Source organism: Streptomyces acidiscabies, from assembly GCF_020010905.1.
Lineage (GTDB): Bacteria > Actinomycetota > Actinomycetes > Streptomycetales > Streptomycetaceae > Streptomyces > Streptomyces acidiscabies.
In genome coordinates this window covers 1062469-1117733 of sequence record NZ_JAGJBY010000001.1, presented here as the reverse complement: position 1 = coordinate 1117733, position 55265 = coordinate 1062469, and the positions used below count along the sequence as shown (strand labels likewise).

Sequence of the window (55265 nt, the reverse complement as noted above, 5' to 3'; positions counted from 1 at the left end):
CCGACCTCGACAAGATCGTCTTCCCGGTCTCGATCTACGACGCCGAGAACCGCTCGCAGAACTTCGGCCAGGTCCGCAACGCGTACATCCGCATCCTCAACCAGGCCGGCGGCGCGGAGATCGCCCGCTACGACCTCTCCGAGGACGCGGCGACCGAGACCGCGATGGTCTTCGGCGAGCTGTACCGCAACGGCGCGGAGTGGAAGTTCCGCGCGGTCGGCCAGGGCTACGCGTCGGGCCTCGCGGGCATCGCGCAGGACTTCGGGGTGAACGTCTGAGGTTCGACCGGCCGTAGGTAGGCAGGTAGGTGATCGAACGGGCCCTGACCGCTGCGCGCGGTCGGGGCCCGTTCGTGTGGTCTGGGCCTGGTCGCGTGGTCGGGGCACGGTCGCCGGTTGGTGCCTGGTGCTCGGCCCCGTTCCGGGACGCTGTGGTCGCGTGGCACCTAGACCGGTTCGGCTTCCTCCGTGAACAGTTCGCGTAGCCAGGCGGCCGATGCCTCCACGTTTTCCTGTGGCCCGCCGTTCTCTGTGGCGAACACGCGCACCCAGGAGGCGGCGCGGCCGACCGCGCCCACCCTGCACGCGAGGGCAACGGCCCGGTGGAGTTCGGGAGTTGTGAGGTTCGTGTCTGTCCAGGAGGCGAGGTAGGCGGCGCGGAGGCGGGGGGCCGCCGTGGGGCCGTAGTGGCGGGTCGCGACGCGGGTGGGGACCAGGAGGCTGGTGAAGGGGTGGGCGAGGGTGGCGTCGCCCCAGTCGAAGAAGGTGAAGCGGTGGTACGGGGGGTGGGTGAGGACCTGGGAGTCCTGGAGGTCGGAGTGGTCGAGGGAGGTGGGGATGCCGGTGGCCGAGAGTTCCTCGCACCAATCCTTCAACTTGGGGCGTTGGGAGAGGAGTTCACGGCGTCCGGCGTGGTCGAGGGCGGTGTTCTCGTCGACCAGCCTCTCGAAGAGCGCCGGGATGTCCTCGGGGCGGGCCGAAGGTACGCCCAGCTGCTCGATCTCCGGGACATATACGGTCAACTCCCGTTGCAGTATGGCGTACTGGCGCACCATCTCCTCCCACGCGGCCAGCCCCACGTCCGCCCCCTCCCGCATCACCACTCCCCCGTCGGGCCACAGCGCCCACCCCCGCTCACCCCGCACCGCGACCGGCTCCAGCACCCTCCCCGGCACCCACCGCGCGAGCCCTTCCCCCAACCCCGCCTCGAAACGGCTCCCTTCGGGGTTCGCCTTGAACCACAGATCCCCGAACCGCACGAGCACGGACCAGGGGCGCAGCCGTATGTCACCCACGGCGACGTCGTACCCCAGCACCCCCCGTACCCACTCCACGACCTCGGCCCGCCACACCTCGTCGTCCCAGGGGGTTACGCCGATGCCGTAGTCCCCGCGGTCTACCTTTCCAGCCATGTCCATGCGGATATGAGAACACTCCCGGCGTTCGACCGGCTGAACACCTTCACAGAATCCGCGCACCACGGATTCGATCACGGTGCTACGGTGCCGATCACGACAACAAAAAGTGGCCCCGTCAGGACTCAGAGTGTTAGAGCACCCTGCTGACGAGGCCATGACGACAAAGGTTTAGGAGCCTGTCGCCATGCGCCACTCTATCGCGCATGCCATTTCGGCATACCTGCGCACCCTGCTCGCCCTCACACTCCCCGGCCGGGGCAAGCGCCGCAAGCCGTATACGACCCCCGTACCGGCGCCCCAGCCCGTAGTACCCGTAAGCCCCTGGTCCCGTCCCTGGACCTCCCTCTCCAAAGAAGACGCCGCGGAGATCTTCCGCCTCCAGGCGGAACACCACGCCCAGGCACAGGCCGCGTGGGAACTCCGCGTCCAGTGGGAACGCCGCCGGAACGCCGCGTGAACCGGGAGGCACTGCTCGCGGAGGAGCCGCCCGCTCCGCTGGAGGCCGCGTGCTGTCGGTGCGGGCGCTGGACCCTCGTACCGATCCCCTGCGCTGAGCGCGGTGAGGTCATCCTCTATTCGTGTCCGGATTGCGTGCTGCTGATCTGAGCGAGCCGGACGCCGGGCGGGGTGGCACGCCAACTCCAGCCCGGCGTCCTGCCGTTGAGCGATACGAGGAGTAACTCGTGGGAGGAGAACGGCTCGTGGAGTGGGCCATGCGAGTAGCGGAAGCCGAACTGCGTACGGCGCTTCCCCGGCGTTGGGCGCACACGCGGGGAGTGGCTGAACGTGCGGTTGAACTGGGCCGGGTCGTCGGCAAGGACGCCGCTCTGCTCGTTGCCGCCGCCACTCTGCACGATGTGGGTTACGCGCCTCGGCTGGCCGTCACGGGGTTCCATCCGCTGGACGGTGCGAGGTTTCTTCGCGACGAGCACGGCGCCGACGACCGTCTGGTGCAGCTGGTCGCGAACCACTCGTTCGCGTTTCTGGAGGCTGAGGAGCGCGGGCTCGGAGCTGAACTCGCCAAGGAGTTCCCTTTGTTGGAGGAACCCCTGTTGGTGGACGCGCTCGTCTACTGCGACATGACGACCACCCCTGACGGTGAACGGACCACTGCCACCGAGCGCATTGCCGAGATCCGGAGCCGCTACGGGAACGACAGCGTGGTCGGGCGGTTCATCCGCCGGGCGGCGCCGGAGATCCTTGCGGCTGTGGGACGTATCGAGGCAGCGTTGGCTGCTCAGCCGAGGTAGGGGTACGTGCCCGCGAGATAGTCGCCGATCTGCTGGCGCATGCTGGGGTGGATGTCGTACTCGTCGAGGTCGGCGGGCAGCACGAAACGTACGCCGTCGGCCTCGTCGTTGATCGTGGGTTCACCCCCGACAGGGCGACCGATGTACGTGTTCTCGTACTGCTGGCGGATCTCCCCGTCGGTGTACGCGACGATGTGGCGGGGGTTGGTGTACACGCCGAGGAAACCGGTGATCTCGGCGACGATCCCCGTCTCCTCCATGCATTCGCGCACCGCGCACTCCGCCGCCGTCTCGCCGATGTCCTGAGCACCGCCGGGAAGCGCCCACTGGCCGGTGTCCCGGCGGCGTTGAAGGAGGATCGCACCGGTGTCGTCGGTGACGAGGAGGTTGCTGGCGGGGATCAGGGTGTTGGCCTTGGGCGCCTTGGGGTCGTTGTAGTACTCGGTCCTACCCATGTGCGGCGGTCCCCTCCCGATCTGGAGTCCAGGACCGTGCACCGGCCCAGACGGCGTCGAAACTCTGAGCGTAGTTGTCGAACCAGCCGGTGGCATCGGCTCGCCGCAGGTGGAACAGCGGGTTGGCGCTCGCGGGTTGGCCCCAGACATGCGGGTTGACCAGCAGGTCGTCGTCGTACCGGAACAGAGAGTTGTACAACGTGGTGTCGTGGAGCCGTACTTCACAACCGGTCTCGGACAGAAGCGGACGGTAGTAGGTGAGGGAGGCGCGGATCTTGGCGGCGAGGGTGTCTCCCAAGCCCTCCTCGCGGTCTCGGACAGCGACAGCTTGACCACCTGGGTCACCGAAGCAGAGACGTACACGCACCCCGGCGGCGGCGCGCTCGGTGAGCATCCGGGCGACGTACGGGTTGGTCTGGGCGAAAAAGGTCCCGGAGAAGACCAGTACGTCGATCTGTCGCTGAGAGCCTTGGAGCAGCGCAAGCCAGGTTTCCCGGGGAACGCTCGCACGATTCTGATACGTGCCGATCATCTCGCTGCCGGGTCGGCCGCCACGCGGCACCAGGGCGGGCCAGAGGAAAGTCTCCTCGACCCTCAGATGCTTCGCCACACTGAACCGGTGCCGAGGATGGGGCACCCGTCCCCCCAGCCACCGGCCGACGGTCTTGGGGTCCACCTCGCAGGCTTCGGCGAGCGAATCCGGGGACATGCCCCGCTGGGCGAGCACGGAGTGAAGTCGCTCGTTCACAGAGGTCATACAAGCCGAGGTCCGACGAGGAGCGCAAGCGCGTCACGAGCCACCGGACGACCGCCGGACCGGTGCCTACGCTGGCGGTATGCGCCTCACCGTCCTCTGGGACATCGACCACACGCTCATCGACAACGCAGGGGTGAGCAAGGAGATCTACGCCGCCACGTTCACCGCGCTCGCGGGCTTTCCCCCGGCCGGCCCCGCCCGTACGGAGGGACGTACGGACCGCCTGATCATGCGGGAACTGCTCCTGCGGCACGGCGTTCCCGAGCCGGAGTGGGAACTGGTCCAAGCCGCGCTGACGCAAGCCGGGCGAGAGCGGTTCGAGGAACTCCGGGCGCGTGGCACAGCGCTGCCCGGCGTGCACGACGCGCTCAAAGCGGTTGCGGCACAAGGCGATTGGGTCTCCTCGGTGCTCACGGGCAACATCGCGGCGAACGCCCGGGTCAAGCTCGCCGCCTTCGGCCTGGATTCGCTGGTGGACCTCTCCGCCGGGGCGTTCGGGGCCGACGGTGTCCAGCGCTCCGAACTGGTGGCGGTGGCACGGGAACGCGTGCGGCTCGCCTACGGGACGGACCGGGACGGACCTGTCGTACTGATCGGAGACACCCCGCAGGACGTCGAGGCCGCTCTCGCCACGGGTTCCCACGTCGTCGCGGTCGCCACCGGGATCCACGACCAGGGTGAACTGGCCGATGTCGGCGCCGAGTTCGTGCTGCCGGACCTCACCGACACCGTCGGTCTTGTGCGTCTTCTGGAGCGCCTCGCGGCGCGCTGAAACGTCCCAGGACGTCCTCGGACCGTCCGTCCGCGCGGTGCCGCCGTCCGCCCCTTCGCAGCCACGATCGGACCCTCCTCGACAGCCGACTGCCCCAGGAGGCCCACGTGATCCGCGAAGTCACCGGCATCCACCACATCCGGATGCTGTACCTGCAACTGCTGTACCGCTGCAACTTCTCGTGCCTGCACTGCTTCCACGGCGAACGGCTCACGCACGCCGACTCGTTCACCGCCGAGGAATCGGTGCGGCTCATCCGGCTCATGCGGGAGGAGTACGACACCGAGGCGGTGACCCTGCTCGGCGGCGAGCCCTTCGTGTACAAGGAGCTGCCCCAAGTCGTCCGCTACGCCCGGCAGGAGCTGGGCATGCGGGTGGAGATCTGCACCAACGGCTACCGCATCGAGCGCCGTCTCACCGAACTCGCCCCGTACATCGGGCTGTTGAGGATCTCCCTGGAAGGGGTCGGCGCCACCAACGACGCCATCCGCAGACAGGGGAGCTACCACGCGGCGCTGAGCACGCTGAACCTCGCCCGGGAACTCGGCGTGGCGACGGCGGCGACGATGACCGTGACCTCGCGGAACATCACCGAGGTACTGCCGTTGGCGCGGGTGATGCAGCGGCTCGGGGCGCGCCAACTCAAGCTGCACTGCCTCCGGTCGGTCGGCAATGCCGCCTGCCACCCCGAGCTTCTGGTCGACGACCCGGCCGCGTACACGCGCCTTCGCGAGGAGCTGCGGACGGCCCGGCTGGCCATCGAGGTCGTCCTCGACGAGGACCTCTCCGAAGGCGGGGCGCCCGAGGTGTGCGCACCCTCCGGCGGCCCTCGCGGGATCGAAAGGATCGAGGCCGACCCGCGCGGCGCGCTCACCATGTCCTGCAAGGCCGTGGGCAATGACGCACACGCGTTCTGGTACGAGAAGGACGCGGGCCGTATCGTCCACCGGCCCACCGCCGACGACGAACTCACCCTGTCCGTACCGGACGTTGTGTACGGCCGTGTCTGAACACCCGTCGTTCGAGGCCCTCGAAGGTCTGCGCGGCAGCGGAAAATCCACCGTCGCACCGTTGTTGGCGGTCGCCAGGGGGGCCGTTCTGGTCCCCACCGTGCCGGTCCTCTACCAGCCCCTGCGCCTCCAGGTGGACCTTCGGGGCAACGTCGAGGCCCGTATGTGCTTCTACCTCTCGGCGCTCTTCACCGCCGCCGAGGAGATCCGGCGTCACCTGGCCGTCGGTACCCCCGTCGTCGTCGAGAGTTACTTCGCCCGCTGCCTGGCGAACCATGACGCGCTGGGAGCCCGCCTGGGTGTCACGCTTCCGTCCGGCCTGCCGCAGCCCACCACGTACTTCCTGTCGTGCACCGAGGGCGAACGGCAGCGGCGGCTCGTCCGGCGGGCCAAGCCCACGACCCGCTGGGACGCGCTCAGCGAGGGGGTCCCGGACCGGATCACGGCCGCTTATGCCCAGTTCCCCATGCGCCGGATCGACACCACCGACCGCGACCCGGAACAGGTCGTCCGGACGATTCTCGCCGCCAGTCGAGGAGGACAACTCCGTGCCGACACAGGGTCCTTGGTGGACGCAGAGCCTTTGGGATCACACCCTCACCTTCTTCCCCCAGTTCCTCGCCGCGTTGGAGGAGCTCAGGCGTCCTGACGGCACGGTCGTGGTGGTCGGTGCGAGCGACGGCCGGCTCGTGCTGCCGCTCGCCGCCGCCGGGTACCGCGTCATCGCCGTCGAGCGCGACCCGTTCGCTCTCCGCGGGGGCGAGGTCAGCCTTCCGGGTGACAGCAAGGCGCACGCCGCCGGACTCATCGACCGGGTTGAGAAAGAGGAGTTGTCCGACCAGGTCCAGGTCATCGAGGGGGACTTCCTCAACGCCGGTCTTCCCGAGGCGGGCTGTGACGCCGTCTGGACGAGCTGTTCCTGGCACTACAGTGCCAACCATCATCGACCGCTCGCCGACTTCGTCGGCCGTATGCAGTCCCTCGTACGCGAAGGCGGGCTGTTCGGCGCGGAGTTCATGATGCCTGTCGAGCAACGGCACACGCTCGTCGAGCACTACACCTCGCCCGAGAGGCTCGCCCGCCACTTCGGTGACGACTGGGACGTCCGACTCACGCTCCGCACAGGCGAGTTCATCGAGCGCCCGCACCGGGGGCAACCCTACGAGCACACGCACCGTATGGGGCTGCTCATCGCGGCCCGTACCCGATAAGGAAGATGAACATGAAGCACGAGTACGAGGCCACGTTTCTGGACGTCGATGTCGTGGAACTCCAGGCGAGGCTCGGCGAGTTGGGGGCGGTGCAGGTCATGCCTCGTACCCTTCTGACCCGGCGGATCTTCGAGAGTGGCGCGCTCGGTCGTGGGGCCTGGGTTCGGCTTCGGGACGAAGGGGGGCGGGCGACGCTCACCGTCAAGCAGGTCAGTGATCCGGACTCGATCGACGGGACGACCGAGGTCGAGACCGAGGTGGGGGATCTCAAGGCAACGGCCGAGATTCTTCGGCTGGTCGGGCTCGTCGAGGTGCGGTACCAGGAGAACTACCGGGAGGAGTGGCGGCTCGGGGACGTCGTCTTCGACTTCGACACGTGGCCGGATCTGGCGACGTTCGTCGAGATCGAGGGGCCGGACGAGGCGGCCGTGCGGCGGGCTGCCGCGCTGCTTCAACTGGACTACGCGCAGGCGCGGTTCGGGAGTGTCGACGAGGTCTACAAGAGCGAGGCGGGGCGGGACATCCTGGCCGAGCCGACGTTGCTTTTCAGCGAGGGCGGGTGACGGAGTTCGCCGTCGAAGGACGCGGCTGATCAGGGCGTTCCCCGGTTGAACCTTGACTGTTCGGACAACGGTCCTTGGTGATCGTTGAGTTGAGTTTTTGACCTTCTTGGGGGGCGAGGCAACCGGTGTCGGAGAAACCCTGTCTCACAGGGTGCTCACAGAGCGGGTCCGATCCCAGGGGCGCGTGGGGATGCGTCGCAGTGGTACGTGGGGTGGGGTTCGGGATGCGGGTTGTTCGGTCCGGGCGTCCATGACCAGGCGCTCGCAGGCTAGGAACAGACGAGGAACCGATGACCAGTCAGCAAGACCGCAAGCAACTGAAGAAGCGCGCGGCGTTGGCCGCGGGGGCCGCGCTCACCGTGGTGGCCGCCGTCGCCGCGACCGCGCCGGGGGCGGGTGCGGCGACCGCCGCGAAGCCCGGCCAGCCTCAACTCAAGCTCGTCGCCGCGTCGAAGGCCGTCGTGCTCGACAAGTACGAGGGGGATCCGGGGGTCTACCTCGACCTCGGGACGTACCTCACCGTCGACAACGCGCCCCTCGAGTTCAAGGTGACCCGCAAGTCGTACAAGGACCAGATCGTCGCGCAACAGGTGCTGCGGGACGGCAAGAAGGTGACGACGAAGACCCTCCCGACGGGCCTCGTCAAGGACTTCAAGGGTCTGCCGGACTTCATCGAGGTGTCCGTGAAGGACGCCGCGGGCAAGGAAGTCACCACCAGCAAGGGGACGTTCTGCCCGAACAACGCGTCGGGCCGCCTGCGCCCGGACGCCCCGGCGACCTCGCACTATCCGCAGAGCTGCCCCACCAACCCCTTTACCCTGGGCTCCATTTGGGGTGTCGAGAAGGGCTGGGCGGCCAACACCGCGGCCGTGGACTACGACCGGCCGGTCAACCTCCCGGCGGGCGAGTACACCGCGAAGGCGACGGTCGCGAAGAAGTACCGCGACCTGTTCGGCATCCCCAACGACACGGCGACCGTGAAGATGACGGTCCGTGAGATCAAGGACGGCGGCGGCGAGGGCCTGCGCTCCCAGCACACCGGCCACACGGCGACGGGTACGACGGAGGGCGCGAACCACCACTACGGCCCGCGCGGCGCCGACGCCCCGACCCCGCCCGCGCTGTCCCACGCGCTCGAAGCCCGGGGCCAGGCCCACCACTTGGGCGACGGCAAGGGTCACACGGACGGCTCGCGCATCGCCCCCGGGCTGAAGGCGAACGCGGCCAAGCCGACCGGCAAGGCGGGCGCTCCCGCAGGCGTCCCGAAGCCCGACCTGCGTTCACTCCCGGCGTGGGACATCTCCATCACGGACGGCGAGGACGGCGACGTACCCGGCAAGGACTACCTCGCGTTCAGCGCGAACGTGTGGAACGCCGGTCCGGCCCCGCTCGTCGTGGACGGCTTCCGCAAGCCGGGTGCCGAACTCATGGACTCCTACCAGTACTTCTACGACGCGAACGGCAAGCAGGTCGGCTACACCCCGGCCGGCACGATGGAGTGGGACCCGCGCATCGGCCACGAGCACTGGCACTTCACGGACTTCGCGAGCTACCGCCTGCTGAGCGAGGACCGCACGAAGGAGGTCCGCAGCGGCAAGGAGGCGTTCTGCCTCGCCAACACGGACGCCGTCGACTACACGGTGAAGAACGCCAACTGGCACCCGTACAACACGGACTTGTCCACCGCCTGTGGACAGCAGAACTCGATCTCCGTGCGCGAGGTGCTGGACGTCGGCTCCGGTGACACGTACACCCAGTACCGTCCGGGCCAGTCCTTCGACGTCACGGGCCTGCCGAACGGCACGTACTACATCGAGGTCAAGGCCAACCCGGCCAACCGCCTCCAGGAGACGAACCTCAAGAACAACGTCTCCCTGCGCAAGGTCGTCCTCGGTGGCAAGGAGGGCGCGCGCACGGTCAGCGTCCCGCCGGTGGATCTGATCAACGCGCCGTAACAACAGACCAGTTGGGGCACCCTGAACCCCCCAGGGTGCCCCAACTGTTTTTTACAGCCCCAACTGTCTTACCAATTGCCTTTAGAACTCAGCCGAGTTGTTCGAGGAGTCGGGGTCGAACGAGAACCCCGTGCCGTACGACGGCCGCGCCGACACGCTCCCCTTCGCACCGGGTACGACACTGTCGACCCGCACCGTGAACGGGAAGGCGGCGCTCTCCCCCGGCTTGATCATGATCCCCAACTCGCAGGCGTACCCGGCCCCGTGCGGCGTGCACCGGTCCGGCACGCTCACCGCGCTGGTCCCGGCGGGCAGCGTCACGTCGAGGACGGCCACCGGGTCGCCGGAGCGGATGTTGGCGGCCCAGGCGGGCCCGTTGTCCGTGAGCCGTGCGGTGAGGCCGACGGTCTCCCCGGCCGCCCCGCCCTCGTAGGTCCCGGAGACCGCGAAGTCCGCCGTGTTGTCCGCGCGGAGCTGCCAGCCCGTGCCGTTGTCGGAGGGCTGCAAGTCGGTCTGCCCGGAGGCCGTGTCGACGGAGAAGTCGAACCGCTCGTCGAGGGCGTGCGGCGTGACGGTGACCTTCAGCGGCTGCGGGAGCCCGACCGTCTCGCCCGGCTGGACGACCGTGTCGAACGCGCAGGTGTAGTGGACGAGGAAGCCGTCGATGTCCTCGGACGTGCACTGCGGGTACGCCGTCGCGAGGTCGAGCCCGTACGACGTCCACATCTGGACGGTGAACCCGTTCGCGGCCTGGTCACCGTGGTTGGTGATGCTGAACGGCGCGTCGACGGTCGTCCCGGGCTGAACTCCCGTGAGATCGGCGGGAGTCGGGACACTCAGGTCCGGTCCCGTACCGACGGTGACGTCCGTCGTGAAGGAGTCGGCGGGTGCGACGAGCGTCCCGTCGGGACCGCCGGTCGCCTCGGCGCCGTACGAGATACGGCCGGTCGCACCGGCCGCCGCTCCGGCCAACGCCCGGATCTTCAGCGTCACTTGGGGCACGAACCCGGCGCGGAGGACCGGCACGTCCCCGGCGTCGCACACCGCGCTCGTCCCGCTCGGCACGCAGTTCGACGGCCACAACACCTCGGCCACACCGGCGAGTCCGGAGACGTCGACCGTCAACTTCCCGTCACTCACCGTGAAGTTGCCGTTGTCGTGGTACAGCCCCACCGGGATCGTCTGGGTCAGCGCCTCCCCCGAGGCGGGCGCGACCGTCACCGGCCGGTCCGTCGGTGCGTTGACCCACAACTGGTCGGTCTGCTCGTCGGCTTGAGCCGGTGCGACCGCCGACGCGGCGAGCACGAGCGACGCGGCGACGGCGCCGTACATACCGAATCGTCTGAAACGTGCCGAGTTCATCCAGTCCCCCTGTTGATCAGTATTGCGTGGCAGTCGATCATCGTAAGAGGCGGATGAGCTGAACGGGACGTGCGGTAGCGGACGTACTGGAAAAGAATTGGTCATCCGATGGGCAACGGAACCTGATGGCTGGGTCGTCTGTTGTGTGTGGGGTGTCCGCGCCAGGTGGAGGCGGAGCCTCGATACGAGCATGGGGGAGCGGAGGAACGGCGTGGGAAAGCGCAAGGCGGATGTCCGCCTGACCCGGCGTGGGCGGGTGCTGGCCTGGAGCGCCGGTGTCCTGTGCGTCGGCGTGCTGGGGGTCGCGGGGGCCGGGACCTGGATCTACCAGCAGCTGAACGGCAACATCACCTCCGCGGACGTCGACGACAAGCTCGGCGGCGACCGGCCCGAGAACCTCAGTCCGGGCTCGAAGAACATCATGATCGTCGGTTCCGACAGCCGTGAGGGCGCCAACTCCGGCTACGGCAACAGCAAGGACCTGACGACGATGCAGTCGGACACGCTGCTCGTCCTGCACATCCCGGCCGACCGCAAGTGGGCGTCGGTCCTGTCGTTCCCGCGCGACTCGTGGGTCCGGATTCCCGTCTGCGACAAGGGAGATGGGACCAAGTCGAAGGAACACCACTTCAAGATCAACGAGGCGTTCGCGCTGGGCGGCACGAGCGGTGAGGTCGCGGGCGCGGCGGCCTGCTCGATAAAGACCGTCGAGGAGAACACCGGTCTGCGCATCGACCACTTCATGTCCATCGACTTCTCCGGCTTCAAGGGGATGGTCGACGCGCTGGACGGCATCGAGGTGTGCCCGAAGACCGCGATCGACTCCCCCAAGGCCAAGTTGAAACTTCCGGCGGGCTGCCAGACCATCGACGGCGAGACGTCCCTCGGCTACGTCCGGGCGCGCTACGGCGTCGGCGACAACTCCGACATCGGACGCATCGGCCGCCAGCAGGAGTTCATGGACGCGCTCGCGAAGAAGGCCAAGTCGAAGCTGACGAGCCCGGATGCGATGTACGGCTTCCTCAACTCGGCGACGAAATCGCTGACCGCGGACAAAGAGATGGCCGGCATCAAGCCGCTGTACGCGCTCGCGTCCGAGCTGAAGGGCATCCCCAGCGACCGGCTCGCCTTCCTCACGGTCCCCAACTACCCGCGCGAGGCGGACGTTCCGACCGACAAGGCCAACGTCGTCTGGCAGTACCCGCAGGCCGCCGACCTGTTCACCTCGCTGGCCAAGGACCAGGAGACGACGAAGGACGCGCTGACCGCGAAGACGAAGAACCTCGTGTACACGTCGTCGGTGAAGGTCCGCGTCCTCAACGGCACCGGGGTGCCCGGGCGGGCCGCCGCCGTCGCGCAGAAACTCAAGGAAAACGGTTTCACGGTCGTTTCCACCGGCAACGCGCCCTCGAACGTCGGCAAGTCGGCCGTCCAGTACGCCCAGGGCGCGGACGACACCGGCGCGCGCGCCCTCGCCACGCGGCTCGGCGGGAAGGTGACGGCGACGGCGTCCGGGAAGGCGTCCGCGGGCGTGGTGAACCTCGTCGTCGGGCCCGACCTCAGGGTCGACGACATGTACTGACCCGGCTCCATCGAGAAAGAGCCGCCCCACGTGCGTACTTGACGGTGACGGACTCACCTCCACGCAGGGGACAGGTACCACACATGAGCGCATCCGCATCGATCGGCGTCACCGGCCTCGGGGTCATGGGCCGCAACCTGGCGCGCAACTTCGCGCGGCACGGGTACACGGTCGCCGTCCACAACCGGAGCGCCGGGCGGACCCGTGCGCTCATCGAGGAGTTCGGCCACGAAGGGGACTTCGTCCCCGCCGAGAGCGCTGAGGAGTTCGTCGCGGCGCTGGAGCGGCCTCGGCGGCTGATGCTGATGGTGCAGGCGGGGGAGGCGACGGATGCGGTGATCTCGGAGTTCGCGCCGTTGCTGGAGCCGGGCGACATGATCATCGACGGGGGTAACGCGCACTTCGCGGACACCCGGCGCCGGGAAGCCGCGCTGCGCGAACAGGGCATCCATTTCGTGGGTGTTGGCGTCTCCGGCGGTGAGGAGGGCGCGTTGCACGGGCCGTCGATCATGCCGGGCGGGTCGCCGGAGTCGTACGCCGTGCTGGGCCCGATGTTCGAGGCGATCAGCGCGAAGGTCGACGGCGAGCCCTGTGCGACGCACATCGGCGCCGACGGTGCCGGGCACTTCGTGAAGATGGTGCACAACGGCATCGAGTACGCCGACATGCAGCTCATCGCGGAGGCGTACGACCTGCTGCGGCAGGTCGGCGGGTACGAGCCCGCCGAGATCGCGGGCATCTTCCAGGAGTGGAACCAGGGTCGCCTGGGGTCGTACCTGATCGAGATCACGGCCGAAGTCCTGGGCCACACCGACGCGTTGACCGGCGGACCGTTCGTCGACGTCGTCGTGGACCGCGCCGGACAGAAGGGCACCGGCCGCTGGACCGTGCAGACCGCGCTGGACCTCGCCTCCCCGGTGACGGCGATCGCGCAGGCGACCTTCGCGCGGGCCGCGTCGGGACAGACCGCGCTGCGCGCGGCGTACCGGGGCCTGCCGGGCGGCACCACCCCGCCACTGTCGCGCACCGAGGCCGCACGGTTCGCCTCGCAGGTGGAGAACGCCCTGTACGCCTCCAAGGTGATCGCGTACGACCAGGGATGGACGATGATCCAGGACGCGGCGAAGGAGTACGGCTGGGACATCGACCTCGCCGCCGTCGCCCGCATCTGGCGGGGCGGCTGCATCATCCGCGCCTCCTTCCTCGACCGCATCCGCGCCGCGTACGCCCAAGACGCCGCGCTGGTCTCGCTGTTGACCGAGAAGGAGTTCACGCAGGAGATCACGGACGCGCAGGTCCCGTGGCGGGAGATCGTCGCGACGGCCGCTCGCCGGGGCATCCCCGTACCGGCCTTCTCCGCAGCTCTCTCGTACTACGACACCCTGCGCGCCGAGCGCCTGCCCGCCGCGCTGCTCCAGGGGCAGCGGGACTACTTCGGGGCCCACACGTACGGCCGGGTGGACAAGCCGGGCGCGTTCCACACGCACTGGGCGGACGCCGAGCGGCCCGAGACCGACGAGTAGTACCCGGGTAATACCTGAGGACTACGCCCCGTAACTGGTGCGTGACGAGGGACTATTGGGCCACGGAACGCGAGCGGACCGTGGCCCTCCGTTCTTTTTCACCTCACGGGGAGGTTACGGAACACTCAACCTCTGGTAGCGGGGCGGTTATCCGGCGACGATGGGAGCATGACACCGGCCGAGCGCGCCCATGAACGCCTGGCGAGCTGGCCCGACCTCACGACGGTGACTGCCGCGTGCGGTACGGGTCCCGCCCTGCGTTCCGCGCACAGCGAGATCGTTCACTTCCACTCCGCGCACGAGGTGGACCTCCACCTGACCGGCCAGGCCATTCACCGGATCTCCCGTGATCTGCGCGCCTCCACGGCCATCCGCCTGCTCCCCGGCTCCCGTTGGGTCACGGTCCACCTGGACTGCGACTCGGACGTCGACCTCCTGATCAGTCTCGTCAGCATGGCTCTCCAGGCCCACCAGGCGGCCATACCTGAGGAGGAGGGCCCCCGCTGCAATCTGCACCGGGTGATGCTCGTACCGAGGGACGAACCGTTCGTCTGACGAGGCCGATATGACTTTGCCTTCTCTTTACAACTGACCCTCCCCCTGTCTCGTCTCTCCGCTCGATTCCACCCCGCCCGGGTGGACCGAAGAAGGAGAGCGAACGGATGCGTCGTACTCGTGGTGTGCTGGGGGCCCTGGTCCTCTCGGGTGTAGTCGTACTGACCGGCGCGGGGGCGGCGGCTGCCGCGACTCCGTCACCGGTGCCGACCGCCGCCGAGGCGCCGAGCACCGCGCCGAGTGCCGGGGACTCGACGAAGGCGCCGAGTGAGCCGAGCGCGGTGCCGAGCGTCCTGGAGCCGACCACGGCGCCTGCCAGGGACTCCGGTCAGGTGTCGGTCGTGCCGAGGGGGGCCGCCGACACGGGTGTCGGTGAGTCCTCGGGGTCCGGATCGTCGTCGTCCACGGCCCTCGTAGGCGCCGGCACCGGGGCCGTCCTGCTCGCCGGTGGCGCCTTCGTCGTCGTACGGCGTCGGCGGGCGACCGGGGAGTGACCGTGCTGTCCAGGCGGGGGTTCGCCGTGGTGGGGCTGGGGGCGCTGCTCGTGGGGTGCGGGTCGAGCGGGGAGGGGGTGAGGGTGTCGGACGGTTCCCCGGGGAAGGTTCAGGCCGCGGGGGACGGTCGTCCGAGCACCTCGGGAGGCGGCGGGGCCGGGGGCACTTCGGGGGCGGGTGGCGCTGGTACTACGGGTACTACGCCGTCCGGTTCCTCTCGTGCCGGCGGTCGCGCCGGGCTCGTACCCGTAGCTCTCAAGGTGCCCTCGATCGGGGTCGACACCTCGCTGCTCTCCCTCGGTCTCGCCTCGGACGGCACGGTCGCCGTACCGCCGGTCGTCGCGCACGACCAGGCGGGGTGGTACCGCCACTCGCCCTCGCCGGGGCAGACCGGGCCGTCCGTGATCCTCGGGCACGTCACCGTCGGGAAGTACGGGGACGGGGTCTTCCGGCGCCTGTCCGAGCTGAGGCGCGGGGACGAGGTCGTCACGCGGCTCGCCGACGGGCGGGAACCGGTGTTCCGGGTCACGGCGGTACGGACGGTCGCGAAGTCGGCGTTCCCCACCCAGGAGGTGTACGGCGATACCGCGCGGCCCGAGCTGCGGCTGATCACGTGCGGGGGGAGCCGTACCGGCGAGGGATACGCCGACAACGTGATCGTGTTCGCGGAGCTGAAGCGGGGATGAGGGGCGGGGTGGGAGGAGAGCGGGCGCCGGGGGTTGCGTCGTACGGGTATGACGCAACCCCTACCCCTAGTACCACCGTCCTCCCACCCGGCTCCCTCCCCGGACCTACCCCTCACATCCCCTGGAGAGCGTTGAAACGCCCCCGATCCCTCACCCGGTCTCGCGCACGTTCCCGTGACGAGGCCGCGTCGGAGCTGTTCGCGGCGCTGTACCCACGTCTCGCGGGCTGGTGCCGGCGGCTCGTGGACGACGACGAGACCGCGCACGAGGTCGCGTCGGAGGCGTTCACGCGCCTGTGGTCGCGGTGGACGAAGGTCGAGGAGCCGCAGGGTTTCCTGTACGTCACCGCCGCGAACCTGGTCCGGGACCACTGGCGGAAGGTCGAGCGGGAGCGCCGGGCGATGCGGCGGGCGCGGACCGAGGAGGCGCTGCGGCCCGCGCAGGAGCAGGGCGATCCGTCGGTCATGCTGCTCGTGCAGTCGCTGCCCGAGCGGCTGCGCGTCCCGATCCTGCTCCACTACTACGCTGACATGCCGATCCGGCAGGTGTCCGCCCTGACCGGACGCAAGGAGGGAACCGTCAAGGCCGACCTCCACGCGGCCCGCGAGCTGCTCCGCGCCCACCTGAGGAGAAGCCTTGACCACACGCTTTGACGCCGACGACGGCAGCGGGCGCCAAGACGACCCGCTCGTCGAGCTGTTGCGACCCCCGGCGTCCCATCTCCCGCCTCCGCCGGGCCACTTCACGGCGCTGCGCCGCAAGTCCCGGCGGCGCAAGGCGCGTACGGTGCTGGCGGCGACGGCGACCTGTGCGGCGGCGCTGCTGATCGCGCTGCCCATCGCGTCGTCGTCCTCGTCGCCTCCGGCGCGGAAGGCTCCGCCGATGGCGCCGGCGCCGACGGCCGGTCCGTCGCTCACGGACCGTACGGCGCCCACGCCCAGTCCGTCGACGGCGGCAGAGACGGAGCCGCTGGTGAGGGACTCGACGCGGCGGCCTTCGGCGCCGGACACCTCGGCCTCGGAGCCAGCGGTGCGGGACGTGTCGCCGTCGCCGTCGGCGGTGGATCCGACGACGTCCGTGGACAGGTCCCCGGTCCCGGAGAAGTCCTCGGAGGAGTCGCTGGCTCCCTCCGCCGTTCCCACGACGGCCCCGGTCGGGCGGCGACCCTGACACCCCGCGTGCCGGGGCTCCCTACGGGAGGCCGATCGGGGCTCCCGTGGTGAAGCCGGTCAGCTTCTCCGGGTTGCGGACGTAATACATGCCGTCGATCAGGGAGTCGGCGATCCTGAACGCGATCACGCCGTCCAACTCGCCGTCCAGGTGCAGCGCCAGCGCCGGGGCGCCGTTGACGAGCGTGGGGTGGGAGGTGAGTACGCCGTTCTTCGCCTGGGTGGCGAAGATGAAGCGGATGATCTTCTCCGGGCCCAACACCGGTACGCGCGCGGCCTGTTTGATGCCGCCGCCGTCCGTGAGCAGGACGACGTCCGGGGCGAGGACGTCCAACAGGCCTTGCGGGTCACCCGAGTCGAGCGCCGCGCGGAACGCATCCACCGCCGCGCGGGTCTCCCCCGGCGAGACCGTCTGCCGGGGGCGGCGGGCGTCCACGTGCTGTCGGGCTCGGTGCGCGATCTGCCGTACGGCGGCGGGGGACTTGTCGACGGCCGCCGCGATCTCGTCGTACGGCACGTCGAAGACCTCGCGCAGGACGAACACCGCGCGTTCCGTCGGCGACAGGGTCTCCAGGACCAGCATCAGCGCCATCGACATGCTCTCCGCGAGTTCGGCGTCCTGTGCGACGTCCGGGGCGGTGAGCAGGGGTTCCGGGAGCCAGGGGCCGACGTACGACTCCCTTCTTCTCGACAGGGTGCGCAGGCGGTTGAGGGCTTGGCGGGTGGTGATCCGGACGAGGTACGCGCGTTGGTCGCGCACCTCGTCCAGGTCGACCTTCACCCATCTCAACCAGGTTTCCTGGAGGACGTCTTCGGCGTCGGCGGCGGAGCCGAGCATCTCGTAGGCGACCGTGAAGAGGAGGTTGCGGTGGGCGACGAAGGCGTCGGTGGCCGGGTCGGTCATCGTGTCTCTTTCAACGGGCGGTTGCGGCGGGGGTGTTGTCGGGGTGCGCGGGGGCTTCGGGGGTGGGGCTCGCGGGGGCGGGCGCTGCGGAGTTGAGTGCTGCGGAGGCGGGTGTTGCGGGGGTCTTGAACTTCTTTGCCTCCATGGTGAGTTGCCATACCGTGCCACGGCACACGAATTCCTTGACGCGGCCTCCGGTGCGGCCCGAGACGTGCAGTTTCTTCGCCGTGTCGTCGCGCTGCGAGAACTGGAAGATGCCGGTCCTGCGGCCCAGGCTGATGCACTGGCCCGCGAACGCCACCTTCACCGGGGCGGGTTGGGCTTCCCCGATCCTGCTCAGCACCGTCTCCGCCGCCTGCGGGCCGAGTTGGACCGCCGACTGGCAGCCCATGCGGTACGGCTGTCCCGCCGGCGCCGCCGAGTCGCCCGCCGCGACGATCCTGTCGTCGTCCACGCTCGTCAGGGTGTCGTCCGTGAGGAGCCTGCCGAGGGCGTCGGTGGAGAGGCCGCTGCGCTTCGCGAGGTCGGGGACGCCGAAACCCGTTGTCCAGACGGTGAGTTCGCTCGGGATCTCCGTACCGTCTTCGAGCCGTACGGCGTGCTCGGTGACCTCCATCGCGCTCGCGCCTTCGAGGACGGTCACGCCCAGGGCCGTCAGCTGCGCCATCACCGTGTGGCGGGCCTTCGGGTGCAGGTAGGGGTTGAGTACTCCGCCGCAGATCAGCGTCGACTTCCGTCCCTGTTCCGCGAGTTCGGCCGCCATCTCGATGCCGGTGGCGCCGCCGCCGACCACGGTGACCGGGGTGTCGGGGCGGGCGGTGAGGAGCGCCTTCAGCTCGGCGGCGTCCTCCAGGGTGGCGAGCGGGTGGGCGAACTCCCTTACGCCGGGGGTGTGTTGACCGGCACCCGCGCTGCCCACGGCGTACACGAGGTAGTCGTACGAGAGGGTGCCGCTGTTGCTGGTCGCCAACTGCCTTTCGGCGGCGTCGATTCGGGTGACCGAGTCCACCAGCAGCCGCACCCTGGCGTTCAGTACCTTGCCGTACTCCACGACCGCGTCGTGCGTGCCCGCCGCCAACTGGTGCAGCCTGATCCGCTGCACGAACTCCGGCCGCGGGTTGACCAGCGTCACGGCGACGTCACCACGCTTCATCAGCCTGTTCGCCGCCATGACCCCGGCGTACCCGCCACCCACCACGACCACTTCGATGTTCCCGTTCACTGTCTCTCCTCCGCTCCAAGGGGTTCGGCATCAAGACACCGGGTGCACGAAGGTTGTGACAGCCGTGACGCAGCTCACAGCTCCGGGTCGACCCTAGGCGCCTACGTCCCTGCCCAGCACCTCGGCCGCGCGCATGAAGCCGTCCGTGCCGTGGCCGAGGGTGATGACTCTGTCGGTCAGGGACAGTGCCGCTCGCATCAAGGACGCGTCTATGCCGTGGAGTTCGGAGGTCTGGATGATGTGGGACATCGTGGAGGCGGCGGAGGTGGCCGGGTTGTCGGTGCCGGAGCCGGTGAAGTCGTCCGTGTCCGTTTCGGTGGCCGTCTGGGTGAAGATGGCCGGGAGGATGTGGGAGATGCCCGCCGCGAACGGGGCCAGGTCGCTCGCCTTGATGCCTTCCGCCCGGGCCAGGGCCAGGCCGTGGGCGTAACCCGCCATCGTGGTCCAGAAGATGTCGAGGAGAGCGATGTCGTACGCCGCGGCGCGGCCGATCTCGTCGCCGAGGTGGGTGTGGGTGCCGTTCAACGCGTCGAGTACGGGGCGGTGTTGGGCGTAGAGATCGGTGGGACCCGAGTAGAGGAACACGCCGGCCGGGGTGCCGATGACCGTGTTCTGGGTCATGATCGCGCCGTCCAGGTAGGAAATCCCTTGTACGGAGGCCCAGTTGGCGGACTCGCGGGCCCGCTCGGGGGTGTCGGCGCTCAGGTTCACCACCGTACGTCCCCGGAGCGCGGCGGCGACCGGCTCGCGCCGGAGGAACGTGTCCGCGGCGTCGTAGTTCACCACGCAGACGACGGTCAGCGGGCTCGCGGCGACCGCCTCCTCCACGGTCGCCGCGCCGACGGCTCCGCGTGCGGCCAACTCCCGTTCCCTGCCCGGGGTTCGGTTCCACACGGTCGTATGGATACCGGCGTCGAGGAACGCGCCGGCGAGGGCGCGGCCCATCGGCCCCAGGCCGAGTACGGTGACAGACTGGTCCGTGATGTCGGGCATGAGTTCGATTCCTTGGTGAGATGAACGGGGTGGACATGACGCGCAGCCGCGCCCGGGACACGAACGTCTGCGGAGTGACCGCCGCGATCTCCGTGATCGACGGCAAGTGGAAGACGCGCCTGCTCTGGCTGCTGGAGTCGGGGCCGCACCGCCCCGGTGAACTCCGTCGGCGGTCACCCGGCCTCAGCGAGAAGGTGCTGACGCAGGCGCTGCGCGAGATGGAGGCGGACGGGCTGGTGCACCGGGAAGTACACGACGTACTGCCGCTGAAGACCGAGTACTCCCTGACTCCCTTCGGCTACGACCTCTCCAAGGCCCTTTCCCCGCTTGCCGATTGGGGTTACCGGCGGCTGGAGAGGATGTCCGGGCGGCCGTCCTGACCGCCGGTGATCAGCCTCGCCCGGCCCGCTGCCCGCCGCCAAGTACCCACTTTTTTGTGGGTGCCTGGAACTCGGCGACCATGGTGGGACGGCCCAGCACCCGGAAAAAGCAGAGGACTTGATGGGAACCAGGCACGAGCTCAAGGATCTGCCCGAACACGCCGACCTCCGCCGCGCGGACTCGCTCGCGCGGGAGATCTTCTCGGACGTGGCCAACAAGTGGGCGCTGCTGGTCATCGAGGCCCTCGGTGAACGGACCCTGAGGTTCAGCGAGTTGAGGGACGAGGTCGAGGGGATCAGCCACAAGGTGCTGACCCAGAACGTGCGGATGCTGGAGCGGAACGGGCTGGTGGCGCGGACGGTCCACCCGACGATTCCACCGCGCGTCGAGTACACGCTCACCGAGCCGGGGCGGGCGCTGCGGGCGACGGTGGATCTGCTGTGCGGGTGGACGCAGACGTATCTGGGGGACATCGAGGAGGCGCGGGGGCGGTTCGAGGGGTGAAGTCCCGTACGGGGGCTTGCCTTTGACCCCCGCGTCAGGGTTTACCGTCTCCGCGCCCACTGCCTGAGGAGACCCCCTTGATGCCCTCGATCACCCGCGAAGTCCGCCTCGCCACCACTCCCCGGGGACTTCCCGTCCCCGGCGACCTCACCGTCGTCGACACTCCCCTCCCCGCTCCCACCGGCTCCCAACTCCTCGTCCGCAACCACTACTTCCTCGTCTTCGGCGGCCTCCGTACGCTCCTCGGCGGCACCGCGCAGGACACGCCCGTCCCTGTCCTGCACCCCGGCGACACGCTGTACGGACCGGCCCTCGGCGAGGTCCTCCACGCCCCCGACGACAGCCCCCTGCGCCCCGGCGACCTCGTCGCCCACCCCCTCGGCTGGCGCGAACACGCACTCGTCCCCATGGACCAGTGCACCCCCGTCGACCCCGGCTTCCCCGACCCCGTCGCCCAACTCTCCTCCGGCGGGGCGGCGTACGGCGCACTGACCCGGCTCACCGGGGTCCGCGAGGGCGACACCGTCCTCGTCACCGGCGCGGCGGGCGGGGTCGGTTCGCTGGCGGGGCAGATCGCTCGGCTGCTGGGCGCGGGGCGGGTGATCGGTACGACGGGGTCGGCGTGGAAGGCTGAGCGGTTGGTCGGGGAGTTGGGGTACGACGCTGTTGTGACCGGCGGGTCGTGGCGGGGCAACTCTGGCGCGGAGTCTGGGGAGTTGGCTCACGATGCCGTCGTGACCGACGGGTCCTGGCGGGGCAACTCCACTGTGGGTTCCGGGGAGTCCTTGCGGGTCAACCCCGGTACGGGTTCCGGAAAGTCGAGGTACGACGCCGACGGCGCCACGCGGGGCAACTCCCGGGCGGGGTACAGGGAGTTCGCCGCGCAGCTCGCCAAGGCCGCGCCGGACGGTGTCGATGTCGTCGTCGACACCGTGGGCGGGGCGCAGCTCGCCGGGGCGTTGGACGTGGCCCGGCACGGGGCCCGGTTCGCGTTGGTGGGGGCGTTGTCGGGGCAGTTCGCGGAGGAGGGGGCCGGGGGGAGTGCGCCGGTAGAGGTCGACTCGTTCCGGGTCATTCTCAAGGGGGTGTCCCTGAGGGGGTACCTCGGCGTCGACCACCCTGACGTCGAGGCGGAGTGGACCGGACGGTTCGCCGCGTGGCTGCGGGCCGGCGAGATACAGTTCCCCCTCACCCGGACGCCGGGCATCGACCAGGCCCCGCAGGCTTTGCGGAACCTGATCGAGGGGCAGCAATTCGGCACGGCTGTGGTGGAGTTGACGCCGGGGCTGTACGAGTGAGGGTCCCGTCCGGGGGAGCGGCGGGGCGGCGGCACTGCGAGTCCGCGAGCTGGCGGCGCTACGAGTCCGCAGGCCGGCGGGCCACTGGGTCAACGGGAGGCATGCACATGCGGATCGGCGACGCGGCGGCAGCCGTGGGTACGACACCCCGAGCCCTGCGCTTCTACGAACAACGCGGCCTCCTCCCGCCCCCGCACCGCACGCCCTCCGGCCAACGCGACTACACACCCACCGACTTGGCCGTCCTGCGCGTCGTCCGCGAACTCCTCGCGCTCGGCCTGACCGTGGAGGACCTGCACACCATCGCCGACCGCCTGCCGCTCCTCGCCACGACCCCGCAGCGCCCCTGCGACCCGGCGGCAGCGGAACCCGGCGTCGCCGGCGCAACCGTCGTGGACCGCCGCATCGCCGCGCTCGACGCGGACATCGCCCGACTCACACGGCTGCGGGACGGACTCAGGGAGGCGGCGGGGCGGACCCGTACCTGAGGGGTAGCTCCCAGGGTGCCCCTACCTGAGAACTACCTCTCAGGCCTCGGTCGGCCACCGTGACCGCATACGCCGCGCCAGCGCGCGCCCCCACTCCTGCCCCGGCACCTCGACGTACCGGTACGTCAGCACGCACACCGGCAACAGCACCGCACAGAAGGCCACTTCGAGCAGCCAACTGTCCTCGCGCCGCCGCCCGACCGTCCCGTCGATCACCGCGAGCAGCAGCGGATGCACGAGGTAGACCGAGTAACTCACCGTCCCCAACCCGGCCAGCACCCGAGGCGTACGGCGTCGGCGCGATGCCAGTCCGACGCCGAAGGTGAGTACGGCGAGCAGGAACGCGGTGATCCACCCGCGCGGCGCGGAGCCGTACGCGTACGAACTCCCCACCGCACAGCCGACGACCACCAGGGCGACGCGCCAACTGCCCCACCCAGCACGGTAGATGGCCGTGCCGAGGAACATCACGGCGAGGATCACGAGCCCTTCCCACGTCGGGACGGTGCCGTTGAGGGCGATCAGTACGAGGCCCAGGGCGCCGCCCAGGACCCGCGCCCAGGCGTTCGCGCAGCAGATCGCAACGACCATGGCGACCGAGGCGCACACGATCAGCGGCCCCCTGCCGACCGCGCCGGACAGCGCGGAGGCCGGCACCGTGGCCCCCGCCACCACACTCGCCACCGCGAAGAAGACGGCGATCGTTCCCGAGTGCCGGTGGAGGCGGAGCGTGAAGAGGGCGACGACCAGCAGGTAGAAGGACATCTCGTAGGAGAGGGTCCACAGGACGAGCAGGAGGTTGGGGGTACCGAGGAGTTCCTGGAGCATCGTGACGTGCGCGAGGGCGGTCAAGTAGACGCTCTGGCCGTCGAGTTCGCGTATCCCCGCGACGCCCGCGAGGTGCAGGGCGAGGAGTGCGGCGACGACCACCGCCCACAGCGGGTACACGCGGAAGATCCTGCCGATCCAGAACTCTCGTACGTGGCCTCGGCGTTCGAGTGACGCGGGGATGAGGTATCCGCTCACCAGGAAGAACACCATGATGCCGTAGCGGCTGGTGTTGAACTCGGGCATCAACTCCCGCCGTACTTCAGGCAGGAACGTGTACGACGAGTGGTCGAAGACCACGACGAGTGCGGCGATGCCGCGCAGTGCGTCCAGCCAGGCCGACCGTGAGGGTTTCATGCTCCGAGTCCAGCGGGCGGCGCATTGTTGGGCAGCGCCCCGACGGGGTCCGAACAATGGGGGGTTGAGGCCGTGGCAGGGCGGAAAGAGGTGCCGGTCGATCCGGCGGCGGGTCCGGTGCAGCGGTTCGCGTTCGAGTTGCGCAAGCTGCGGGCGGAGACGGATGGGGTCACCTACCGTGAACTCGCCCTGCGGGCGGGCTACTCGGTGACCACGTTGTCGCGGGCGGCGGGTGGGGAGCAGTTACCCACGTTGCCGGTGGTGCTGGCGTATGTGCGGGCCTGTGGGGGCAACTCGGCTTGGTGGGAGGCACGTTGGCGGGAGGCCGCTGAGGACGTGCCCCCGGACGACGGTTCCGCCCCGCCTTACCGAGGGCTCGCCCGGTACGAGCCCGACGACAGCGCCCTGTTCTTCGGGCGTGAGCAACTCACCGCTGATCTCGTCGAGTTGTTGAGCCGTCGCCGGTTCGCCGCGGTCTTCGGGGCCTCCGGCAGCGGTAAGTCCTCTCTGCTGCGGGCCGGGTTGATCCCTGTGCTGCGGCGGGCCCGGGATCCTCGTCCGTCCGCGATCCGCATTCTGACGCCGGGCGAGCGTCCCGCCCGCACACACGCTCAGCTCCTCACGCCGGCAGGGCCGGAGACGTACGTGATCGTCGACCAGTTCGAGGAGGTGTTCACTCTCTGCCGGGATGTCGCCGAACGGGACCGGTTCATCGAGATGTTGCTGACCGCGCGCCAACCCGGCAGCGGGGTGCGGGTGTTGCTCGCCGTCCGCGGTGACTTCTACGGCCGGTGCGCCGAACACCGGGGGCTCGCGGAGGCGTTGCGGGACGCCAACCTGCTTGCCGGTGCGATGAGTCCGGCCGAACTGCGGGACGCCGTGGTCAAGCCGGCCACCGCGAGCGGGCTGACCGTCGAACGTGCCCTCACGAGCCGGTTGGTCGAGGAGGTCGCCGGGGCGCCGGGTGGACTGCCCTTGCTGTCCCACGCGTTGCTGGAGACGTGGCGGTTGCGGCGGGGCAAGACACTGACCCTGGCGGGGTACGAGGCGGCGGGCCGCCTGGACGGGGCGATCACACGGACCGCCGAGCGGGTCCACTCCGGTTTCACCGAGGCCCAAGCGGCCACCGCACGCCGGGTGTTGCTGCGGCTGATCGAGCCCGGCGACGGCGTACCCGACACGCGCCGCCCTGTGCAGCGCACCGAACTCCCCGGCGATACGGGTCCCGTCCTGGAGGCACTGACCGGGGCACGTCTGCTCACGCTGGACGGCGACACCGTCGAGCTGGCCCACGAGGCACTGATCACGGCCTGGCCCCGGCTGCGGGGGTGGATCGAGGAGGACCGTGAACGGCTGCGGGTGCAGCGGGAGTTGACGGTGGCGGCGGGTGCTTGGGCAGAACTGGGGTGCGAGAAGGGGGCGTTGTATCGGGGGAGTCGGCTGGCCGCTGCGCAGGAGTACTTCGGGGGGACGGGGAGCAGGGGGCTGATCGGTGGGGGGTTCGGGAGGCTTCTGGGCTGGAAACGCGGGGAGTTGGCCGGTGCGGGGCGCGGAAAGCTGGCGGACAGGGAGCGCGGGGAGCTGACGACGCCGGCCGATACGCACTGCGCGGAGCTGACCGGCGTAAAGCACGCGACGCCGACCGACGGGGAGCGCGGGCAGTGCGAGGAGCCGGCTGTCCCGGCCAGCACGAAGCTGACCGCCGGGAAGCATTCCACCCCGGCCAACTCGCACCGCGCGGAGCTGACCGACGACAAGCACTCCACCCCGGCTGACACACACCGCGCAGAGCTGGCCAACGTAAAACACGCGGCACCGGCCGACGGGAAGTCGACTGCCCCGGCCGACACGAACCGCACCACCCCGGCCAACGACACGCACTCGGCCCCCGCCACCACCGACCGCGTCGCCCCGACCAACGGCAACCACTCGCCCCCGGCCACCACCAACCACCCCACCCCGCCCAACCACAAGCCCACACCCCCCGCCGCCACCAACCACCCCGAACTCACCCTCATAGAACGCTCCTTCCTCGACGCCAGCCTCAACCACGCCCACCGTGGCCGTCGTCGGTCCCGGCTCGTTCTCCTCTCCGTCGTCTCCGCCCTCTGTCTCGCCCTCCTCGGTACCGGGCTCGCCGTGGGGCAGTGGCGGAGTGCCGTCGGGGCGCAGCGGCTTGCCGAGTCGCGGCAACTGGCCGCGCAGTCAGGGGCGTTGCTGAGGTCGGACCCGGATCGGGCCGCGTTGCTCGCCGTGCGGGCGTACCGCACGGCGGCCACCCGGGAGGCGACCGAGGCGCTGTACGCCGCCGCCTCGTTGCCGTTGCGGCAGCGGCTCGTCGGTGGCAAGCGGCCCGTGCAGGCCATCGCCCTCAGCCCGGACGGACGGACCCTCGCGGCCTACGACGCGGACGGCACCGTACAGATCCGGGACCTGCCCGGCGGCAGGCTCCGGCACACGCTCGCCGGTCTCGGCGGCACCAGGAGCATGGTGTTCAGCCCCGACGGACGCGTCCTCGCCGTCGCCGGTGCGGAGATCGGCCTGTGGGACCCGGCCACCGGCGAGAAGGTCAACTCCCTTGCCATCAGGGATGGTTACGTACGCGGCATGGACTTCCACGGTCGTACTCTCGCCGTCGCCTCCCCGGCGGGCGTACGTCTCTGGGACACCGGCACCGGTCGCCTCCGCAAGCCCCTCGCCGGGCTCCGCGATCCGGAGGCCGTCGCGTTCGGGCCCGGTGGGCGTACCGTCGCGGCGGCCGGTCTCGACGGGGGCGTACGGGTGTGGGACGTCGCCACCGGGCGGACCGTGGCCGTCCACGAGGGCTGGACAAGGGCCGAGGTGGTCTTCAGCCCGGACGGGCAGACGTACTCGATCACCCCCGACGGCGGTTCGGTGGAGCTGCGGGACGTGGCGACCGGGGCCCTGCGGCGCACCCTCGGCACCGGCGGGCGCCCAGCGTTCGCGCCGGACGGGCGGACCCTCGCCGTCGCCGGGCCGGGGGACACCGTACGGATCTGGGACGCCGTGTCCGGTGCGGCGCTGGCCTCGCTGACCGCCGGGCACCACGGGCGCGGGCTCATGGAGATCGCCCTCGGCCCGGACGGCACGCTGGTCACCAGCACCAACCTGGACCCGAGCGTTCGCGTGCAGCGCTGGTCGGCGGAGCGTCCGAGGGCCACTCTGTACGGGGCTGTCGGAACGTACGTCGCGGACTTGGCGTTCGGGCCGGGTGGGCGGGCGGTGGCGACGGTTTCGGAGAGGGCCACGCCGATGCCCGGCGACGGTTCGGCGCAGCTCTGGGATGTGAGGGCCAGCGCACTCGTACCCGCGTCGACGCCCGGCGAACCCCCAGTTCAGCCCCGGGATGCCGGAACCGTCGCCCTCGTACCCCTGTCGATGCTCGACGAACCCTCGACGCGCCCCCGGGAGACCGGAACCACCGTCCGCAAAACCACAGCCCTCAACACCGGCCCAGCCTCCGGGGGCACCGCCCTCGGCTTCACCCCCGACGGCCGCGCCCTCGTCTCCCGCAGCGTCGGCAACGGCGTGATCGAAGTCCGCGACCTCACCACCGGCCGCCTCCTCCACAGCCGACGCCTCGGCCCCGTGGACAAAATCGCCTTCAGCCCCGACGGCACCCGGCTCGGCGCCGTCGGCCCGGACGGCACCGTACAGATCTGGCACCTGTCGACCGACACGCTGAGAACCATCCGCACCGGCGACCACCACACCCTCAGAACCATGGCCTTCACCCCGGACGGCCGCGAACTCGCCCTCGTCACCATCCACCCCCGCAGCGAACGCCTCACCCTCCTCGACACCACGACCGGCCGCACCCGCCACACCCTCGACCTGAGCATCGGCGGTTCCCTCTCCATCGCGTTCAGCCCCGACGGCCGCACCCTCGCCGCCGCGAGCGGCGACACGGGGACCGTGCAGATCCGGGACCCCCGCACCGGCCGCCTCCAGCACACCTTCGACGCCGGTGACCAGGCCGTTTCCCCCGCCTTCAGCCCCGACGGTCGTACCCTCGCCACCGGCGAACCCGGCGCGGTCCACCTCTGGGATCTCGCCACGGGGCGCCCCCGCCGTACCCTGCCGACCCGCTCGTACGCGACCCCGGAGTTCAGTCCGGACGGCCGTACCCTCGCCGTCGTGGTGGGAAACTCCGTCGAGTTGTGGGACGTCGATCTGCCCGACCCGGCGCGGGCGATGCGCGAGATTCGGGAAGCCGTCAGCGGGTGAGGTGCGTGGCGACCGCGTCTAGGACCCAGTCGAGGCCGGTCGTGAAGGTCGTCTCCGCGTCGATCTCCGTGCCGTCGTGCACGGCCTTGGTCAGTGCCGGGAAACGGCCCGTGGCCAGCATGTTCATCACGTGCGGGCCCGATGCGCGCTGCCAGTCGGCGTCGGTCAGCCCCGTGGCGCGCTCGGCGCGCAGGTGCGCGATCTCGCGCCGGAGTGCGCCGGTGACGTACGCGCTGATCGTCTCCACCGCGCGCAGGGCGGTGTCGATGTCCGCGTGGCCGTCGAGGGCGGCGAGTTTGGCCTCGGTCACGGCGAGGCCGTGGGGGCCCAGGGTGGGGCGTCCGCCGAGGAGGTCGGCGAGCCATTCGTGGCGGAGGGCCGTACGGCGGGTGCGGTGGGCGAGCGTACGCAGCGCTTCGCGCCAGTCGCCGGGGGGCTGCTCGGTGCCGGGGACGATCTCCGCATGGACCTCGTCCACCATGAGGTCGTACAGCTCCTCCTTCGTCGCGATGTAGCCGTACAACCTCATCGGCCCCGCATTCAGCCGCGCAGCAACCTTCCGCAGCGACACCGCCTCCAACCCACCCTCGTCCGCCAGCGCGATCGCCGCGGTGACGATCCGCTCGCGGTCCAGGGGGGCGGGGCGGGTGGGGGGATCGGGGCGGTCCCAGACAGTCATGGCCACATCGTACGGTTGCGATACGGCGCATCGTGAAAATACAGTGTATTGACATGAGACAACGTATCGCCGTCGTCGGAGCCGGGCCCGCCGGGCTCACCTTCGCGCGGGTACTACACGGGTACGACCATGCCGTCACGGTCCTCGAACGCGATCCCTCGCCCGACGCGCGTCCCCCGGGCGGCATGCTGGATCTCCACGCCGGGATGGGTCAACTCGCCCTGTCCAAGGCGGGGTTGCTGCCGGAGTTCGAGGCGCTGTCCCGTCCCGAGGCCCAGGCCATGCGCATCCTCTCCCCCGACGGCACGGTCCTGCGCGACTGGCGTCCCCGCCCGGACGACCGCGCCAACCCCGAGATCGACCGCGGCCAGCTCCGCGATCTGCTGCTGGGGCCGCTCGACGTCCAGTGGGGGCGGGAGGTGACACGGGTGGAGCCGGGTGTCCAGGGAGACCTGAGGGGTACCCGGGTAGTACCAGGGCGGGTCCATTTCGCGGACGGTCGGCACGAGACGTACGACCTCGTCGTCGGCGCGGACGGCGCCTGGTCCCGCACCCGGCCCGCCGTCTCGCCCGTCACCCCGTACTACACAGGGGTGACCTCGGTCGAGACGTCCCTCGACGACGACCTCGCCCACCTCATCGGCGACGGCTCCCTCGCGGCGTACGGCCCGAACCGCTCCCTCGTCGCCCAGCGCAACAGCACAGGCCAGGTCAAGGTGTACGCGAAATTCCGCGCACCGGAAGACTGGCACACCCACCTCGACCCCGCCGACACGGAGTCCCTCCGCACAGCACTCCTGACCCTCTTCTCCGGCTGGTCCCCCTCCCTCCTCGACCTCCTGCGCCGAGGCACGACCTTCACCCACCGCCCCTTCCACACCCTCCCCGTCTCCCACACCTGGCCCCACACCCCCGGCGTAACTCTCCTGGGTGACGCGGCCCACCTGATGCCACCCCTCGGCGCGGGCGCGAACCTCGCCATGCTGGAGGGCGCGGAACTGGCGGAGTCCCTCATGACGGACGACCTCGACTCGGCCGTCCGCGCCTTCGAACTCCGCATGTGGGAACGGGCCGCGAAGTGGGCCCACATCACGACGACGGGCCTGGAACGCCTGGTCAGCCCGGACCCCATGGAGGCCGTCGCCCACTTCGCCAGGGTCCAGCCGTCCTGAAGAACCACGCGTCCGAGGGACGGCAGCTTCCCCCGCCCCACCCATCGCGGCGGCGCCACCGAAGAGCCGCGCGCCCGAGGGTGCCAGTTTCCCCCGCACGCACCACCCATCGCGGGGTCGCCACTGAAGAGCCACGCGTCCAAGGGCGGCAGAAGCCTGCGGCGAGCCGCATCCAGCCGTCCGGCACAGCCCGGCACAGCCCAGCACGGTCCGACACAGCCGCCGCGACAGCCCTCCAACCCCGCACCGGCCTCGGGTGCCCACCCCGCCGAAGTTCCCAAGCCGCGCAGGGAACGTACGCCGCTAGCGTGACCGGTATGACAACCGAGGACGGAGCGCTGGCCGGTGACAGCAGAAGTCTGCGGCGGGCCACACCCAGCCGTCCGGCACAGTGCACAGTCCCGCCGCAGTAGCCCTTCACCCCCGCCCCAGCCTCGGGCCCCCGCCCCGCCGAAATCCCCAGGCCACGCAGGAAACGTACGGCGCTAGCGTGCCCGGTATGACAACCGAGGGCGGGAAACCGGTCGACATGACGGCTGAAGACAGAGCAGCTCCAACCGGTATGACAACCGACCACGAGGAGCCGACCAGCACGACACCCGAGGCCAGACCCCTGACCGGCGGCATGGCCAACGCAGGTGCCGTCTTCCGCCACGGCGCCCTGGTGGACCGCCCAGCACCACCCAACGCCCCCGCCCTCCACACCTACCTCCACGCCCTGAAAACCCACGGCTTCGACGCAGCCCCAACCCCCCTCCGCCTCACCGAAAACGGCCGCGAACACCTCACCTTCATCCCCGGAGACGTCCCCCTCCCCCCATTCCCCGCCCACACGATGACGAGCCCCGCCCTCGCATCCGTAGGCCACCTCCTCCGCCGCCTGCACAACAGCAGCGCAGCCATCCCGATAGACCCCCAAGCCGAATGGCCCCCGGACCTCGCCGACCCCGAGGGCGGAACCATGCTGTGCCACAACGACGTATGCCCGGAGAACGTCGTCTTCCGCGACGGCCGCGCCACCGCCCTGATCGACTTCGACCTGGCCGCCCCGGGCCGCCCCCTCTGGGACGTAGCCATGACCGCCCGCTACTGGGTACCCCTACTCGACCCCGTATCGGCAGCCACCCACTACCCCACCGACCTGGACGCACCCGCACGCCTACGCACCCTCGCCGACGGCTACGGCCTCTCGCCCGAGGACCGCGCCGACCTCCCCGCCGTAGTCGAACAGGCCACCGCCGTCTGCCGCACCTTCGTCACCCACCGCGTGACCACCGGCGACCCCGTCTACCTCCAGGCCCTGACGGAACGCGGCGGCTGGGCCCGCTGGGACCGCGTACAGACCTGGCTGGCGGACCACCGCGAGACGTTCAGAACCGCCCTGCTGAAGTGACGCCCCGGCCCACGCCCCGGCCCACGACCCGACACCGCCCGGCGTCCCGCCCATCCTCACCGAAACCTCACTCACCCCGGCCCCGGCGATCTTGTCACCGCAAACTGACATCCGTAAGGTGACGACTGTCAGGCAACAGGGGGCGCAACCGCGCCCCCACCATGCGGTCACCGGAAAAGGTCGAGTGGCATGAAAATAACTGTCGACGAAACGAAGTGCTGCGGCGCAGGCCAATGCGTACTGGTAGCCCCGGACGTGTTCGACCAACGCGACGAGGATGGCATCGTCGTCCTCCTGGCCCCCCACCCCCCGACGGACCACCACGACGCCGTACGGGAGGCGGCCCAGGTCTGCCCAGCGGCGGCGATCCTCGTCGAGGAGCACTGAGGTGCCCGCCCCCGAAGCCCTCCGCCGACTGGTAGTGGTCGGCGGCTCAGCCGCCGGCCTGGCATTCGCGGAGGAGGCCCGCCGCCGCGGCTACACGGGCACGGTCACGCTGATCGACGCCGAACCGGGCCTGCCCTACGACCGCCCCCCGCTGTCGAAACAACTGCTGGCCGGCGAATGGGAGCCCGACCGCCTGCTCCTGCGCCCGAAGGACCAGTGGGACGCGCTCGACATCACGCACCTGCCCGCCACCACCGCGTCCGGCGTCGACACAGCCTCGGAGACCGTACGACTGACCGACGGCGGCGAACTCCCCTACGACGCACTGGTCATAGCCACCGGCGCCCAGGCGGTGCACCCGCCGTCCCTGGGCGCGGGCCTCCCCGGCGTCCAGGTGCTGCGCAACCTGCCGGACGCCCTCCGCCTGCGCGCGGCCCTCGAACGAAGCGGCCGACTGGTCGTGGTCGGCGCCGGGTTCGTCGGTGCGGAGGCGGCGGCAGTGGCCCGGCGCATGGGAGTGCCGGTCACGATGATCGACCCCCTGCCGCTCCCCCTGGCCAACGTCCTCGGCGACGAGGTCGCCACCCTGCTCGCCGCCCGCCACCGCGCCGCCGGCGTGGACCTGCGCTGCGGCACAGGGGTCACCGAGGTACTGGCCGAGAACGGCCGGGCCGCAGGAGTAGCGCTCGACGACGGCTCCATAGTCGAGGCGTCCACCATCCTCATCGCGGTCGGCGCCCGCCCGGCGGTCGGCTGGCTGGCGGGCTCCGGCGTACCGCTGGGCGACCGGCACCGGGACGGCGCCGAGGGCGTCCTGTGCGACGCGGACGGCCGTGTCGCGCCGAAGCTCTGGGCCGTCGGCGACGTCGCCGCCCGCCTCGACCCCACCACCGGCCGCCACGTACGCGCGGAACACCGGCTGGCCGCCACCGAACAGGGCCGGGCGGTCGCAGCCGCCGTCCTGGGCGCCGGGAGCACCGCACCGCCCTCGCTGCCCTACTTCTGGTCCGACCAGTACGACCTGAAGCTCCAGTCCTACGGCGCCACGGGGCGGCGGATGGCCTTCACCGTGGTGGAGGGCTCGCTGGCGGACGGCCGGTTCGTGGGCGTCTACGGCCACCGCGACGCCGACGGACGGCCCCACCGGGTCGACGGCGTGCTCGGCAACGGGATGGCACGCGCGCTGCGCACCTGGCGTACGGCCGTACTCGACCGCGCCCCTTGGCCCGTGACCACCGCCGACGCACCGACGCTCCGACAGGAGAAGGCACTATGACCACCCCCACCACCGAGTCCGCCGCCACCGAGGAACCCCCCTTCTTCCCGGCCCCCCGCACCTGCCCCTTCGACGCCCCCGCGAAGTACACCGAGTTCCGCGAGACCGGCGGCCTGCACCAGGTCACCATCTGGGACGGCTCCCGCCACTGGCTGGCCACCCGCCACGAGGACATCCGAGCCGTCCTCTCCAGCCCCTCCTTCAGCGCCGACGTCCGCAAGCCCGGCTTCCCCCTGGTCCACCCCGGTCAGGACGAGCACCAGGGCGGCCTGTTCCTGCGCCTGGACGACCCCGAGCACGCCCGGCTCCGGCAGATGCTCACCAAGGAGTTCAGCGTCAAGCGCACCCAGGCGATGCGCGAGAAGCTGCTCGCGATCACGGACGAGCTGATCGACGGGATGCTCGCCAAGGGCGGCCCGGTCGACTTCGTCGAGGACTTCGCGCTCCCCCTGCCGTCCCTCGCCATCTGCCTGATCCTCGGGGTCCCCTACGAGGACCACGACATGTTCCAGCAGCACGCGAACGCCGGGACGGACCTGGACGTCAGCCCCGAGGAACGCGCGCGGCTCCAGCGCGAGGCGTTCGAGTACTACACGGCCCTCGTCGAGCGCAAGCGCCGGGAGCCCGCCGACGACATGGTCAGCCGGCTGCTGGCCGACCACACCGGCCCGGACGGCTTCACGCCCGAGATGCTGCCCCGTCTGGTCGCCATCCTGGTCGGCGCCGGGCACGAGACCTCGGCGAACATGCTCGGCCTCGGCACCGTGGCCCTGCTCGTCAACCCGGACCAGCGCGAGCGGCTGCGCGACCACCCCGAGCTGGCACCCGGCGCGGCGGAGGAGATGCTGCGCTACTGGAGCATCGTCTCCACCGACCCGCGCCGGGTGGCGGTCGAGGACGTGGAGGTCGGCGGGCAGCTCGTACGCGCGGGCGAGGGAGTCATCGTCTCCCTGGTCGCCGGCAACCGTGACCCCCGCGCCTTCGGCGGCGGCGAGGGCGAGTGCCCCGCCGGCCAGGTGGACATCGGCCGCAGGGCCCGCCACCACGTGGCCTTCGGCTTCGGCTCCCACCAGTGCCTCGGCCAGAACCTGGCGCGGGTGGAGATGCAGGTCGCCTGGCCCCGGCTCTTCGAGCGCATCCCCGGGCTGCGGCTCGCCGTCCCCGAGAACGAGCTGCCCTTCAAGAAGAACTCCATCGTGTACGGCCTCACGTCCCTCCCGGTCACGTGGTGAGCGTCGGCGGGCACACCGACGGCCACGGCACCCGGCTGGCGGGCCGGGCGGCCCTGGTCACGGGAGCCGGAGGCGCGGGCGACCTGCCGGGCACCGGGTCGGCCACGGCCATGCTCCTCGCCGCCCAGGGCGCCACCGTCGGCATCCTCGACGTCAGCGCCGAGCGGGCCGAGCACACCCGTAGCCTCATCGAGGCCGACGGCGGTACGGCGATCACGCTCACCGCGGACATCACCGACGACGCCTCGGCGCGAGCCGCGGTCGACGACTTCGCAGGCCGGGCCGGGCGTATCGACGTGGTCGTCAACAACGCCGGTACGAGCGGGGTGGGCGCCACCCGGGCCGACTGGGACCGGGTCTTCGCCCTCAACGTCACCGCCGCCATGCAGGTGGCCCGTGCGGCCCACCCCCACCTCGTACGCGGTGGTGGCGGCTCCGTCGTCAACATCTCCTCCGTCGCGGCGCTGCGGGGCTTCGGCAGCGGGGCGTACGGCGCCAGCAAGGGCGCCCTCCAGTCGCTGACCACCGACCTGGCGTACGCCTGGGGCCCGGACAACATCCGCGTCAACTGCCTCGTACCGGGCCACCTGCACACCCCCATCGGCGATCACGGCGGGGAGGAGGGACGACGGCTGCGCAGCGCGGCCAACCTGCTCGGCCTGGAGGGCACCGCCTGGGACGTGGCCTGGGCGGTCCTCTTCCTCGCCGGGGCGGAATCGCGGTGGATCACCGGCGCGGTGATCCCCGTGGACGCGGGGACGACGACGGCCACGGTGCTGGGCATGCTGCCACGCCTCGGCCATGACCGGAAGGACAGCGATGGATGACAGCGGGCCTCTTGACCGCAGAGCCACCGGCGAACAGGTCGTACGGGAGATGTTCGGCGAGGAGTTCCTACGGCAGAACCTGGCCTCCCACGCCGACGGCGAGGGCCCTGGCGCCGACCTGGCCCGGCTGGCTCTGAACCAGTGCTTCGGCGAGATCTGGTCCCGCCCCGGCCTGGACCGGCGCAGCCGCAGCCTGGTCACGCTGGGCATCCTCATGGCCCAGGGCCACCAGTGGGAGATCCACAACCACGCACTCGGCGGCCTGAACAACGGCCTGACGGCGGAAGAGCTGCTGGAGGCGGTGGTCCAGGCGGTCCCGTACATCGGCCTCCCGGCGGCGGGCCAGGCGATGTCCTCCGTGGCCCGGGCTGTCGCCGAGGCATAGTCCCTGCCCTGCGGTTTCCCGTCCCCGGCGCCGGGGAACCGCAGGATCGGCGTATCGCAGAATGGGACGCATGAACAAGGAAGCCGTGCCCACCACCGAGAGCGCACGCAGGCGCAATCCCCGGGGCCAAGGGGACCGGCTCCGCTCCGAGATCCTGGCCGCCGTCGGACGGCTGCTCGACGAGAAGCTCACCGACAACCCCCTCCCGGTGTCCCTGCGTGAGGTGGCACGCGAAGTCGGCATCGCCGCCCAGAGCATGTACCTGCACTTCGCCGACAAGGACCAGCTCGCGCGTGCCGTAGCCGAGGACGGGTACGAGCGGGTCGTCACGGCCATGCGCGACGCCGACACCCGCGCGGCGTCCGAGGGAGCCGACCCCGGCGAACGCCTACGCGCCCAGGCGAACGCCTTCTGCACCTTCGCCGCAACCGAACGCGGCGTCATCCGCCTGATGTTCGGACACAACGCGTCGAGCTTCGGCGAACCGGACGAAGCCCACCACCCGGCGGGCCTCCTGTGGCGGCAATGGCTGGACGCGGTCCAATCCTGCGAAAACGCGGGCCTGCACTGGCCCGACGGCGCCGAACAAGCCGCCCTGCACCTGTGGTCCGCACTCTTCGGCCGCTTCGCCCTGTGGGCCTCCCCCTTCACCCGCCACGAGCCGAAGGACCTCACCTCGTTCGCGGACCTCGCCGTCGACATGGTGCTGCGCGACGCCCGCCGCTGACACGTACGTCAAACGGGCCAAGGGCGAACCCGGCCTGGGAAACAAGGCGCGCGTCAGCCGTCGCCACGGGTGGCCACAACGGCCCAGATGCGATGCGGGACGTCGATCACCTCACCGGGGAAACGGTCGCGCAGCACGCCGCCCAGGGCGTCGTCGAAGCGTTCCACATCGTCCGGCGCCAGGCTGGCGCCGACTCCGGCACTGGCCCGGATCCGGCCCCGCCACGCCTCGGGCGGGTACGGCACGGCCAGGTCGAAGGAGAAGGTCTCGATGCCGGTGAAGCCCGCGGTGGCCAGGTCGGTCAGCCAGCGCGGGTACAGGCCGGTGCCGCCGCCCATCGTCCAGGCCGGGTTGAAAGAGAGGATCAGCTCCTCGGTCGCCTCGACCACGTTGCCCGGCAGCGGCAGCCAGTCGAAGTGGGCGATGACCGCTCGCCCGCCGGGACGCAGCAGCCGCCGCACCTCGGCCGCGGCCTTCGGCGCGTCGAACCAGTGCCAGCACTGACCGGCCGCCACCACGTCGTACGCCCCGTCCGGCAGCCCCGTCGCCTCGGCCGTGCCCACCCGGTACTCGATCTCCACCCCAACCTCCCTGTCGAGCACCCGAGCCTGCTCAAGCAGCGGCGCTGCCGGATCCAGCCCGGTCACCCGGGCCCCGGCCCGCGCGAACAGCCGCGCCAGGGCGCCGGTACCGGTCCCGATGTCGAGCACGTCCTTGCCGGGGAAGGCGATGCCGTGCCGGTACAGGTGAGTGACGATCTGCGGCGGAAATCCGGCGCGGTGGCGGCCGTAGTCCTGCGCGGTGAGCCCGAAGTCAGGACGGAACGTGCTGGTCATGGCGGATCTCCTAGGAGCAGGCAGAACGGCCCAGCCTGCCATACCATGCCCGATGATCAACAAGGCCGCGGCCAGCCCGAACAACAGCCCCTGGTACTGCCGTACGACAGGGCCCACGAACCCGCGCTGAAGCGCTCAGTCCCAACGAGACACAGCGCACTTTTGCAAGCAGGCGCTTGCAATAGTTAGCAAGGTCGGTGCATGGTGGGGGCATGGCATCGCTCAACGTCGGGAACCTCGGCGAGTACCTCCGCGAGCAGCGGCGCAACGCGCAGCTGTCGTTGCGGCAGCTCGCGGAGGCCGCGGGCGTGTCGAACCCGTACCTCAGCCAGATCGAGCGGGGCCTGCGCAAGCCGAGCGCGGAGGTGTTGCAGCAGGTCGCGAAGGCGCTCAGGATCTCCGCCGAGACGTTGTACGTACGGGCGGGCATCCTCGACGCCGAGCGGGACCTCGATGAAGTGGAGACGCGGGGCGTGATCCTCGCCGACCCGACGCTGACCGAACCGCAGAAGCAGGCGCTGCTCCAGATCTACGAGTCGTTCCGCAAGGAGAACGGCTTCGAGGCGGGCCCAGCCAAAAGCCCGGCCAGAACACCGGGTGCTGACTTCGGCGCCGACAACCCCGTACAGAAAAAACCCGACAGCGACCCGCAGGGAGCGGCCGGCTGACCGGTCCAGGGGACCGGCCGCCCGACTGCGGATCAACCTCACCTCGGCCGATGCCGACGTACATGACGAACGCGAAACCGGGAGGAACACCCACCATGGCCATCACCGACGATCTGCGCAAGACCCTCAGCGACCCGACCCCCCTGTACTTCGCCGCCGGCGCCGCCGACCTCGCGCTCCAGGAGGTGAAGAAGGTCCCCGCGCTGGTGGAGCAGCTGCGTACGGAGGCCCCGGCGCGGTTCGAGGCCGTGCGGGAGAGCGACCCCAAGGCCCGCGCGAAGGAGGCCGGCGCGAAGGCGGGCGAGCGTGCCAAGGAGGCGCAGGAGACGCTTCAGACCAAGGTCGGCGAGTTCGTCACCGCGCTGGACGGCGACTTCAAGAAGCTCGGCACCACCCTCGACGCGGACCTCAAGCGCCTCGGCGAGTCCGCGCAGGACCTCGCGCTGCGGGGCGTCGGCGTGGCCGCGGAGTACGCGGTGAAGGCGCGCGAGACGTACGAGAAGGTCGCGGAGCATGGCGAGCAGGCCGTGAAGACGTGGCGCGGCGAGGCGGCCGAGGAGATCCAGGAGCTGGCGGTCGCGGTGGAGGTCCAGGAGGAGACCCCGGCGCCTGCCGCAGAAGCCGAGGCCCCCAAGGCCGCCGCCCCCGCGAAGAAGGCCCCCGCCAAGAAGACCACCACCCGCAAGACCGCCGCGAAGAAGACGGCCCCGGCAGCCGAGTAAAGCGGTACGACGGGCCGGGCACTCTCACGGAGCCCGGCCCGTTATGGGGGTAACGGACGGAAGGTTGCGGGTACGGTGACCGCGTAAGGGACGAGTAGTCGAACCGGGTGGTGGACGTTGTGCTGATGCAAGGATTCAGCAGTTTCATGGCTCTGCTGAGCCTGGCCCTGATGGTCTTCAGCGGCTTCGCGCTCTTCGACGCGGTGATCCGCCGTGAGGACGGCTACCGCGCGGTCAGCAAGCAGACGAAGCCGTTCTGGGTGATCATCCTGGGCCTGGCCTTCGTCGTGAACCTGATCTTCCCGATCCTGTCGTTCCTGCCGATCATCGGCCTGGTGGCGACGATCGTGTACATGGTCGACGTACGCCCCGCACTGCGGACCCTGCCGGGTGGCGGGAAGGGCGGCCGGGGCGGCAGGGGCGGTTCGAGCAGCGACGGCCCGTACGGCCCGTACAACGGTGGTAGGTAGCAGGTACTAGTACGACGGTACGAGGCGAGGGTCCCCTACTTGAGAGGGACCCCGCACCCCGTACGGGAGGGTTACTCCCCCTGCTCCAGCAGCAGCACAGCCACGTCGTCCGCCAGCTCGCCCCCGTTCATCTCCCGCACCTCCCGAACAGCGGCCCTCAACAGCCGCTCCCCCCGCGCCCCTTCCCCCCACAGCCGCCGCACCATCCCGACCATCCCGTCCTGCCCGAGCCGCTCCCCGCTCCCGTCCCCGACGCGCCCCTCGATCAACCCGTCGGTGTACATCAACAGGCTCCACGCGGCCCCGAGTTCGACCTCCATCCGAGGCCAGCTCCGCCACGGCAGCATCCCGATCGCGGGCCCGTTCTCGATGGACGGCAGCAACTCGGCGTGCCCGTCGCGCACGACCAGCGGCGCGGGGTGCCCGGCGAGACAGAGCCGCGCCCGCGACCCGTCGGCATCGATGTCGACGGTGCAGAGCGTCGCGAACAGCTCCTCGTCGTCCCGCTCGTGCTCCAGCACCTCCTGAAGCGTGCCCAGCAACTGGTCCCCGCACAGCCCGGCCAGCGTCAACGCCCGCCAGGCGATGCGAAGTTCGACCCCGAGCGCGGCCTCGTCGGGCCCGTGCCCGCAGACGTCCCCGATCATCGCGTGGACGATCCCGTCGGGGGTGCGGACGACGTCGTAGAAGTCACCGCCGAGCAGCGCGCGGGAGCGCCCCGGCCGGTACCGGGCGGCGAACCGCAGCGAGGCGCCGTCGAGCAGCGGCGTGGGCAGCAGCCCGCGCTCCAGCCGGGCGTTCTCCTGGGCCCGCAGCTTGCCTTCCGCGAGCCTGCGCTCGGCCGCGTCGGAACGTTTCCGCTCGACGGCGTACCGGATCGCGCGGCTCAGCAGCCGCCCGTCCAGCTCGTCCCGGAAGAGGTAGTCCTGCGCGCCGACGCGTACGGCCTCGGCGGCGCGGTCGGCGTCGCCGGAGGCGGTCAGCGCGAGGACGGCGTGCCGGGGCGCGAGGCGCAGGACGTGCCGGAGGACGGCGAGCTCGTCCTCGTTACCGTCCTCACCGGGGCCGGGGGCGGGCAGCGCGAGGTCGAGAAGGATGCAGTGGACGTCGTCCGTGAGCAGCCGCTCGGCCTCGGTGAGGTTGCGCGCGGCACGCACGCGGATGGGCTGCCCGGCGGAGTCACGCAGGTCCGGGACGAGGGGGGTCGCGGCGGGGTCGTCCTGGATGAGGAGAAGGGTGAGCGCGGCCGGGGTCAGCGCATCGACGGGTACGCCGATCGGACTCGCGGCCTCCGGGATGCCGGGTACGCCGATGAGGCTCGCGGAGTCGGGTATGCCAGGGGCGTCAGCGGTCACGCCGACGGCGTCGATGCTCACGCCGCTCGCGGAAGCGCCCCGCGTCTCGGCGGGCGCGCCGGCCTCCGGCGGACGGGACTCGGTCTCCGCCTGACCACACTCCACGGCCGGGATCGCTCTCTGCCGCGGTACGGGTACGGGCATGTCTAGGGTTCCTTCCCCTCCCCCCGAGGGCACGGCGGTGACGAGGGACTCGTCCCACCGAGCGGGACCCTAGCGGCAGAAAGCGCCGGAGCGGAATGGTGTACGCCACCCAGGTTGATCTCAAGTCAATGGCATATGCCGCGTTCCGTACCGCAGTTGGGCAGGGCGGGTGAGGTGCGGGAATGACGAACGTCACGTCTCGGCAGGGTTTCGGATCAAGCCCGCGTGGCGTGTGCCACGTAACCCGATTCACACCCCTACGCGTCCGGCCGCACCACCCCCAGGATCGGCATCGACCCCGCCCCCGCGACGGTCACCGTCCGCCCCGGCCGGGGCGCGTGGACCATGCGTCCCTCGCCGATGTACATCGCGATGTGGCTGGCGTCCGAGAAGTAGACGATCAGGTCGCCGGGCCGCATGTCGGCGATGTCGACGTGCCTGAGCTGCCGCCACTGCTCCTGCGAGGTCCGGGGTATCGCCTTCCCCGCCCCGGCCCACGCCTGCGAGGTGAGCCCGGAGCAGTCGTACGAGCCCGGCCCCTCGGCGCCCCATTCGTACGGCTTCCCCTGCTGCGCCAGCGCGTACGCGACGGCTTTGGCGCCCTGCGTGCTCGCACCGGCCGCGCTCCCGGCCACGACCTCCGTGTTCGCGTCGAGCCACTTCGTCTGCGCCTGCTGGGCCGCCTGCCGCTCCAGCTCGGCGAGGCGCGCCAGCTCCTCCTTCTGGAGTTCGGCCTCCAGCTTCTTCGCGGCGGCGATCTGCTGCTCGATCCGCTTCTGCGCGGCGGCCTTCGCCTTGCGGCCCGCCTCCAGCTTCTGCCACTGGACGGCGGCGTCCCGCGCGTACAGCTCCAGGTCCGCCTGGACCGTCGTCAACTGCGCGAGCAGGCCCTTGGTCGCCTTCTGCCCCTGGGCGACGCGGCCCGCGTCGTCGAGGAACTGGGAGGGGTCGTCGCTGAGGATCAGCTTCGCCTCGTCCGGCAGGCCCCCGCTGCGGTACTGCGCACGCGCCGCCGCCCCCGCGCGGTCCTTCAGTTTGGCGAGCTGCTCCCGGCCGTCGACGATCCGCTGGGCCAGCGCGACGAGCGTCGCGGACTGCTCCTTGGAGGCTTCCTCGGCGGCGTTGTACGCGTCCGTGGCGACGGCGGCGTCGTGGTACAGCGCGTCCAGGCGAGCGCGTACGGCCTGAAGGTCCTTGTTGGGCAAGGGAGTTACGGCCGCCGTCGGGCTCACGCTCGGCCCCGGATCCGGAGCCGCGAACGCCGTGGTCGCAGGCACGAGCACCGTCACCGCGCAGACGACACTCACGGCCGTAGCCACCAGGGCGCGCTTCCCCGTACCCATACCGCTTCCCCCAACTGATTAACCGTCAGTAACTTTGGACCCCGGTGGATCGTGTCACGCCCCGACCGAAAACGACAGGGTTTGTACGCCCTTGCCGCCACTCCCCCACCGCACGCTCCACCCTCCCCTCCCCACTTCCCGCACCGCCATGACACGCCCGATACCTGTGTGACGAACGGCGCACCGGAGGCGTTCCCGCAGCCGGTCACTCGATGGGGTGAACGAGCCGAGGGGCGGGAGCGAGGTCACCTCACCGAGGCGCCAACGCCCCCCACTCCACGGTCACTTCCCCCTGCCGCCACCGCCGTACCCCGTCCACGACGGGCCACACCCCCGCCAGATCCCGTACCGCCCTGATCCACCGCTGCCGCACCCCGTACGACGCGTACGGCGCGGCAGCCGCCCAGGCCCGGTCGAAGTCCCGCAGGAACGCGTGCACGGGCTCCCCCGGCACGTTCCGGTGGATCAGCGCCTTGGGCAGCCGCTCGGCGAGGTCGGACGGCCGCTCCAGCGACCCCAGCCGCGCGGCGAAGGTCACGGTCCGGGCCCCCTCAGGACCCAGCGCGACCCACACGTGCCGCCGCCCGACCTCGTCGCAGGTCCCCTCGACGAACAGCCCCTCGTCCGCGAGCCGCCCGCAGACCCGCTCCCACACGCCCGCGACGGCGTCCTCGTCGTACTGCCGCAGCACGTTCGCGGCCCGCACCAGCACGGGCCGCCCCTCGACCGGCACCTCGAACCCGCCGTGCCGGAACACGAGCCCCTCGCGCGCGTACGGCGCGGCGGCGGCCACGCGCGCGGGATCGATCTCGACGCCCACCACGCGCGCGCGAGGCGCGACCCCCCGCAGCCGGGTCAGCAACTCGACGGCGGTCCAGGGAGCGGCCCCGTACCCCAGATCGACGGCGACAGGATCCACGGCCCGCCGCAGCACAGCGCCGTGCGCATCGGCGATCCACCGGTCCATACGCCGCAGCCGATTGGGATTGGTGGTCCCGCGCGTGACGGTTCCGACGGGACGGGGGCTCATGGTTACGAGGGTAGGCGCAGGGGTCGAGTGGCCGTTGCCCGAGACGTCCCGCACGGTTGAGACGTAAAGGTAATGATTCGGAAAAGTATCCGCCCCGGGAATTCGCCTCACCCCCTCCGCTGTTGCCCCCTTGGAAGGCGCGCCAGCCTCCCTCTGTCATGCCCGCAGCACCGCCAGCAAGGAGGAAACGCCACGTGAGCCAGTACGTCAGCCGGCTCGGGCGTCGCTCCCCGGCCACGACCCCGCGGCTGCGCCTCCCGCAGCGCAGGCCGCGCCGGATCGCGATGCTCTCCGTGCACACGTCGCCCTTGCACCAGCCCGGCACCGGGGACGCCGGCGGGATGAACGTCTACATCGTCGAGCTGGCCCAGCGCCTCGCGGCGATCAACATCGAGGTGGAGATCTTCACGAGGGCTACCACGGGTGGCCTACCTCCCACGGTGGACCTTGCCCCCGGGGTACTAGTACGTCATGTGGATGCTGGTCCTTATGAGGGACTCAACAAGGAGGACCTCCCCGCCCAGCTCTGCGCCTTCACGCACGGCGTGATGCAGGCGTGGGCGGGCCACCGGCCGGGGTACTACGACCTGGTCCACTCCCACTACTGGCTCTCAGGTCATGTCGGCTGGCTCGCTGCCCAGCGCTGGGGCGCCCCCCTGGTCCACGCGATGCACACCATGGCGAAGGTCAAGAACGCGAACCTCGCCGACGGCGACACCCCCGAACCGGCGGCACGTGTCATCGGCGAGACCCAGATCGTCGACGCGGCCGACCGGCTGATCGCCAACACCGCTGAAGAAGCGGCGGAGTTGGTGCACCACTACCACGCCGACCCGGCGAAGGTCGCGGTCGTCCACCCCGGCGTCAACCTGGACCGCTTCACGCCGGGCGACGGCCGAGCCGCGGCCCGCGCACGCCTCGGCCTCCCCCCGGACGCCCTGATCCCGCTGTTCGCGGGCCGCATCCAGCCCCTGAAAGCGCCGGACATCCTGCTGAAGGCCGTCGCCGAACTCCTGGACGCCCGCCCCGAGTTGCGCACCCGCATCGTCGTACCGATCGTCGGCGGCCCCAGCGGCAGCGGCCTCGCGAAGCCGGAGGGCCTCCAGAAACTCGCCGCGCGCCTCGGCATCGCGGACGTCGTCCGCTTCCGACCCCCCGTCGGCCAGGCGCAGTTGGCGGACTGGTTCCGCGCGGCGTCGGTGCTGGTCGTCCCGTCGTACAGCGAGTCCTTCGGCCTCGTCGCGATAGAGGCGCAGGCGACGGGTACGCCGATCCTGGCGGCGTCCGTCGGCGGCCTCCCGGTCGCCGTCCGCGACGGCGAGACCGGCTTCCTCGTCGACGGCCACGACCCCGCCCGCTACGCCCGCGTCCTCGAACGCTTCGCGGACGCACCGGAGTTGGCGACCCGCATGGGCCACGCCGCCGCCGCCCACGCGCAGCGCTTCGGCTGGGACACGGCCGCCGCCGCCACGGCCGACGTCTACGCCGCCGCCGTCCAGCACGTACGCTCGCACCATGGCTGACCAGCATGAGGTGATCGAAACAGCCCTCCGGGACGCGGGCGTCTCCTGGGAGTCCCCGGAGCCGGGCACGTACGTCGCCGAACTCCCCGGCACCCGCAAGCTGAAGACGACGGTCTCCCTGCGCCTCGGCCGCCACTCCCTCTCGCTGAACGCGTTCGTGATCCGCCACCCCGACGAGAACGAACCGGCCGTCCACCGCTGGCTCCTAGAACGCAACTTGAAGCTGTACGGCATGAGTTACGCGGTCGACGGGCTGGGGGACATCTATGTCACGGCCCGTCTGCCGCTGTCCACGATCACGCCGGACGACATCGACCGCCTCCTGGGCCAGACCCTCGAAGCGGCCGACGGCGCGTTCAACATCCTGCTGGAGCTGGGTTTCGCCTCGGCGATCCGCAAGGAGTACGCATGGCGGGTGTCACGCGGCGAGTCGACCCGCAACCTCGACGCGTTCAGCCACCTGACGAAACCCGGCTGAGCCTCTCAACTACCTTGATGTGGACGGCAGTTCACACATGCACCTCGAACTCGTCCGGGCCGAACGGCGAGCCCGGGTACACGTACGGATAGTCGATCCCCATCGCCGCGAACTCCAGCACCCGGCGGCGTTCCCGCTGGCGCCGCAGGTTGTACGCGGCCTTCGCCTTCTCCTGGAGGTCCGCCCGCAGGCGGAGGATCTCGGCGGCTTCCTCTTTGGACGGCGAGAGCCAGGGCCGTGACCAGGGGCTTTCGGGGATGACGGGCTCGGGGGCCGGGGCGGGGTGCACGGCGGCCCTACGGCGTTGGCCCGTCCCGGGGAGGACGAGGGAGAGTAGGGTGCGCAGGCAGCTGAAAAGGGCGTGCGCGATAGAATGGCGCATGGCGACAGGTTCCTTACGAAGTGGTTGTCGTCACGGCCCCATCAGCGGAGTGCTGGTAACACTCCGGGCTCTGGTGGGGCCACTCTTGTCTTGTTGCGTATCACGCTAGCACCAAGATTCGCTCCGCAAAGCGAAAACGCCAGATCTTCTTGAGCAAGACCCGCTGAACTGCGGTCAGTTGCCGATACGTGAGGGTCACTCCACTTCACTAAGGCAGATGTTGAATCGGCGACGGTCGCGTAAGGCGCAAGGACGAGGACTTCACCGACGACCGGTGGGACGTGACGCACCTCGGCGATCAGACCATCGCCGAGGTATTCCACATCACTCACCCCGACCACCTCGGTGACGTCTACCGGGTGACGGCGGAACAGGCGGCCAAGCTCGCGCCGCTCACGAGTACTACTTGGAGCCGACCTCCGACTGACCCCGCTCACAACTCCCGCGCGTCCAGCACGTCGTACCCGATGAACTCGAACATGCTGACGCCGCTTGCCAGTTGACGGTTCTCGCCCCGGTACCGATGCGCTCCCACCCCATGCTCGACCTCCGGCCCGGACACCCACACCGGCTCGAACTCCCGCTCCTCCAGCCACTGTTGAAGCGGCGTACCGAAGTGCCGCGTACGGGTCCACACGAGCGTGCCGCCGGTTCGGCAGAGTGCCGTGCAGTGGTCGATGATGCGCTTCATGTCGGTGCGTACGACATTCCCGAGCAAGCCGCAGACCATGACGATGTCGGCGGGCGCGAAGTCGACGTAGTGATCGGTGAGGGACGCGTCCCCGGTGACGACCTCGACCTGATCGAGTCCCGCCTCCGCCGCCAACTCCCGGGCGAACTCGGTATTACGGGCGTCCAGTTCGACAAGTCGAGCCGTCACATCCTTCCGCCTCGGATGCTCGGCCAACACCTCGATCAGATCCCGCCCCTGCCCCGCACACAGACTCACCACCCTCAACTCCCCTTCCGGGGCGGCGTCCAGGGCCTCGCGAATGCGTTCCTTCACCAGGGCGAGGCGACTTGAGAGGTAGGAGTCGGGGTTGTCGTACGCGTCATGCCAGGTAAGCCAGTCCATGGGCCCAGAACTTACGTCTGCCGATCTTCACCGGCACCCGATTAAGGCACCCGCTCCGGCTCCCGCCCGACGGCGTCGTCCGAAGCCGCTTCCTCCTCCGACCCGAACCAGGCCACAGCCACCGCCCCCGAAACGGCCAGAACGAACCCGATCACCGCGAGCCACCCGAACCCGGGCCGGGAGGCATCGCCCAGCCACCAGACGCCGATCATGCCGGGGAGCACGGTCTCGCCGACGACGAGCGCGGCCGTAGCACCGTTCACCGAGCCGATCTGGAGCGCGACGGTGTGCAGGTACATGCCGCCGATCCCGGCGACGAGGATGGCGTACAGAGCGGGATCACCAAGCAGCGCGCCCAGATCAAACGGATCAACCCCGTTCAACACCCGCACGCCCACCCCAAGCGCCCCGAACCCGAGCCCGGAGAGCAGCCCGGCGAGGATCGCGGCGCGCGCCCCGAGCAGCCGAACGAGCACAGTCCCGCCCACGATCAGCAGCACGGAGATCGCGAGGAGCCACCAGTGCGTACTGATCGGCGTATGCCCACTACCCTCGGGCCCGGCCGCGCTAGCGAGCAGCACCAGCGCCGAACAAACAACGGCGATGGACGTCCACTCCGCCCGCGTCAGCCGAATCCCCAGCATCTTGACGCTGAGCACGGCCGTAATAACAAGATTCGCGCTAATAACGGTCTGCGACAAAAACAACGGCAACAGCCGAGCGGCCAACGCCCCGAGCCCGAACCCGACAAAGTCCAGCACCGTCCCGACAATAAACTCCCAGGTCATGGCGGCCTGAGCGGTGGACGAAAGACTGGGCCCACCATGCGCGGTAACTTGCCCGCCAGCCTCAACTTGCCGCCGAGCCGACTTCCGCGACCCAACGGCTTGCAACACGGAGCCCGTGCCATAACAAATCGAGGCCACGACGGCAGTCAGCAGTCCTACGAGCACCGGGCACTCCGTTCCAGGGGGGTGGCTGTTCCCCCTGCCAGACGTGGGATCGGCCGTCGGCGTTGCGTGGGGCGAGTCAGTGTTCATACGCTCCGGACGCGCGAACCGTCGTCCCGGCAAACCCGAACATGCTGGTACCGCCTCGGGCTCCCGCCTCCTGCTCGTTCAAAAGAGAAACGAGACACAGCCCCGGTCCACCTCGGAGGGGTGGGCCGGGGCTGTGTCGGAGGTCAGTTCCAGCTGCCGGTGAGGGCGAGGGAGGTGGGGTTGGCGGGGGTGGCGGGGGGTGTGTCGGCGGGTTCCCAGGTGCCGTCGGTGTGGCGGAGGGTGTGGGTGATCCGGCCGTCGCGGATGATCGCGGTGTGGAATTCGTTGTCGACGGTGGTCGCGTCGATGGCGGTGACGGGTCCGGTGCCCAGGACGGTGAGGGTGCCGAACGTGGTCCAGGTGCCGTCGGCGATCCGGGCGACGTGGCGGACGGTGCCGGTGGGTTCGACGAGGACGGCCTGGAGATCGGCGGTGCTGGTCCCGGAGAACGCCATCGCGCGGACGGTGGCGGGGGAGCCGGAGATCTTCGTGATCTCGCCCCAGGTGCCCCAGGTCCCGTCAGTGTTGCGGACCGTGTGGTAGGCCTTGCCGCTGTTGGCGATGACACCGACGTGGGTGGTGTCGCCGACCTTCGTGACGGTGATGTCGGTGGGGTTGGCGAGGGTGCCGACCGCGGCGGTGACGTCGCCCCACTTCGACCATGTGCCGGAGGCGTCGCGCACGGCGTGGTGGACGCGGCTGCCGGTGATCGCGACGAGGCCGAGGGTGGAGCCGGTGGAGGTCACGGAGATCTTCTTCAGGCCCGCGAGCGCGCCGAGTTCACCGGCCAGGGAGCGGAAGGCCACCCAGGTGCCGTTGGGGTTGCGCTTCGTCTCGTAGACGACACCGTCCGCGCCGAGAGCGAGCACGGTGTTCGTACCGCTGACGGCCGCGTCGGACGCCTGGGCGATGTCCCCGATACCGCCGGCCGCCCGTTCGACGTCGCCGAACGCCGACCAGTCCCAGTTGCTGTCGCGCACCGTGTGGAAGAGGTCCTTGTCCGCGACGGTGACCATCTGCAGACGCCACGGGGTCAGCGTCGAGGCGGTGGACTGCTTCACCCAGGCGGCGAGGTCGTCGACACGGGTGGCCAGCGCGTCGGTACGGGTCTCGGTGACACCGAGGCAGCCGCCCTGCCAGGACGCGGTCGTCACCGCCGCGAGTTCGGGCAGGCCGTCCTTCTCCCGGAAGACCGGCGCGCCGGTGTCGCCCTTGCAGACGGGGGTGCCGTCGATCTGGAGTTCGGTGGCGTCGGCCCGGTTGACGGTGAACGTGCCCGAGCGCAGCGTGCCCGGCACCCAGGTGTCCTTGGTCCGGCCGTACCCGGTGCCCTTGAGCTGCTCGCCGGCCGTCGGCGCGGTCGCACCGACCCGCAGCGGGGTGACACCGCGTACGGGGGTGGCGAGCCTGGCCAGCACCAGGTCACGGTCCGCGTGCGGGACCAGTTCCACGACGTCCCTGACCTGGCCGGCCGTGGTGGTGAGGTCGGTACGGCCGACGGTCGCGGTCGTCTTCCACTTCGGCGCACCCGCGGCGACCGTGAAACCCGCCGCGGGATCCGCGGCGAAACAACTGCTCGCGGTGAGAATCCACTGCGCGTTGACCAGGGTGCCGGTGCAGGAACGGAACGTGTCACCGATCGCGAGCTTCGCGGTGAACGCGTACGACGTGCCGGTTGCCGTTGTCCCGTCCAGTGCCTGAGCAGGTGGGACGGCAAGAGCGGAAAGTGCAAGGGCACCAGTGACGGCGGTGACCGTGACACGAGCGCGTATGCCCTCGTACAGGTCACTCGCGGGGTGGCGGAGACGTCTTGATCGTCCGGTCGGATTCAGGTCGCGTGAAATCATCAAAGGTTCCTTGCCGCAGAAGAAGTCGGTTCTGTGGAGACGGGCATGGGTCAACCAGTCACACGAAGTTCGACAAGGACCGACCGGGCTCCCCCGACCGTTCCTTCACCTACGGAAGTCCAGCCGCCCTGTTCGACGCTGACCGATGTGGTCTCGCCGTTGGCGGTGAGGCTGGCGCGAACCGGACGGTCCGCAGCCTCGATACCGAAGACCCGGGGAAGCTCCAGCGTGAGCCAGCCAGTCGTACCAAGAGCACGGAAGCAGTAAAGCCCTTCGCGACCCGTCACGGTGTCCTCGACCGTGTAGACACGAATCTGCTGGGCTGCCTGGTCACAGTCGGCCAGGAGGATACGGCCGTCGCCCCTCTTCAGGGTGATTCCTTTTTCGGTGAGGATCCGATCGGCGCCGGGATAACCGTAGTCCTCGATAGCGGTTGGCGGCTTTGGATTCGCCGGCGGATCGTCAGCCGATGCGACAGAGATCCCTGCCAACGTGACGCACGCAACAAGAAATCCAGAGAAGAAGAACGTACGGACACGCGAAGACATGAAAGCCCCCCTGAAGAAATAGCCCCCCACCGCCTGCAATATTCCGAACAGGCAGGATGTCACAGGCAAAGCGAACCCATAGCGTAGGCATACCGAAGGTCAAAGTCAACGTTAAATTTTTGCCCCATTAAGTCCGACATGAACCAAAACACGCCGGTAAGTAATCCCTTACACGGCGAGTATTGATGGATAGACTTACCAGCCGCCCGATCAGCGACTCGAATTCGCGAGCCGCCAACCAAAAAATGAGAAGGGTGGCCAATGAAGCGAAGAACTTACCTATCGGATAGCGCCGGAAAACCAACACGCGTGATACGCCGGACGACGCTGACCCTCCTGCCATTGATCCTTACTGTCGGCCTACTGGGTGCGTCACCCGTCACTGCGGCTACTGGAGGCACGGGGGAGAGCCTCCAAGTTTCCGCCCAGACAACCGTTCTAAACGCCGATCGTGAAACAGTCGTCGACTACTGGCGGGCTGGCGGGCCTGGCGTAAAAGCAGCTGCCGAGGCTGCTCTGACCGGCAGCGACGCGGATGTCGAAGCCTTCCTCGCGGCAGTTGACGCTCTCTCCTTCCAGGATCAACGGGTGACCGCCGCACAACTTGCGAGCGTTGGTGGCCCCGAACTACTCACCGCTGCCCGCAATGCGCTGGGAGGCACTCGGGAGCAACTGGAGATCTTCATCAGCTGGGGCTGGGAAGCCCCGCTGGAACAGGACAGCCGTGTCCGGGTCGCCCAGATCATCGACTCTTCGGGACCGATGGTGCAGGAGGCAGGCCGAGCCGCGCTCACCGGCACGTCCGAGGACGTTCGGAAGTTCCTCGCAGAAGGTCAGTACGTCCAGCAACAGCAGGACGAGCGGGTCCAAGTGGCCCAGATCATCAGCGTAGGTGGCACTAACGTGCGGGCGGCCGGACGTATCGCCTTGAGCGGAAGTGCCGCCGATATCCGGGAGTTCCTGGAGGTCGGCCAGTTCGTGGCCCGAGCCAAGGACCAGGAACACGCCACTGTCTCCGAACTGGCCGCGCAAGCTGCCGCAGCCGGACGGCAGGCCGCCGCCCGGACCACCGCCGCTCAGGCCGAGTCCACCAAGGCCGTCAAGGCCGCCGAGCTCGCCAAGGAAGCGGCGCTGGAGGCCGAGGCCGAGGCCAGGGCCGCCAAGGGCGACACGGACAGGGCTGCCGCCGCTGCCAAACGAGCTGCCACCGCCGCTTCACAAGCCGCCGGCGCCGCACAGAGAGCGATCGACTCGGCCGCCGCCGCAAGCAGTTCTGCCAAGGTCGCGGCCAACGCCGCGTCGCAGGCAGCAGCCGCAGCGGCCGGTGCGTCCCAGGCCGCCTCGCGTGCCCGCAACGCAGCCGCCGACGCAGCCGTGGACGCGAAGAACGCGTCTGCCGCCCGGCAGGCCGCGACGGACGCGCTCAACGCGGCCAAGGGCGCCGACCTGGCCGCAGACGCCGCCGACCAAGCAGCGAAGGCCGCCGATGCCGCAGGCGCCGCTGCCCGCTCTGCCATAGGCGCGAGCACCAACGCCGACGCCGCAGCCAACGCTGCCAACGAGGCCGGCAACTATGCCGGCCAGTCGAGCGCTGCAGCCGCTGAGGCACGCGCAGCCGCTGCAGCAGCCAAACGGCACGCTGAAGAAGCCAACCGCGCGGCAACTGCAGCCGAGTCCCTCGCGGCCAAAGCGGCCACTGCTGCACGTGAAGCCCGTGACGCTGCCCGGTCCGCAGCAACTCACGCACGCAACGCCGGCAACGCGGCCAACGAAGCCGCCGAGCACGCAGGCGACGCCGCGACAGCCGCAGCCAAGTCCACCGAGCACGCGAACGCCGCAACAGCCGCGGCAAACGCGGCCACCGCTGCCGTGAGCAAGGCTCAGCAGATCTTCACCCTCGCACGCGAGGTCGAGACCGAAGAACTGCTCGGCCGGACCAACGCCGGACTCGAACGAGCCCGCGACGACAAGGCGGAGGCAGACGCCCAGGCCACCGCGCAGGCCGAGCAGAATCAAGTGGCCCAAGCCCAGCAGATCGAACGCGACCGCCTCGTCGCCAAGGCCGCCGAGCAGGGAGCCGACCCAGCCGTCGTCGCCTCGGAAGGCCGCACCCTGGCCGTTCAGGTGATGAAGAACGGCACCGCATGGGGACGCGCCGCCGCAGAAGCCGCCCTCGGCGGTCCCGACGACGTCGTCATCGACTACCTGCGCAACGGCTGGCCGAACGCGCAGCAGCAGGACGACCGTTCCTACGTCGAGCGCCTTGCCGAGGAAAGCGACAACCAGGCCGTCCGGGACGCGGCCGAGACCGCTCTCGACGGGGACGCCTCGGCTGTTACGGCGTTCATCCAGAGCGGCCAGTACCAGGCCGCCGCCGAAGGCATGCGTGTCACCATCGCGCAGGTCCTCTCCGATGCCGGTCCCATCCTCACCGAGACCGGCCGTACGGCTCTGGCCTCCGGCGACCCCAAGAAGTACAGCGAGTTCCTGGTCACGACGCAGTACACCGCCCGTACCCAGGACGAGCGCGTCAGAGCCGCGCAGCTGATCGACAGTGGCGGTCCCGAGGTCAGAGCGGCAGCCCGGATCGCACTGGAAGGTTCTGCCCAGGCACTGCACGCGTTCATCGCCTCGGGTCAATACACGGCTCAGCGCAAGGACCACCTGGCCGCCACGCACGTGGCACAGGTGCAGAAACTGATCGCCGACGCGGCGAAGATCGCGGCAACCGCCACGCAGAACGCCGCGACCGCGCAGAAGGTTGCCGCCACCGCTCGAAAAGCCGCCGCCGAAGCGTCGGAATGGGCCACCCGGGCAAGCGAAGCCGCCACCAAGGCGCAGGGGTACGCCCAGCAGGCGGACCAATACGCCAAGGCTGCCGAGACCTCCGCGGCACAGGCCGCCGCCTCCGCCCGGACAGCGAGGGACGCCGCCAACCGCGCGAACGTCTCCGCAGCTGACGCGGCCCGCTCCGCCACCGACGCCACCCTCTCGTCCGAGACTGCCCAGGCCGCCGCCTCCACCGCTGCCTACCACGCCACCGAGGCTCGGAAGTCCGCCGACGCCGCCGGCCAGGACGCAGCCGAGGCGCTCAAGGCAGCCACCGAGGCGTTCACCGTCGCGGTCACCAAGCAGCGCGAGGAGGAAGAGGCACGGCGGAAGGCCGCCGTCACGGCCAAGGAGAAAGAGAAAAACGACAACGGCCGCCGCGCTGCCGAGCTGTATCGCTGCGGGCAAAGCCTCGTCCCCTGCGACCCGCAGAAACTCGCCCGCTGGTGCCAGCACGAAGAGACCCTCTGCGACATCGTCGCCCACAGCAAAGAGTTCGCCGACGCGATGGATCAGCTCCTCAACGCCGAGCTCTCGATCCTGGGTCTCACCGACCTGGAGGTCTGCCTCCGCAAGAAGGACATCGACAACTGCAAGGGGCTCATGACGGATGCGCTCATTGCTGGCAAGTACAAATGGCTTGAGAAAATCCTCGACGAGCTGAAGCTCCTCAAACGCGGCTGCAAGATCCTCGGTAAGACTCCCGGGCTGACACTCTCGCAGGTCGAGTCCACTACGGCCATCGCCGCTTCGGCGGGATCACCGTGCGGCGAGCATAAAGTTCCGGGATTGCCCAAAAGCGTGAACGAAATCCCCGGCTCTTCTGGTTGCGAGATATGTGCTGAACAGATTCGCAAAAGCCTCGGCGGGGGAACAATATTCACGATAAAGCCCACGATGAGTCCATTCCTTCCGCCCTACCGAGGAAAAGAGGCGGGATGGTATATGCATGTCGTAGTGGTGTACAACGGTAAGGTCTACGATGCATGGACAGGTAGAGGCGGCGAGAGTATCGCCGAGTATAAATCACGATGGGAATGGACCGACGTGATCGACTTCGGATTCTAGGGAAGGCATGAACGACAAGGAACTCATCCAGGCCCTTCACGACAGGCCAGGCGTTTTCGGTCTGAACGGCTATTACTACCCGACGACCATGCTCCTCCAAGGATTCGACCTAGCCAGATCCGGCGGGCTGCTCTACGGATTCAGGGAGTGGCTGATCGTACGCCGCAACGAGTGCAGCAGCCTCCAATGGCACCTACTTGTCATCCAGGAAGCGCTCCCCGGAGTCGATGTCGGAGGCTGGAAAGAACCGGATCACTTCACTCCGAACGAGAACCGGCAGATAGTCGATCGGCTATTCTCGCTCATCCTGGAATTCTTGGAGATCAGGAAGGACGAACGTAAGCTAGGGCGCGTATACGCACAGTACGAAGCCATCTATAAAAAGGCTCTAGGTTAGCCAAGCGACACGGTTGCCCGGGGTAGCTAGCTTCCCGGGCAACCCAGTGCGAGTCTTGCCATAAGGCGCCAGCAGGACGTCAAAGCGGTCGATTTCATCGGCCTTGTTCAGCACCGTGGCCGGGTGGCAGCGATCTGACAGCAGCACGAGCCGCGAGTGCTTCCTCCTCTTCAGGGGGTGGGTCGTGGCTGCTCCCCCTACCCGACGGAGCATCGGCCGTCGGCGTTGCGTGGTCCCCGACGCCGGTTCAGCAGACCCCTCGTCCACCCTCCACGAGCTAGAACCACACGTCCTTCCCCGTAGGCGCCGGCGCCCCGTGAATCCGCGTCCCCCACGAGTCGGTAAGACTGTCGAGCAGGAACAACCCCCGCCCACCCTCACAAAAATCCACCACGTCGGGCATCGCCAGCACACACGGCAGATCGTCCCGCACGAACACTGTGACCCCCTTCTCGGTCACGGCCGCTCTGACGTACACGAGCCGCGTCCTGGTGTGCCGGTACACGTTGGTCACGACCTCGCTCATGCACAGCCGCGCGGAGTCGACGAGGGTCTCGTGCCCGGTCGTACGGAGGAGGGCGGCGAGCTGGTCGCGGAGGAGGGCGGCAGCGAAGGCGCCGTTGGCGGAGATGAGGCGGACGGTCAGGGGGGTGGAGGACGAGGACATGGTGGGGTCTCCCAACGCGGGCGTCCGTTGCGTGAGAAGCACCGTAGGGGGCAGTTATGCCACGTGGCAATCCTTCACTAAAGGTTGACGCAACAGGGTGGAACCATGGGACCGTGAGCGACACACGCGAAACAGGCAAAGGGGAAGGGACTCATGCCGCCCAGGGACAACCCGACCGTGCGTCAGGCACGTCTCGGTGCTGAGCTGCGAAAACTGCGCGAGAAGGCAGGCATGGCCTCACGTCAGGCCGCCGGGATGCTGTCCGTCGACCAGGCCAAGATCAGTCACCTGGAAGCGGGGCGCATCGGGGTCAGCGAGGAGCGGATCCGGCGGCTGGCGTCCTTCTACGAGTGCGACGACGAACTCCTGATCGAAGCACTCTGCGCCATCGCCCGCGAGCACCGGGGGCAGTTCTGGTGGGACGAGTACCGAGGCATTCTTGCCCCGGGTTTCCTGGACATCGCAGAGCTGGAACACCACTCGACCAGGCTCCGTACGTTGCAGACCATCACCCTCCCCGGCCTGCTCCAGACCGAGAACTACGCCCGCGCGCTGTTCTCCGCGTCCCTGGTGAAACGACCCGCCGACGAGATCGAAACGCGCATCGAGCACCGGCTCAGGCGTGCCGCGATCCTTGACCGGGACGACCCGCCACCGTTCACCGCGATCATCCACGAAGCTGCTCTCCGTATGCGATACGGCGGCCGAAAGGTGGTCCGGGAACAGCTCGAACACCTCGTGGAGGCGTCCCACCGCCCCTCACTCGTCGTGCGCGTCATCC

Annotated in this window: 57 protein-coding genes (2 of these 57 only partly in view); 38 read left to right on the top strand and 19 right to left on the bottom strand. The window is 69.8% G+C overall.

Going from position 1 to position 55265, the window contains the following annotated elements; all coding sequences use genetic code 11:
• A protein-coding gene (locus tag J8M50_RS05465) for a TerD family protein (protein ID WP_010351177.1) crosses the window boundary here: on the top strand, nucleotides 1–278 show its 3' portion. The gene continues 298 nt to the left of window position 1, outside the view; the window shows 278 of its 576 coding nt (coding positions 299–576); its start codon lies off the left edge, out of view; the stop codon is at nucleotides 276–278.
• 167 nt (nucleotides 279–445) lie between these two features.
• On the opposite strand, the gene J8M50_RS05460 is transcribed toward J8M50_RS05465, so the two are convergent.
• Nucleotides 446–1411, bottom strand: coding sequence for a phosphotransferase (locus J8M50_RS05460; RefSeq protein ID WP_040835513.1), 966 nt, complete (start codon nucleotides 1409–1411; stop codon nucleotides 446–448).
• 190 nt (nucleotides 1412–1601) lie between these two features.
• Here J8M50_RS05460 and J8M50_RS05455 point away from each other — a divergent pair, with 190 nt between their 5' ends.
• Complete coding sequence (locus tag J8M50_RS05455; RefSeq protein WP_010351175.1) at nucleotides 1602–1874, top strand: hypothetical protein; 273 nt, start codon at nucleotides 1602–1604, stop codon at nucleotides 1872–1874.
• A 256-nt stretch (nucleotides 1875–2130) separates the two neighbouring features.
• Complete coding sequence (locus J8M50_RS05450) at nucleotides 2131–2667, top strand: HD domain-containing protein (RefSeq protein WP_040835511.1); 537 nt, start codon at nucleotides 2131–2133, stop codon at nucleotides 2665–2667.
• Here the strand turns inward: J8M50_RS05450 and J8M50_RS05445 are convergent.
• Nucleotides 2655–3122: an NUDIX hydrolase gene (locus J8M50_RS05445; RefSeq protein ID WP_010351173.1), complete on the bottom strand. Its 468-nt coding sequence runs from the start codon at nucleotides 3120–3122 to the stop codon at nucleotides 2655–2657. The two genes, J8M50_RS05450 and J8M50_RS05445, sit on opposite strands and share 13 nt — an antisense overlap.
• Nucleotides 3115–3870, bottom strand: a complete 756-nt coding sequence (locus J8M50_RS05440; protein WP_010351172.1) for a DUF5919 domain-containing protein — start codon at nucleotides 3868–3870, stop codon at nucleotides 3115–3117. Before J8M50_RS05440 ends, J8M50_RS05445 begins: the two co-directional genes overlap by 8 nt.
• 88 nt (nucleotides 3871–3958) lie before the next feature.
• Between J8M50_RS05440 and J8M50_RS05435 the strand changes: the two genes are divergently transcribed.
• The 6 genes from J8M50_RS05435 (at nucleotide 3959) to J8M50_RS05410 (ending at nucleotide 9390) form a co-directional block, all read left to right on the top strand.
• Nucleotides 3959–4651 carry an HAD family hydrolase gene (locus J8M50_RS05435; RefSeq protein WP_075661490.1) on the top strand — a complete coding sequence of 231 codons (693 nt, stop codon included), beginning with the start codon at nucleotides 3959–3961 and terminating at the stop codon, nucleotides 4649–4651.
• A 107-nt stretch (nucleotides 4652–4758) separates the two neighbouring features.
• Nucleotides 4759–5661 (top strand): radical SAM protein, encoded by a 903-nt coding sequence (locus J8M50_RS05430; RefSeq protein ID WP_010351170.1) that lies wholly within the window; start codon nucleotides 4759–4761, stop codon nucleotides 5659–5661.
• Nucleotides 5654–6310: a hypothetical protein gene (locus J8M50_RS05425; RefSeq protein WP_029183490.1), complete on the top strand. Its 657-nt coding sequence runs from the start codon at nucleotides 5654–5656 to the stop codon at nucleotides 6308–6310. Before J8M50_RS05430 ends, J8M50_RS05425 begins: the two co-directional genes overlap by 8 nt.
• Nucleotides 6288–6872, top strand: coding sequence for a class I SAM-dependent methyltransferase (locus J8M50_RS05420; RefSeq protein ID WP_223786168.1), 585 nt, complete (start codon nucleotides 6288–6290; stop codon nucleotides 6870–6872). The genes J8M50_RS05425 and J8M50_RS05420 overlap by 23 nt, the downstream gene beginning before the upstream one ends.
• Nucleotides 6873–6883: 11 nt before the next feature.
• Nucleotides 6884–7435: a CYTH domain-containing protein gene (locus J8M50_RS05415; RefSeq protein ID WP_010351167.1), complete on the top strand. Its 552-nt coding sequence runs from the start codon at nucleotides 6884–6886 to the stop codon at nucleotides 7433–7435.
• 290 nt (nucleotides 7436–7725) lie between these two features.
• Complete coding sequence (locus tag J8M50_RS05410; protein WP_010351165.1) at nucleotides 7726–9390, top strand: lysyl oxidase family protein; 1665 nt, start codon at nucleotides 7726–7728, stop codon at nucleotides 9388–9390.
• A gap of 81 nt (nucleotides 9391–9471) precedes the next feature.
• On the opposite strand, the gene J8M50_RS05405 is transcribed toward J8M50_RS05410, so the two are convergent.
• Nucleotides 9472–10752 (bottom strand): COG1361 family protein, encoded by a 1281-nt coding sequence (locus J8M50_RS05405; RefSeq protein WP_223786167.1) that lies wholly within the window; start codon nucleotides 10750–10752, stop codon nucleotides 9472–9474.
• A gap of 190 nt (nucleotides 10753–10942) precedes the next feature.
• Between J8M50_RS05405 and J8M50_RS05400 the strand changes: the two genes are divergently transcribed.
• The 7 genes from J8M50_RS05400 to J8M50_RS05370 all read left to right on the top strand — a co-directional run bounded on the left by J8M50_RS05400 (nucleotide 10943) and on the right by J8M50_RS05370 (nucleotide 16762).
• Nucleotides 10943–12334, top strand: coding sequence for an LCP family protein (locus J8M50_RS05400; protein ID WP_223786166.1), 1392 nt, complete (start codon nucleotides 10943–10945; stop codon nucleotides 12332–12334).
• 83 nt (nucleotides 12335–12417) lie between these two features.
• The gene (gene gnd / locus J8M50_RS05395; protein WP_010351162.1) at nucleotides 12418–13857 is read left to right on the top strand and encodes an NADP-dependent phosphogluconate dehydrogenase; all 1440 of its coding nucleotides are present in this window, start codon (nucleotides 12418–12420) and stop codon (nucleotides 13855–13857) included.
• 168 nt (nucleotides 13858–14025) lie between these two features.
• Nucleotides 14026–14412: a luciferase domain-containing protein gene (locus tag J8M50_RS05390; protein WP_010351161.1), complete on the top strand. Its 387-nt coding sequence runs from the start codon at nucleotides 14026–14028 to the stop codon at nucleotides 14410–14412.
• Nucleotides 14413–14519: 107 nt separating this feature from the next.
• Nucleotides 14520–14906, top strand: a complete 387-nt coding sequence (locus tag J8M50_RS05385) for a GVDTG sorting domain-containing protein (protein WP_029183487.1) — start codon at nucleotides 14520–14522, stop codon at nucleotides 14904–14906.
• Nucleotides 14903–15592 carry a class F sortase gene (locus tag J8M50_RS50520; protein ID WP_063748008.1) on the top strand — a complete coding sequence of 230 codons (690 nt, stop codon included), beginning with the start codon at nucleotides 14903–14905 and terminating at the stop codon, nucleotides 15590–15592. Before J8M50_RS05385 ends, J8M50_RS50520 begins: the two co-directional genes overlap by 4 nt.
• A 131-nt stretch (nucleotides 15593–15723) precedes the next feature.
• A complete protein-coding gene (locus J8M50_RS05375; RefSeq protein ID WP_010351155.1) occupies nucleotides 15724–16245 on the top strand; it encodes an RNA polymerase sigma factor in 522 nt (173 codons plus the stop codon).
• The gene (locus J8M50_RS05370; protein WP_010351154.1) at nucleotides 16229–16762 is read left to right on the top strand and encodes a hypothetical protein; all 534 of its coding nucleotides are present in this window, start codon (nucleotides 16229–16231) and stop codon (nucleotides 16760–16762) included. The genes J8M50_RS05375 and J8M50_RS05370 overlap by 17 nt, the downstream gene beginning before the upstream one ends.
• 21 nt (nucleotides 16763–16783) lie before the next feature.
• On the opposite strand, the gene J8M50_RS05365 is transcribed toward J8M50_RS05370, so the two are convergent.
• The 3 genes from J8M50_RS05365 to J8M50_RS05355 form a co-directional block, all read right to left on the bottom strand.
• Nucleotides 16784–17665, bottom strand: a complete 882-nt coding sequence (locus tag J8M50_RS05365) for an RNA polymerase sigma-70 factor (RefSeq protein WP_010351153.1) — start codon at nucleotides 17663–17665, stop codon at nucleotides 16784–16786.
• A 10-nt stretch (nucleotides 17666–17675) separates the two neighbouring features.
• A complete protein-coding gene (locus J8M50_RS05360; protein ID WP_010351152.1) occupies nucleotides 17676–18887 on the bottom strand; it encodes an NAD(P)/FAD-dependent oxidoreductase in 1212 nt (403 codons plus the stop codon).
• 93 nt (nucleotides 18888–18980) lie between these two features.
• Complete coding sequence (locus tag J8M50_RS05355; RefSeq protein ID WP_010351151.1) at nucleotides 18981–19880, bottom strand: NAD(P)-dependent oxidoreductase; 900 nt, start codon at nucleotides 19878–19880, stop codon at nucleotides 18981–18983.
• Between the two features lie 35 nt (nucleotides 19881–19915).
• On the opposite strand from J8M50_RS05355, the gene J8M50_RS05350 reads away from it, so the two are divergent.
• From J8M50_RS05350 to J8M50_RS05335, 4 genes are all read left to right on the top strand, one after another.
• On the top strand, nucleotides 19916–20260 hold the full coding sequence (locus tag J8M50_RS05350; protein WP_029183485.1) for a winged helix-turn-helix transcriptional regulator: 345 nt from the start codon (nucleotides 19916–19918) through the stop codon (nucleotides 20258–20260).
• 121 nt (nucleotides 20261–20381) lie between these two features.
• Nucleotides 20382–20765: a winged helix-turn-helix transcriptional regulator gene (locus tag J8M50_RS05345; RefSeq protein WP_010351149.1), complete on the top strand. Its 384-nt coding sequence runs from the start codon at nucleotides 20382–20384 to the stop codon at nucleotides 20763–20765.
• An 80-nt stretch (nucleotides 20766–20845) separates the two neighbouring features.
• The gene (locus J8M50_RS05340; protein WP_010351148.1) at nucleotides 20846–22063 is read left to right on the top strand and encodes an MDR family NADP-dependent oxidoreductase; all 1218 of its coding nucleotides are present in this window, start codon (nucleotides 20846–20848) and stop codon (nucleotides 22061–22063) included.
• 107 nt (nucleotides 22064–22170) lie between these two features.
• Entirely contained in the window at nucleotides 22171–22551 is a 381-nt protein-coding gene (locus J8M50_RS05335; protein WP_010351147.1) for a MerR family transcriptional regulator, read from the top strand.
• Nucleotides 22552–22590: 39 nt separating this feature from the next.
• Here J8M50_RS05335 and J8M50_RS05330 read toward each other — a convergent pair whose 3' ends face one another.
• Nucleotides 22591–23736 carry an acyltransferase family protein gene (locus J8M50_RS05330; RefSeq protein WP_010351146.1) on the bottom strand — a complete coding sequence of 382 codons (1146 nt, stop codon included), beginning with the start codon at nucleotides 23734–23736 and terminating at the stop codon, nucleotides 22591–22593.
• A gap of 72 nt (nucleotides 23737–23808) precedes the next feature.
• On the opposite strand from J8M50_RS05330, the gene J8M50_RS05325 reads away from it, so the two are divergent.
• Nucleotides 23809–27984 carry an nSTAND1 domain-containing NTPase gene (locus J8M50_RS05325; protein WP_100216668.1) on the top strand — a complete coding sequence of 1392 codons (4176 nt, stop codon included), beginning with the start codon at nucleotides 23809–23811 and terminating at the stop codon, nucleotides 27982–27984.
• Here the strand turns inward: J8M50_RS05325 and J8M50_RS05320 are convergent.
• The gene (locus J8M50_RS05320; RefSeq protein WP_010351144.1) at nucleotides 27974–28663 is read right to left on the bottom strand and encodes a TetR/AcrR family transcriptional regulator; all 690 of its coding nucleotides are present in this window, start codon (nucleotides 28661–28663) and stop codon (nucleotides 27974–27976) included. The genes J8M50_RS05325 and J8M50_RS05320 overlap by 11 nt on opposite strands.
• A gap of 53 nt (nucleotides 28664–28716) precedes the next feature.
• Here J8M50_RS05320 and J8M50_RS05315 point away from each other — a divergent pair, with 53 nt between their 5' ends.
• The 8 genes from J8M50_RS05315 to J8M50_RS05280 all read left to right on the top strand — a co-directional run bounded on the left by J8M50_RS05315 (nucleotide 28717) and on the right by J8M50_RS05280 (nucleotide 36062).
• Nucleotides 28717–29835 (top strand): FAD-dependent oxidoreductase, encoded by a 1119-nt coding sequence (locus J8M50_RS05315; RefSeq protein ID WP_010351143.1) that lies wholly within the window; start codon nucleotides 28717–28719, stop codon nucleotides 29833–29835.
• A 562-nt stretch (nucleotides 29836–30397) separates the two neighbouring features.
• Nucleotides 30398–31228 (top strand): phosphotransferase enzyme family protein, encoded by an 831-nt coding sequence (locus J8M50_RS05310; RefSeq protein ID WP_010351142.1) that lies wholly within the window; start codon nucleotides 30398–30400, stop codon nucleotides 31226–31228.
• Nucleotides 31229–31417: 189 nt separating this feature from the next.
• The gene (locus tag J8M50_RS05305; RefSeq protein ID WP_029183483.1) at nucleotides 31418–31615 is read left to right on the top strand and encodes a ferredoxin; all 198 of its coding nucleotides are present in this window, start codon (nucleotides 31418–31420) and stop codon (nucleotides 31613–31615) included.
• Nucleotide 31616: 1 nt separating this feature from the next.
• Nucleotides 31617–32891 (top strand): NAD(P)/FAD-dependent oxidoreductase, encoded by a 1275-nt coding sequence (locus tag J8M50_RS05300; protein WP_010351140.1) that lies wholly within the window; start codon nucleotides 31617–31619, stop codon nucleotides 32889–32891.
• A complete protein-coding gene (locus J8M50_RS05295; RefSeq protein ID WP_010351139.1) occupies nucleotides 32888–34123 on the top strand; it encodes a cytochrome P450 in 1236 nt (411 codons plus the stop codon). The genes J8M50_RS05300 and J8M50_RS05295 overlap by 4 nt, the downstream gene beginning before the upstream one ends.
• Nucleotides 34120–34950: an SDR family NAD(P)-dependent oxidoreductase gene (locus J8M50_RS05290; RefSeq protein ID WP_010351138.1), complete on the top strand. Its 831-nt coding sequence runs from the start codon at nucleotides 34120–34122 to the stop codon at nucleotides 34948–34950. The genes J8M50_RS05295 and J8M50_RS05290 overlap by 4 nt, the downstream gene beginning before the upstream one ends.
• Nucleotides 34943–35335, top strand: a complete 393-nt coding sequence (locus J8M50_RS05285; protein ID WP_010351137.1) for a carboxymuconolactone decarboxylase family protein — start codon at nucleotides 34943–34945, stop codon at nucleotides 35333–35335. The genes J8M50_RS05290 and J8M50_RS05285 overlap by 8 nt, the downstream gene beginning before the upstream one ends.
• A gap of 70 nt (nucleotides 35336–35405) precedes the next feature.
• The gene (locus J8M50_RS05280) at nucleotides 35406–36062 is read left to right on the top strand and encodes a TetR/AcrR family transcriptional regulator (RefSeq protein WP_040835509.1); all 657 of its coding nucleotides are present in this window, start codon (nucleotides 35406–35408) and stop codon (nucleotides 36060–36062) included.
• Between the two features lie 53 nt (nucleotides 36063–36115).
• Here the strand turns inward: J8M50_RS05280 and J8M50_RS05275 are convergent, their stop codons facing one another.
• Complete coding sequence (locus J8M50_RS05275; protein ID WP_010351135.1) at nucleotides 36116–36898, bottom strand: class I SAM-dependent methyltransferase; 783 nt, start codon at nucleotides 36896–36898, stop codon at nucleotides 36116–36118.
• A gap of 212 nt (nucleotides 36899–37110) precedes the next feature.
• Here J8M50_RS05275 and J8M50_RS05270 point away from each other — a divergent pair, with 212 nt between their 5' ends.
• The 3 genes from J8M50_RS05270 to J8M50_RS05260 all read left to right on the top strand — a co-directional run bounded on the left by J8M50_RS05270 (nucleotide 37111) and on the right by J8M50_RS05260 (nucleotide 38758).
• Nucleotides 37111–37566, top strand: a complete 456-nt coding sequence (locus tag J8M50_RS05270; RefSeq protein WP_010351134.1) for a helix-turn-helix domain-containing protein — start codon at nucleotides 37111–37113, stop codon at nucleotides 37564–37566.
• Nucleotides 37567–37661: 95 nt separating this feature from the next.
• A complete protein-coding gene (locus J8M50_RS05265; RefSeq protein ID WP_010351132.1) occupies nucleotides 37662–38288 on the top strand; it encodes a hypothetical protein in 627 nt (208 codons plus the stop codon).
• Nucleotides 38289–38413: 125 nt separating this feature from the next.
• A complete protein-coding gene (locus J8M50_RS05260; RefSeq protein ID WP_040835507.1) occupies nucleotides 38414–38758 on the top strand; it encodes a DUF2516 family protein in 345 nt (114 codons plus the stop codon).
• 71 nt (nucleotides 38759–38829) lie between these two features.
• On the opposite strand, the gene J8M50_RS05255 is transcribed toward J8M50_RS05260, so the two are convergent.
• The 3 genes from J8M50_RS05255 to J8M50_RS05245 form a co-directional block, all read right to left on the bottom strand.
• On the bottom strand, nucleotides 38830–40257 hold the full coding sequence (locus tag J8M50_RS05255; protein ID WP_010351130.1) for a PP2C family protein-serine/threonine phosphatase: 1428 nt from the start codon (nucleotides 40255–40257) through the stop codon (nucleotides 38830–38832).
• 257 nt (nucleotides 40258–40514) lie between these two features.
• Nucleotides 40515–41600: a C40 family peptidase gene (locus J8M50_RS05250; protein WP_010351129.1), complete on the bottom strand. Its 1086-nt coding sequence runs from the start codon at nucleotides 41598–41600 to the stop codon at nucleotides 40515–40517.
• Nucleotides 41601–41850: 250 nt separating this feature from the next.
• Nucleotides 41851–42630: a hypothetical protein gene (locus tag J8M50_RS05245; RefSeq protein WP_029183481.1), complete on the bottom strand. Its 780-nt coding sequence runs from the start codon at nucleotides 42628–42630 to the stop codon at nucleotides 41851–41853.
• Nucleotides 42631–42824: 194 nt separating this feature from the next.
• Here J8M50_RS05245 and mshA point away from each other — a divergent pair, with 194 nt between their 5' ends.
• Both mshA and J8M50_RS05235 read left to right on the top strand, forming a co-directional pair.
• The gene (gene mshA, locus J8M50_RS05240; RefSeq protein ID WP_010351127.1) at nucleotides 42825–44153 is read left to right on the top strand and encodes a D-inositol-3-phosphate glycosyltransferase; all 1329 of its coding nucleotides are present in this window, start codon (nucleotides 42825–42827) and stop codon (nucleotides 44151–44153) included.
• A complete protein-coding gene (locus J8M50_RS05235; RefSeq protein WP_010351126.1) occupies nucleotides 44146–44631 on the top strand; it encodes a type III secretion system chaperone family protein in 486 nt (161 codons plus the stop codon). Before mshA ends, J8M50_RS05235 begins: the two co-directional genes overlap by 8 nt.
• Nucleotides 44632–44662: 31 nt before the next feature.
• Here J8M50_RS05235 and J8M50_RS05230 read toward each other — a convergent pair whose 3' ends face one another.
• Nucleotides 44663–45013 carry a hypothetical protein gene (locus tag J8M50_RS05230; RefSeq protein ID WP_029183480.1) on the bottom strand — a complete coding sequence of 117 codons (351 nt, stop codon included), beginning with the start codon at nucleotides 45011–45013 and terminating at the stop codon, nucleotides 44663–44665.
• A 224-nt stretch (nucleotides 45014–45237) separates the two neighbouring features.
• Here J8M50_RS05230 and J8M50_RS50380 point away from each other — a divergent pair, with 224 nt between their 5' ends.
• Nucleotides 45238–45516, top strand: coding sequence for a DUF7683 domain-containing protein (locus J8M50_RS50380; RefSeq protein WP_422397586.1), 279 nt, complete (start codon nucleotides 45238–45240; stop codon nucleotides 45514–45516).
• Here the strand turns inward: J8M50_RS50380 and J8M50_RS05225 are convergent.
• The 4 genes from J8M50_RS05225 to J8M50_RS05210 all read right to left on the bottom strand — a co-directional run bounded on the left by J8M50_RS05225 (nucleotide 45447) and on the right by J8M50_RS05210 (nucleotide 49523).
• Entirely contained in the window at nucleotides 45447–46088 is a 642-nt protein-coding gene (locus tag J8M50_RS05225) for a methyltransferase domain-containing protein (RefSeq protein WP_010351124.1), read from the bottom strand. The genes J8M50_RS50380 and J8M50_RS05225 overlap by 70 nt on opposite strands.
• A 41-nt stretch (nucleotides 46089–46129) precedes the next feature.
• Nucleotides 46130–47041: a DMT family protein gene (locus tag J8M50_RS05220; protein ID WP_029183479.1), complete on the bottom strand. Its 912-nt coding sequence runs from the start codon at nucleotides 47039–47041 to the stop codon at nucleotides 46130–46132.
• Nucleotides 47042–47271: 230 nt separating this feature from the next.
• Complete coding sequence (locus J8M50_RS05215) at nucleotides 47272–48975, bottom strand: S1 family peptidase (protein ID WP_010351122.1); 1704 nt, start codon at nucleotides 48973–48975, stop codon at nucleotides 47272–47274.
• 50 nt (nucleotides 48976–49025) lie between these two features.
• Nucleotides 49026–49523 (bottom strand): hypothetical protein, encoded by a 498-nt coding sequence (locus tag J8M50_RS05210; protein WP_075661484.1) that lies wholly within the window; start codon nucleotides 49521–49523, stop codon nucleotides 49026–49028.
• Between the two features lie 261 nt (nucleotides 49524–49784).
• Between J8M50_RS05210 and J8M50_RS05205 the strand changes: the two genes are divergently transcribed.
• Both J8M50_RS05205 and J8M50_RS05200 read left to right on the top strand, forming a co-directional pair.
• Nucleotides 49785–53420, top strand: coding sequence for an ALF repeat-containing protein (locus tag J8M50_RS05205; RefSeq protein WP_078480478.1), 3636 nt, complete (start codon nucleotides 49785–49787; stop codon nucleotides 53418–53420).
• A 7-nt stretch (nucleotides 53421–53427) separates the two neighbouring features.
• On the top strand, nucleotides 53428–53817 hold the full coding sequence (locus tag J8M50_RS05200; protein WP_010351120.1) for a hypothetical protein: 390 nt from the start codon (nucleotides 53428–53430) through the stop codon (nucleotides 53815–53817).
• Between the two features lie 277 nt (nucleotides 53818–54094).
• On the opposite strand, the gene J8M50_RS05195 is transcribed toward J8M50_RS05200, so the two are convergent.
• Complete coding sequence (locus tag J8M50_RS05195) at nucleotides 54095–54484, bottom strand: ATP-binding protein (protein WP_010351119.1); 390 nt, start codon at nucleotides 54482–54484, stop codon at nucleotides 54095–54097.
• Between the two features lie 153 nt (nucleotides 54485–54637).
• Between J8M50_RS05195 and J8M50_RS05190 the strand changes: the two genes are divergently transcribed.
• Nucleotides 54638–55265, top strand: the 5' portion of a protein-coding gene (locus J8M50_RS05190) for a helix-turn-helix domain-containing protein (protein ID WP_029183478.1). It continues 227 nt past the right edge of the window; only the first 628 of its 855 coding nucleotides appear in the window; it begins with the start codon at nucleotides 54638–54640; its stop codon lies beyond the right edge, outside the window.

Coding starts and splice junctions, on each gene's coding strand:
- J8M50_RS05310 (WP_010351142.1), top strand. CDS start 30,398: ATGACAACCGACCACGAGGAGCCGACCAGCACGACACCCGAGGCCAGA.
- J8M50_RS05235 (WP_010351126.1), top strand. CDS start 44,146: ATGGCTGACCAGCATGAGGTGATCGAAACAGCCCTCCGGGACGCGGGC.
- J8M50_RS05405 (WP_223786167.1), bottom strand. CDS start 10,752: ATGAACTCGGCACGTTTCAGACGATTCGGTATGTACGGCGCCGTCGCC.
- J8M50_RS05260 (WP_040835507.1), top strand. CDS start 38,414: ATGCAAGGATTCAGCAGTTTCATGGCTCTGCTGAGCCTGGCCCTGATG.
- J8M50_RS05340 (WP_010351148.1), top strand. CDS start 20,846: ATGCCCTCGATCACCCGCGAAGTCCGCCTCGCCACCACTCCCCGGGGA.
- J8M50_RS05435 (WP_075661490.1), top strand. CDS start 3,959: ATGCGCCTCACCGTCCTCTGGGACATCGACCACACGCTCATCGACAAC.
- J8M50_RS05415 (WP_010351167.1), top strand. CDS start 6,884: ATGAAGCACGAGTACGAGGCCACGTTTCTGGACGTCGATGTCGTGGAA.
- J8M50_RS05365 (WP_010351153.1), bottom strand. CDS start 17,665: ATGACCGACCCGGCCACCGACGCCTTCGTCGCCCACCGCAACCTCCTC.
- J8M50_RS05275 (WP_010351135.1), bottom strand. CDS start 36,898: ATGACCAGCACGTTCCGTCCTGACTTCGGGCTCACCGCGCAGGACTAC.
- J8M50_RS05400 (WP_223786166.1), top strand. CDS start 10,943: ATGGGGGAGCGGAGGAACGGCGTGGGAAAGCGCAAGGCGGATGTCCGC.
- gnd (WP_010351162.1), top strand. CDS start 12,418: ATGAGCGCATCCGCATCGATCGGCGTCACCGGCCTCGGGGTCATGGGC.
- J8M50_RS05305 (WP_029183483.1), top strand. CDS start 31,418: ATGAAAATAACTGTCGACGAAACGAAGTGCTGCGGCGCAGGCCAATGC.
- J8M50_RS05460 (WP_040835513.1), bottom strand. CDS start 1,411: ATGGCTGGAAAGGTAGACCGCGGGGACTACGGCATCGGCGTAACCCCC.
- J8M50_RS05455 (WP_010351175.1), top strand. CDS start 1,602: ATGCGCCACTCTATCGCGCATGCCATTTCGGCATACCTGCGCACCCTG.
- J8M50_RS05265 (WP_010351132.1), top strand. CDS start 37,662: ATGGCCATCACCGACGATCTGCGCAAGACCCTCAGCGACCCGACCCCC.
- J8M50_RS05205 (WP_078480478.1), top strand. CDS start 49,785: ATGAAGCGAAGAACTTACCTATCGGATAGCGCCGGAAAACCAACACGC.
- J8M50_RS05410 (WP_010351165.1), top strand. CDS start 7,726: ATGACCAGTCAGCAAGACCGCAAGCAACTGAAGAAGCGCGCGGCGTTG.
- J8M50_RS05230 (WP_029183480.1), bottom strand. CDS start 45,013: ATGCGCCATTCTATCGCGCACGCCCTTTTCAGCTGCCTGCGCACCCTA.
- J8M50_RS05295 (WP_010351139.1), top strand. CDS start 32,888: ATGACCACCCCCACCACCGAGTCCGCCGCCACCGAGGAACCCCCCTTC.
- J8M50_RS05285 (WP_010351137.1), top strand. CDS start 34,943: ATGGATGACAGCGGGCCTCTTGACCGCAGAGCCACCGGCGAACAGGTC.
- J8M50_RS05390 (WP_010351161.1), top strand. CDS start 14,026: ATGACACCGGCCGAGCGCGCCCATGAACGCCTGGCGAGCTGGCCCGAC.
- J8M50_RS05195 (WP_010351119.1), bottom strand. CDS start 54,484: ATGTCCTCGTCCTCCACCCCCCTGACCGTCCGCCTCATCTCCGCCAAC.
- J8M50_RS05350 (WP_029183485.1), top strand. CDS start 19,916: ATGACGCGCAGCCGCGCCCGGGACACGAACGTCTGCGGAGTGACCGCC.
- J8M50_RS05320 (WP_010351144.1), bottom strand. CDS start 28,663: ATGACTGTCTGGGACCGCCCCGATCCCCCCACCCGCCCCGCCCCCCTG.
- J8M50_RS05200 (WP_010351120.1), top strand. CDS start 53,428: ATGAACGACAAGGAACTCATCCAGGCCCTTCACGACAGGCCAGGCGTT.
- J8M50_RS05385 (WP_029183487.1), top strand. CDS start 14,520: ATGCGTCGTACTCGTGGTGTGCTGGGGGCCCTGGTCCTCTCGGGTGTA.
- J8M50_RS05355 (WP_010351151.1), bottom strand. CDS start 19,880: ATGCCCGACATCACGGACCAGTCTGTCACCGTACTCGGCCTGGGGCCG.
- J8M50_RS05270 (WP_010351134.1), top strand. CDS start 37,111: ATGGCATCGCTCAACGTCGGGAACCTCGGCGAGTACCTCCGCGAGCAG.
- J8M50_RS05215 (WP_010351122.1), bottom strand. CDS start 48,975: ATGATTTCACGCGACCTGAATCCGACCGGACGATCAAGACGTCTCCGC.
- J8M50_RS05315 (WP_010351143.1), top strand. CDS start 28,717: ATGAGACAACGTATCGCCGTCGTCGGAGCCGGGCCCGCCGGGCTCACC.
- J8M50_RS05330 (WP_010351146.1), bottom strand. CDS start 23,736: ATGAAACCCTCACGGTCGGCCTGGCTGGACGCACTGCGCGGCATCGCC.
- J8M50_RS05335 (WP_010351147.1), top strand. CDS start 22,171: ATGCGGATCGGCGACGCGGCGGCAGCCGTGGGTACGACACCCCGAGCC.
- J8M50_RS05280 (WP_040835509.1), top strand. CDS start 35,406: ATGAACAAGGAAGCCGTGCCCACCACCGAGAGCGCACGCAGGCGCAAT.
- J8M50_RS05345 (WP_010351149.1), top strand. CDS start 20,382: ATGGGAACCAGGCACGAGCTCAAGGATCTGCCCGAACACGCCGACCTC.
- J8M50_RS05450 (WP_040835511.1), top strand. CDS start 2,131: ATGCGAGTAGCGGAAGCCGAACTGCGTACGGCGCTTCCCCGGCGTTGG.
- J8M50_RS05445 (WP_010351173.1), bottom strand. CDS start 3,122: ATGGGTAGGACCGAGTACTACAACGACCCCAAGGCGCCCAAGGCCAAC.
- J8M50_RS05225 (WP_010351124.1), bottom strand. CDS start 46,088: ATGGACTGGCTTACCTGGCATGACGCGTACGACAACCCCGACTCCTAC.
- J8M50_RS05250 (WP_010351129.1), bottom strand. CDS start 41,600: ATGGGTACGGGGAAGCGCGCCCTGGTGGCTACGGCCGTGAGTGTCGTC.
- J8M50_RS05255 (WP_010351130.1), bottom strand. CDS start 40,257: ATGCCCGTACCCGTACCGCGGCAGAGAGCGATCCCGGCCGTGGAGTGT.
- J8M50_RS05245 (WP_029183481.1), bottom strand. CDS start 42,630: ATGAGCCCCCGTCCCGTCGGAACCGTCACGCGCGGGACCACCAATCCC.
- J8M50_RS05210 (WP_075661484.1), bottom strand. CDS start 49,523: ATGTCTTCGCGTGTCCGTACGTTCTTCTTCTCTGGATTTCTTGTTGCG.